Below are 57,053 nucleotides of genomic sequence, written 5' to 3' on the forward strand. Positions count from 1 at the left end.
AAGTCCCCATCACCTTCGTCGAACGCGAACACGGCGCCTCCAAGATGAGCCGCAACATCGTCGTCGAAGCCCTCTGGCGCGTCACCGCCTGGGGCATCGGCGCCCGCATCGACAAGATCACCCGCAGGAACCGCACCACCTGACACCCACCCCACCCGGGAACGCCCCGGCGCTGCAGGGACGACGATTCCGTCGGCCCGCGGCGCCGGGGCGTTCTGCGTGTCCGGGGCGCTCCGCGTGTCCTGGGCGTCAGCAGACGCCGGGGGGTGTCGGGGGCAGGTACTGCTCGGCCCAGCTGCGCAGCTCCGCCATGGCGGGGCCGAGGGCGCAGCCGGATTCGGTGAGGCGGTAGCGGACGCGCAGCGGCGGGCCGGCCTCGACCTCGCGGACGACGAGGCCGGCTTCGGCGAGTTCGGTGAGACGGTCGGAGAGCATCCGTTCGCTGATGCCGGGGATGGCGCGGCGCAGCTCGGAGAAGTGGCCGGGGCCGTGCGCGAGGACGGCGACGACGAGGCCGGTCCAGCGTTTGCCGAGGAGTGCGAAGACCCGGGTGATGGTGACGTCCACCCCGGTGCACGCGGGGTGCGGCGGTGCCGATTCCTGGGTCATGGGGTCCAGCGTACTGCCCCGGCGCCAGTGACTATAGAAAAGTAAGCTGCTACTGTTTTGGCAGCTGCAGAGAATATTGCAGCAACTATCGAAAGGGATGCTCTGATGCCCACGCTGCTGCACATCGACTCGTCCGCGCTCTCCGAGGGTTCCGTCTCCCGCGAGGTCAGTGCCGCCTACCGGGCCGCCTGGGAGGCCGCCAACCCCGGCGCCACCGTGATCTACCGCGACCTCGCCGCCGAGCCCCTGCCGCACCTCGACGCCGCCGGGATCACCGCGGGCTTCGTCCCGGCCGAGCACCGCAGCCCCGAGCAGCAGGAGGCGCACGACCTCCGCGACCGCCTGATCTCCGAGCTGGAGCAGGCCGACGCCGTGGTGATCGGCACCCCGATGTACAACTTCACGATCCCCTCCAGCCTCAAGGCGTGGCTGGACCAGGTGATCCTCATGGGCCGCAGCGCCGGCGAGCAGCCCTCGGCGGCCGGCACCCCGGTCACCGTGGTCTCCTCCCGCGGCGGCGCGTACGGGCCGGGCACGCCCCGCGAGAGCTTCGAGTTCGTCACCACGTACCTGGAGAAGGTGCTGACCGGCATGCTCGCCCTGGAGGTCGACTTCGTGGTGCCCGAGTTCACGCTGGCCCGCGTCAACCCGGCGATGGCCGAGTTCACCGACCTGGCCGACGCCTCCAAGGCGCAGGCGCTCGTCGACGCCGCCGCCCGCGCCCAGGCCGTCGGCGCAGGCGTCCCGGCCTGACCGGAGGCCGTGGTGCGGGGGCGAACCGGTCGCGCCCGGGCGGTGGCCGAGGCCACCCTCCCGGGCGCGCCTGACCGGCGATCCGGCTCCCCACCGCCCAAGCTGGTGCGCGACGAGCGGCCCGTCCGGGCCCGCCGCGCCGACGAGGGAGCCGACGTGACGCCCAACCCGCCCGACGAGACCGCCGGACCCGACCGCGCGGTCCCCGGGCCGGGCCACCCGTCGCCGCCCCCGCTGGAGATCGACGTCTTCACCGGGCCGGAGAGCGCCTTCTTCGCCACCTCCACGCTGATCATGGGCGTGAGCACCGCGATCCTCGTCGACGCCCAGCTCACCCGCAGCGCCGGCCGCGAACTCGCCGAGTGGATCGCCGGCAAGGGACGCACGCTCCTCGCCATCGTCGTCACCCACCGCCACCCGGACCACTACTTCGGGGCCGAGGAGGTGCTGCGCCTCTTCCCCGGCGCGCGGCTGCTGGCCGCCCCGGGCGTGGTGGACGGCATCGCCCGCACCGGTGCCGCCAAGGTCGCCGAGTGGAAGCCGGTCTACGGCGACGACATCCCCGACCAGCCGCTGCTGCCGGCCCCGCTGCTGCCGCAGCCGCTGATGGTCGACCAGCAGCTGATCCACGTGCTGCCGCTCGGCCAGGGCGACTGCGAGGACTCCACGATCGTGCACGTCCCCGGCATCCGCACCGTGCTGGCGGGCGACTTCGTCTACAACGGCACCCACGTGTGGACGGCCGACACCGACCCGTACCGGCGGATCGACTGGGCCCACAACCTCGCCCGGATCGCCGACCTCGGCGTCGACCGGGTCGTCGCCGGGCACCGCGCCCCGGGTGCCGACGACGACGCGCTGCGGGTGCTCTCCTTCACCGGCGAGTACCTCCAGGACTTCGACCGGGCGCTCGCCGCGCACCCGCACGACGCCGAGGCGCTCGCCGCGGCCATGAACGAGCGCTACGGCGCCCTCACCCTGCCCGCCATCCTGGAGCTCGGTGCCGCCGCCAACACGGCCCCGCCCGAGGACGGCGAGATCGTCGACGCGGAGATCGTCGACGAGGACTGAAACCCGGACGGGCCCCGCCGCACCGGCGGATACTGGCCGCATGACGGTCTTCGACGTGATCGTGCCCGCCGGGGGCGCCGCAGGACGGCTCGGCGGCGCGGACAAGCCCGGCCTGGAGGTCGGCGGCCGTACGCTGCTCGACCGGGTGCTCGACGCCTGCGCCGGTGCCCGCACCACCGTGGTGGTCGGTCCCGCCCGTCCGGTCGCCCGGCCGGGCGTGCGGTGGGCCCGCGAGGAACCGGCGGGCGGCGGGCCGGTCGCCGCGGTCGCCGCCGGCCTGGCCGAGGTGACCGCCGGACGGGTGCTGCTGCTCGCCGCCGACCTGCCCTTCCTCGACCCGGCCACCCTGCGGCGGCTGCTCGCCGCCCTCGACGACGACCCGCAGGCGCAGGCCGCCGTGCTGGTCGACGCGGACGGCCGCGACCAGCCCCTCACCGCCGCCTACCGGACGGACGCCCTCCGGGCGGCCCTGGCCGCGCTCGGCACCCCCGCGCACCGCCCCCTGCGCCGGCTGACCGGTGGACTGCGGACCGTCCGGGTGCCCGACACCGGAGCGGTCGCCCTCGACTGCGACACCTGGGACGACCTCGCGCTCGCGCGGGCCCGCGCCGCCCGGCCCTGAGCCCGTCCCGCCCTGAGCCCGCCGGGCCCGTGCGGACCGGGTACGCAGCCCCTGCTCACCACGGGCGTCCCCCGGCGGTGAGCGAAACGAAGCGCCCCGCTCACGGTGGCGCCACCGCCCGCGGAACGGCCATCGGGCAGCATGGGGCCATGGAGCGCACGCTGGATGACTGGATCACCGAGGTCTGCACCGAGCTGGGCATCGACCTCGACGTCGACGTACCGGGCCTGCTCGACCTGGCCCGGGTGGTCGCGCACGGGGTCGCCCGGCCCGGTGCGCCGCTGACCGCCTTCCTGGTGGGGTACGCGGCCGCGGCCCGCGGCGGCGGCCCCGAAGCCGTCGCCGAGGCCTCCGCCCGGGCCCGGGCCCTCGCCGACCGCTGGGTGGCCGACGCCCCGCCGGAGGGGCCGTGAACGGCGGCCTGGCCCGCGTGGACGGCCCCGCCGCCGAGACCGGCGCACCCGGCGCACCCGGCGCACCCGGCCCCGCCCGTGACCGCCCGTGGCCGGAGGCCCGCCGGGAGGCCCGCCGGGCCGCCCCGGCGCCGCTCCCGGCCGAGCAGGTGGAGCCGGCGGCAGCCCTCGGCCGCACCCTCGCCGAACCGCTCACCGCCGTCACCGACCTGCCGGGCTTCGACACCTCCGCCATGGACGGCTGGGCCGTCGCCGGCCCCGGGCCGTGGCGGTCGGCCGGGCGCCTGCTGGCCGGCAGCACCCCCGCCCCGCTGGCCGACGGCTGCGCGGTGGAGATCGCCACCGGTGCGCAGCTGCCGCCCGGTGCGACCGGCGTGCTGCGCCGCGAGCACGGGCGGCTCGTGCACGGCCTGCTGCACGGGCAGGTCGGGCCGGGGCAGGACGTCCGGCCGCGCGGCCAGGAGTGCCGCCGCGGCGAGGTGCTGCTGCCCGCCGGCACCCCCGTGACCGCGGCGGTGCTCGGCCTGGCCGCCGCCGCGGGCCACGACCGGCTGACGGTGCGCCGCCGGCCGACCGTCGAGCTGCTCCTCCTCGGCGACGAGCTCCAGGACTCCGGCGTGCCGGGCCCCGGCCGGGTGCGGGACGCCCTGGGCCCGCTGCTGCCGCCGTGGCTGGCCGCCGCGGGGGCCGAGGTCACCGGCTGCCGCCGGATCGGCGACGACCGGGCGCTGCTGCGCGACGCCGTCCGGCACGCGTCCGCCGACGTGGTCGTCACCACCGGCGGTACGGCTTCCGGCCCGGCGGACTTCCTGCACCCCGTGCTGGCCGGGGAAGGGGCCCGGCTGCTGGTCGACGGTGTCGCCGTACGGCCCGGGCACCCCATGCTGCTCGCGGCGCTGCCCGGCGGCGGCCACCTGGTCGGGCTGCCCGGCAACCCGCTGGCCGCCGCGGCCGGGGCGCTCACCCTGGCACTGCCCCTGCTGCACGCACTGGCCGGCCGGCCGGCGCCGCGCCGCCGCACCGAGAGCGCCGCCGTCGACCTGCCGGGGCACCCCGCGGACACCCGGCTGGTGCCGGTGGTGCGGACCGCCGACGGCCTGGTGCCGCTGCCGTTCGACGGACCGGCGATGCTGCGCGGCCTCGCGGTCGCGGAGGCCGTCGCCGTGGTGCCGCCGGGCGGGGTCCGGGCGGGCGGCCCGGCGGAGGTGCTCGCCCTGCCGTGACCCGGCCGGGCCCGTCAGACCTGGTGGTGGACGGCGTCGCGGATGACGATGAGCCGGTCGGCCGGGCGAAGCGCCGCAGCCTCCGGGTCGGTGTAGGCGAGCACCTGCCGGCCGCGGACGACCGCCACGACGAGGTCCTCGCACTCCCGCGGGCTGCGTCCCGCCTCGGCCGCCGTGACCGGCCGCTCCGACACGTCGAGGCCGCTGCCGTACGTCAGCAGGTCCTCCATGACGGCGCCCGCGTGCGGGCTGAGGATCGACATGCCGAGCAGGCGCCCCGCCGAACTCGAACTCGTCACGACGACGTCGGCGCCGCTCTGCCGCAGCAGCGGCGCGTTCTCGTCCTCGCGGACGGCGGCGACGACGGTGGCGGCCTTGTTGAGCTGGCGGGCCGTGAGGGTGACGAGCACCGCGGTGTCGTCGCGCTCCGGAGCCACCACGATGCGGGCGGCGCGGGGGAGTTCGGCGCGCTGCAGGGTCTCGCTGCGGGTGCCGTCCCCGACGACGCCGACCAGCCCGTCCAGGGAGGCCTGGTCGACGACCTTCTGCTGCGGGTCGACGACCACGATCGACTCCTTGTGGACGCCCTGGCCGAGCAGCGCGGTGACCGCGGCGCGGCCCTTGGTGCCGTACCCGATCACCACGGTGTGGTCGCTGACGGTCGACCGCCAGCGTCCGATCCGCCACTGCTGGCGGGTGCGTTCGGTGAGCACCTCCAGGGTGGTGCCGACCAGGATGATCAGGAAGAGCACCCGCAGCGGTGTGATCACCAGGATGTTGACCAGCCGGGCGCTGTCGCTGACCGGGGTGATGTCGCCGTAGCCCGTGGTCGAGAGGGTGACGGTGGCGTAGTAGGCGGCGTCCAGGAAGTCGACCGCGGAGTCGGCGCTGTCCTTGTAGCCGCCGCGGTCGAGCCAGACCGTCAGGGTGGTCGCGATCAGCACGGCCAGGGCGAGCAGCAGCCGCCGCGACACCTGGCGCATGGGCGGGGGAGCGGTGCGGGTGGGCAGCGACACCCGGCCGCCCGACTCCACCCCGCTCTCCTCGTGCCGCTCCGCGCGGCGGCGCCGCCGCGGGATCCTGCCGTGCGTTCCGGAGGGCTCTGTACCGTGATTCACGCGGACCAGCATGGCGGGGCGCGCCCTCCGGGGCCACCGCCACACGCAGGTCGTGCGGTCCGCGGCGATAGGGTCGGCTCCCGGCGGCGCCGTGCCGTCCGGGTCGGGCAGAGCGCTGGAGGCGTCCGTGCGGGAGCACACCGTCGTCGTCGGGTACGGCACCAAGGGCCGTGCCGCGGTCACCGCGCTGCTCGGCCAGGGGGTCCGCAAGGAGTCGATCGTGGTCGTCGACCCGCAGCGCAAGGCGATCGACCACGCCAACCGGGACGGCCTGTCCGGGGTGCTGGGCGACGCCACCCGCACGGACACGCTGCTCCGGGCCGAACTGCCGCGTGCGGAGAAGGTGGTGATCGCCCCGGACCGCGACGACACCGCGGTGCTGGTCGCCCTGACGGCCCGCCAGCTGAACTCCGCGGCGGTGCTGGTCGCCGCCGTCCGCGAGGACGAGAACGCGCCGCTGCTGCGCCAGAGCGGCGCCGACGTCGTCGTGACGAGTTCGAGTTCGGCGGGGCGCCTGCTCGGCATGTCGATCCTCAGCCCGCACGCGGGCGCCGTCATGGAGGACCTGCTGACCGTCGGCCGCAGCCTCGACCTGGTCGAACGCCCGGTCACGCGGGCGGAGGCGGGGCACAGCCCGCGGGCGTGCGAGGACCTCGTCGTGGCGGTCGTCCGCGGCCGCCGGGTGCTCAACTACACGAACCCCGAGGTCGCGGTGCTGCAGATCACCGACCGGGTCATCGCCATCCAACGGTCGGTCAGCGGCGGCTGACGGCGGGGGCGGTGCCCGGCGGGCCGCCCGCCGCAGGCGGGGGCGTCCCGCGTAGCGTGGCGGCATGCGAGCCATCACCATTCCCCGGCCGGGCGGCCCCGAGGTACTGACCTGGGCCGAGGTGCCCGACCCGGAACCGGGCGCGGGCGAGGTCCTCGTCGAGGTCGCGGCCAGTGCCGTCAACCGCGCCGACCTGCTCCAGCGGCAGGGCTTCTACGAGCCCCCGCCCGGCTCCTCGCCCTACCCGGGCCTGGAGTGCGCGGGCCGGATCGCCGCCGTGGGCCCGAACGTCGCGGGCTGGGCCGTGGGCGACGAGGTGTGCGCGCTGCTCACCGGCGGCGGTTACGCGCAGCGGGTGGTCGTGCCGACGGGCCAGCTGCTGCCGAGGCCCGCCGGCCTGGACGCGGAGCAGGCCGCGGCGCTGCCCGAGGTGGCGTGCACGGTCTGGTCGAACGTCTTCATGCTGGCGCAGCTGCGCCCCGGCGAGACGGTGCTGGTGCACGGCGGTGCCAGCGGCATCGGCACGATGGCGATCCAGCTGGCGAAGGCGGTCGGGGCGCGGGTGGCGGTGACGGCGGGCAGCCGGGAGAAGCTGGCGCGGTGTGCCGAGCTCGGTGCGGACGTGCTGATCGACTACCGGGAGCAGGACTTCGTCGAGGCCCTGCGGGAGGCCACCGGCGGGGGCGGCGCGGACGTGATCCTCGACATCATGGGTGCCCGGTACCTGCAGCGGAACGTGGACGCGCTGGCCGTCAACGGGCGTCTGGTGATCATCGGCCTTCAGGGCGGCGTCAAGGGCGAGATCGACCTCAACTCGCTGCTGCGCAAGCGGGCCGCGGTGGTGGCGACCAACCTGCGCGGACGCCCGCTGGAGGAGAAGGCGGCGATCGTCGCCGCGGTGCGCGAGCACGTGTGGCCGCTGGTGGAGTCCGGCGTGGTGCGGCCGGTGGTGCACGGGGTGCTGCCGGTCGAGGACGCGGCCGAGGCGCACCGGCTGGTCGAGCGGAGCGGTCACGTCGGCAAGGTCGTGCTGCGGGTGGGCTGACCGGGCGGGCCGCTCCGGCGGGGTGACGCCGGTGGTGCGGGGGCGGGGCCGACCGTGGCGGCGGTGTGCGGCGGCGCGGAGCGTGGGTGTACGACATGCCCGGATTGTCGGATTGTGTGACTCTGGTGCGGAGCTGTCCCGCCGCCGGTCGTGCCCTCGTGCGACCGCTCGTCGGAAGGACTTCCCGCTGTGGCTGCACTTCCGTACGCGTTCCGCGCCCTCTCGTCCGCGCTCCCCTCCACCCGCCGCTGGGCCGCCGTCACCGGTGCGGGCATCGCCCTGCCGCTACTGCTGGCGGCCCCGGCCCCGGCCGGTCAGGCCGGTACGCCCCCCGGCCTGCACACGCCGGGGCGGACCGTCCCGCACGAGGTGCACGAAGCCGTCGAAGGGGCCGTCCAGCAGGCGGCGTCCGCCCTCCCCGGTCCCGGCGCGACCACCGCCGGCGCGGCCGGCCACGGCGTACCGGACCCGGGCGTGCCGGACCCGGCCGCGCCCGGCACCGGCCTGCCCGACGGCATACCCGGCCTCGGCCTGCCCGGGCCGTTCTCGTCGCCGTCGGGGGGTTCCGGCATGTCCGGCCTCCCCTCCGGGCCGCGCCCGCACTCCCCGGCCACCGTGCCGGAACCCGACTCCGGCCCCGGCCAGGGGCCGGCGCAGCAACCTGGGTCCGGGCCGTCCGCCGGCGCCGCCCAGCAGCCGGCGGAGGAACCCGCCGATGCCGGTGCCGGCGCGGCGGAGGCCCCCGCCGAGGAGCCCTGCGACGACGAGGCGGCGGCGTCCACCGCACCGGCGGCTCCGTCCTCGGCCGCCGCCGTCGCCACCACCGTCGCCGTCCGGCCGAAGGCCGCGCACTCCGCCGCCGGCCCGCACGACCGGAGCGGATCCGCCGCGGCGCTCGACCGGCACGGGCCCGCTCCGGCCGCCGAGACCCCCGCCGCCGTCCTCCCCGACGGACCCGGTGCGTCCGGCACGTCCGGCACGCCCGCGGAGGAGCCCGCCGCCACCGTCGCCGCGGACGCCGTGCCGCCGGCCGCGACCGGGCTCGCCGCGCCGCTGCGCTGGTCCGACGCGTCCACCCGGCAGCTGCCGCTCGGTGCGGGGCTGACCCTCATCGGCTGCGGACTCGCGCTCGTCGGCCTGCGGCTGCGCCGGGGCTGACCGGGCCCGCCGGACGGCCTGTTCCGGCCCGGCAAGATCCCCGGGGCCTCCCGGCGCCACGCCCGGTGGGGGAGAATGCCTGGCATGACGAACCCGATGAACGAGCGCTCTCCGCAGCAGGCCTACGAGGCGTCGGACGGGCAGCCGGACGACAACCCGAAGGTGCTGATCGTCGGCCCCGACGGCATGCCCGTCGGTGCCGTTCCGGGAGGCTTCGGCCGCGGTGACGACCAGTTCGAGCCGCGCGAACTGCCGGTGACCGAGATGGTCGAGCAGCCGGCCAAGGTCATGCGGATCGGCAGCATGATCAAGCAACTGCTGGAGGAGGTCCGGGCGGCTCCTCTCGACGAGGCCAGCCGTGCCCGGCTCAAGGACATCCACGCGAGCTCGATCAAGGAGTTGGAGCTCGGGCTCGCCCCCGAGCTGGTGGAGGAGCTCGAACGCCTCTCCCTGCCCTTCACCGAGGACACCATCCCCACCGAGGCCGAGCTGCGCATCGCCCAGGCCCAGCTGGTCGGCTGGCTGGAGGGGCTGTTCCACGGCATCCAGACCGCGCTCTTCGCCCAGCAGATGGCGGCCCGGGCGCAGTTGGAGCAGATGCGGCGAGCCCTGCCGCCCGGTCTGCAGGGCGCCGAACCGGGTGAGGAGGAGTTCGGGCCGGGCCGCGGAATCCGTTCGGGCCCGTACCTGTAACCCCTGTGTGTCGCAGGTGTTCGGCAACCGCGTTGCAGGCCGGACACAGCTGTGCCCCTGCACCCGATGACGTCGGTGCGAGCCGATACCCTGGGCCCCTGCCGTGCGGCCGACGCGCCACCGGCGGGGGCCGGCGGTCCGCGGGACCGCGGGACCGGCATGCCGGACGACACCTGGAAGCAGGGGGACATGAGCGAGGACGCCACCACGGCCGAGGGCCACGCCCTGGGCAACGGTCGGTACGTGCTGCAGCGCCTGCTCGGGCAGGGCGGCATGGCCTCCGTGCACCTGGCGTACGACACCGTGCTGGACCGTCAGGTCGCCGTGAAGACCCTGCACACCGAACTCGGCCGGGAGGCCTCGTTCAAGGAGCGCTTCCGCCGCGAGGCGCAGGCCGTCGCCCGGCTCCAGCACATCAACATCGTGCAGGTGTACGACAGCGGCGAGGACGTGGCCGCCGACGGTGCGGCCACGCCGTACATCGTCATGGAGTACGTCGAGGGCAAGGCCCTGCGCGACGTGCTCAACGAGGCGGTCGCCCAGCACGGCGCGATGCCCACCGACCGGGCGCTGAAGATCACCGCGGCGGTGCTGTCGGCGCTGGAGGCCTCGCACGACCAGGGCCTCGTGCACCGCGACATCAAGCCGGGCAACGTCATGGTCAACACCAAGGGCGTCGTCAAGGTCATGGACTTCGGCATCGCCCGCGCCCTGCAGTCCGGCGTCACGTCGATGACCCAGACCGGCATGGTCGTCGGCACCCCGCAGTACCTCTCGCCCGAGCAGGCGCTCGGCAAGAGCGTCGACGCGCGCTCCGACCTGTACTCGGTGGGCTGCATGCTCTTCGAGCTGCTCACCGGCGGCCTGCCGTTCGACGGCGACTCGGCCTTCTCGATCGCGTACAAGCACGTGCAGGAGCCGCCGCCGGCGCCGTCCACGATCAACCGGGCGGTGACCCCCGCGGTCGACGCCCTGGTCGAGCGGGCGCTGCGCAAGGACCCGGCGCACCGCTTCCCGACCGCGGAGGCGATGCGCGACGAGGTCGAGCGGGTCAACTCCGCCACGCAGGCCGGTGGCGCACCCCTGCAGGCGTCCACCCCGCTGGTGATCGGCGAGGGCCCGCGCTCGGTGAGCGCCGCGCCGTCGCTGACCAACTTCCCGCAGGTGAGCGGCGACATCCGGACACCCGCGCCGCAGGTCCAGCAGCCCTACCAGCCGCAGGTGAGCACGCCTCCGCCGTACCCGCAGGCACCGCACACGCCGCAGCCCTTCCCGCAGGCACCGCACACCCCGCAGCCGTTCCCGCAGCCGCTGCACACGCCGCAGCCGTTCCCCCAGCCGCTGCAGACGCCGCGCCCCTTCCCGCAGCAGGCCCACCCGACCGGTCCGATGCCCTCCCAGCAGCGCCCGTTCGTCGCCAAGCCGCAGGCGCCGAACAACAACGCGGGGTGCTCGACGGCCCTCGTCGTCGTCGGTGTGATTTTCGGCGTGATCCTGCTCGCGGGCATCATCGTGATGATTGCGGCGGTCAAGGGCGAGCAGAACAAGGGAACCGACTACGGCAGCAGCTCGTCGTCGGCGCGCTCCGCGGCCGTCGCGGGGGAACTCCCCCGGGACGGTCGGCACTGAGGCATCGGCCCGGCTTTCCGTTCCACGGTGACCGGGCCGAAGCGGTAGCGTTTCACAGGACGTAACCGACAGGGCGACTACGCGCCGAGCGAGGGCCCGGGGCGAGGAGCGATGGCACAGACCGAGCGGCCCGACGACGGCGAGGACACGGACGTCGAGGCCTCCACCGAGGACGCGGCGGGCACCGGGCCGGAGACCGCGGAGACGAAGGTGCTGTCGGGCCGGTCCGGGCAGACGCCGTTCCGCGGCACGAAGGCCGTGCTCGGCACGCTCGGTGACGGCCGCTACCAGATCACCGGCCGGCTCGGCCGCGGCGGCATGGCCGAGGTCTTCGCCGCCCAGGACGTCCGCCTCGGCCGCACCGTGGCCGTGAAGCTCCTCCGCGCCGACCTCGCCGAGGACGACATCGCCCGCCTCCGCTTCACGCGCGAGGCCCACGCGGTCGCCGCCCTCAACCACCACTCGATCGTGGCGGTCTACGACACCGGCGAGGAGGTGCTGGACGGCGAGTCCACGCCGTACATCGTCATGGAACTGGTCGAGGGCCGGACGGTCCGCGAACTCCTCGTCGACGAGGAGGCGCCGCCGGTCGACCAGGCGCTGATCATCATCGCCGGCGTGCTGGAGGCCCTCGCCTACAGCCACCGGCACGGCATCGTCCACCGCGACATCAAGCCCGCCAACGTGATCATCACGACCGGCGGCGCCGTCAAGGTGATGGACTTCGGCATCGCCCGCGCGCTCACCGGCGCCGCGAGCACCATGACGCAGACCGGCATGGTCATGGGCACCCCGCAGTACCTGTCGCCCGAGCAGGCCCTCGGCCGCTCCGTCGACCACCGCTCCGACCTCTACGCGGCCGGCTGCATGCTGTACGAACTGCTGGCGCTGCGCCCGCCGTTCACCGGGGAGACGCCGCTGTCGGTCGTCTACCAGCACGTCCAGGACATGCCGGTGCCGCCGTCCCGCGCCAACGGCCGGGTACCGGCCGGGCTCGACGACCTCGTGCTGCGCTCGCTCGCCAAGAACCCCGACGACCGCTTCCAGACCGCGGACGAGTTCCGCGCGCACCTCCAGCACGCGCTGCGCACCATGCACGGCGAACAGGGCGCCGGCTACACGGCCGGATCCGCGGCCGCGGCCGCCGCGGCGGCCGGGCTGGCCGCCGCCGGACAGGGCGGCCACGGCGGCGCCGCCGGATACCCGGGCACACCGAGCGGCGGCACCGCGATGACCGAGCCGGTCGGCCAGGCCGCCCCGGCCGACCCGACCACGGCACTCCCGTACCAGGTCACCACGCCGTACTCGACGCCGTCCGGCGGCTACCCGCCGGTCGGCCCGGGCTACGGCGGGGGCGGCGACGGCCCGGACGACTACGAGCCGGAGCCGGGGCGCAGCCCGTGGCGCTGGGTGCTGGGCGTCCTGGCGGTGCTGGTGGCCGCGTCCATCGGGATCGCCCTGGCGCTCAACAACAACAACGGCGGCGGCAACGGCCCCGGCCCGAACCCGACCCAGAGCACGGCGCCGGTCGACACCGCCGGGCCGACCGACCAGCCGACCCTGCCGACCAGCACGCCCTCGGAGGTCGACACCTCCCGGCCGAGCGAGACGTTCAGCGGTTCGCGCCAGCCCTCCGGCAGCCCGAGCGCCTCGGCCTCGCCGTCGGCCTCGGCCTCGGCCACCGACACCGCGTCGCCGACGCCCACGCCGACCGAGACGAAGACGACGCCGCCGCCGAGCGACACCCCGACCCCGACCCCGACGCCGACCGCGACGGCCGAACCCACGGGCTGACCAACTGACCGGTCAGTTGGTGAAGGCGTCGAGCACCTGCTCGTACTCCTCGCACCACCAGCGCAGTTGGCCGGCGGCCGCGGGGAAGAGCGGGTCGGCCCGGTGGTCCCCGCGCTGGTAGTGCCACTGGAGCATCCAGAGGTCGTTCAGCCGCTCCCACCAGACCCGGTGCACGGCGGCGGCGAGCACCGGCGGCCCGGCCGCCGCCTCGGCGCGGTAGGCCCGCGCGTAGGCCCGCACCCGGCAGAGGTCGAGCACCCCGGTGGTGCGGTCGTTGAAGACCAGGGTGGCGGCGCGCACCGCCTCCTCGGCGGTGGGGTGCAGGCCGAGCTTGTCCCAGTCGAGGACGGCCGTGACGCGTCCGTCCCGGTGGAGCAGGTTGAGCCCATGGAAGTCGCCGTGCGTCCAGCCGGTGGGCGGGGCCTCGTCGGGGCCCGGCCGGCGCCGGCCGTGCTGCGCCAGCAGGTCGAGGCGTTCGCCGAGGTGCTCCGCGGCGAGCGCGTCGAAGGACCCCGGGACCGGCCGCGGCCCGATGCGCCGGCGCAGGTCGGCGACCAGTGCGCCGGTCTCCTCCGGGTCGGCGGCGAGCCGCCCGGCGGGCTGCCGGACGGGCCCGCAGGCCTCGACGAGGGCGCCGTGCAGCCGGCCCAGCAGGGCACCCAGGTCGGCGCACTGCGGGTGGTCGAGCGCGTCGCCGTGCCGGTGGGCGCCCTCCACCCAGGGGTACAGCGCGAAGAGCCGGCCGCGGCGGGTGGTCACGGTGCAGCCGTCCCGGCCCGCCAGCGGCGGCGTCACGGGCAGTCCGCGGGCGTGCAGCGCGGCCGTCGCGCGGTGCTGGGCGGTCACGGCCGTCCGGGAGGCGGTCGCGCGGTCGACGTAGCACTTCAGGAAGTAGCGGGCGTCCGCCGTGGTGACCAGGTAACCGCGGTTGAGCAGGCCCTCGGCCACGGGCTGGACGGAGACGGGCGGAGCCGTCCGGTACGTGCCGAGCACCGCGGCCAGCACGGCGGACGGGACGGGCGGGCTGAGCGTGCCGAGCGGCGGTGCGGTCGGGTCGGGCCGGGCGGGGGCGCCGGCCGGGCGGGGCCGCCGGACGGTCCTGGCGGACCGGGCGGCGGGGACGGCACGGGTGCGGGCGAGGGCGAGGGTCGTACCGTCCCTGCGGACGTGGGGCGGGGACGCCGGGCTGGGGATCACGGAGTGAGCGTAGTGTTGTCCGGAAGGGGTGCTTGACAGATCGTCAGCGATCTGCTTCAGCGGTCGGCCGGGCGGCTCCGCGCCACGTACGCGGCGGCCTGGGTGCGGCGCTCCATGCCCATCTTGGCGAGGAGGCTGGACACGTAGTTCTTGACCGTCTTCTCGGCCAGGTGGAGCTCGTTGCCGATCTGCCGGTTGGTCATCCCCTCGCCGATCAGGTCGAGGATGCGCCGCTCCTGCTTCGTCAGCCGGGCGAGCCGCTCGTCCTCCTTCCCGCCGCCCTCGCGGAGGCGCTCCAGCACGCGGCTGGTGGCCACCGGGTCGAGCAGCGACCGGCCGGCGGCGACGTCGCGGACGGCGGTGATCAGGTCCGTCCCGCGGATCGCCTTGAGGACGTACCCGGAGGCGCCGGCCATGATCGAGTCGAAGAGCGCCTCGTCGTCCGAGAACGAGGTCAGCATCAGGCAGCGCACCTCGGGACTGCGGGAGCGCACCTCGCGGCACACCTCCACGCCGTTGCCGTCCGGGAGCCGGACGTCCAGGACGGCCACGTCCGGCGTGACGGCCGGGATGCGGGCGAGGGCCTCGGCCGCCGTACCGGCCTCGCCGACCACCTCGATGTCGTCCTCGGTGGAGAGCAGGTCGTGCACGCCCCGGCGGACCACCTCGTGGTCGTCGAGGAGGAATACCCTGATATGTCCGTTTCCAGTCATGGTCGAATCCTTCCACGCCACCGTGCCGACCTGCCTGCGCCCGGCCGGGCCCGGAGGACGGTCCGGACGAACGCCCGCATCGCGGACACCGAATCGATGCCCGCTACCCCCTTACGCGGAGAGCTCTGCCCGGATACCGTGCGCTGGTGTCCTGACGGCGCCGAGCGTGAGACCCGTACCACATCCGCGGCTCTCGCACGGAACAAGTAGGACGTCCTAGCGCAGGCGCACCACGGGGCGGCGCTGGGTAACGTTCTCGTGAGGGACGCCGTCGGAAAAGGATCACCACCTGCCGTGCAGCCGGTGCGCACACCCAGCGCGCCTTGCCCGGAGGTGACCGGACCGGTCACCGGCGACCCCGGGCGGCCGGACAGACCGAGGAGTGAACGTGACCGTCAAAAGCACGGCGAGGGCGCGCAAGAAGGCCGCCCCCGGCGTCCCTGACAACCTCCGCGCAGGCACGGACGCCGCGCCGGAACTCGTACAGCTGCTCACGCCGGAGGGCGACCGGGTCGAGAACCCGGAGTTCCCGCTGACCGTCGACGCCGACGAGCTCCGGGCGCTCTACCGCGACCTGGTGCTGGTCCGGCGCTTCGACGCCGAGGCCACCCTGCTGCAGCGGCAGGGCGAGCTCGGCCTGTGGGCCTCGCTGCTCGGCCAGGAGGCGGCCCAGGTCGGCTCGGGCCGGGCCATGCGCCCCGGCGACTACGCCTTCCCGACCTACCGCGAGCACGGCGTCGCCTGGTGCCGCGACGTCGACCCGCTGAACCTGCTCGGCATGTTCCGCGGCGTGAACCACGGCGGCTGGGATCCGAACGAGAAGAACTTCCACCTCTACACCATCGTCATCGGCTCGCAGACCCTGCACGCGACCGGCTACGCGATGGGCATCACCAAGGACGGCGCGGACGACGCGGTGATCGCCTACTTCGGCGACGGCGCCTCCAGCCAGGGCGACGTCAGCGAGGCGTTCACCTTCGCCGCGGTCTACAACTCGCCCGTGGTGTTCTTCTGCCAGAACAACCAGTGGGCGATCTCCGAGCCCACCACCAACCAGACCCGCATCCCGCTCTACCGCCGCGCCTCCGGCTTCGGCTTCCCCGGCGTGCGGGTGGACGGCAACGACGTGCTGGCCTGCCTCGCCGTGACCCGCTGGGCGCTCGACCACGCCCGCAGCGGCAACGGCCCGGTGCTCGTCGAGGCGTTCACCTACCGCATGGGCGCGCACACCACCTCCGACGACCCGACCCGTTACCGGCTCGCGGAGGAGACCGAGGCCTGGAAGGCCAAGGACCCGATCACCCGCCTCAAGGCCCACCTGGACAAGGAGGGCTTCGCCGACGACGCGTTCTTCGCGGGCGTCGAGGCCGAGAGCGAGGCGCTCGGCCTGCGGGTCCGCGAGGGCGTGCGCTCCATGCCCGACCCGGATCCGACACTGATCTTCGACCACGTCTACGCGGAGCCGCACGGCCTGGTGGACGAGGAGCGGGCCGAGTACGTGGCCTACGCGGCCTCTTTCGAGGGCGGGGAGAACCACTGATGGCAGAGCGGCTCAGCATCGCGAAGGCGCTCAACGACGCCCTGCGCCGGTCGCTGGAGAGCGACCCGAAGACCCTCCTCATGGGCGAGGACATCGGCAAGCTCGGCGGCGTCTTCCGCATCACGGACGGCCTGCAGAAGGACTTCGGCGAGGACCGGGTCATCGACAGCCCGCTCGCCGAGTCCGGCATCATGGGCACCGCCATCGGCCTGGCCCTGCGCGGCTACCGCCCCGTGGTGGAGATCCAGTTCGACGGCTTCGTCTACCCGGCCTTCGACCAGATCGTCTCGCAGCTCGCCAAGATGCACGCCCGCTCGCTCGGGAACGTGAAGCTCCCGATCACCGTCCGCATGCCCTACGGCGGCGGCATCGGCGCGGTGGAGCACCACAGCGAGTCCCACGAGGCGTACTTCGCGCACACCGCCGGCCTCAAGGTCGTCACCCCGTCCAACGCGCACGACGCGCACTGGATGCTGCGCGAGGCCGTGGCCTCCGACGACCCGGTGATCTTCCTGGAGCCCAAGCGGCGCTACTGGGACAAGGGCGATGTCGGCGACGCCTCCGACCTGTCCCTGCACTCCGCGCGCATCGTGCGCCCGGGCACCGACGCCACGCTGATCACGTACGGCCCGATGGTGAAGGTCTGCCAGGAGGCCGCCGCGGCGGCCCAGGAGGACGGCCGCAGCCTGGAGGTCGTCGACCTGCGCTCGCTCTCCCCGGTCGACTTCGCCACGCTGGAGGAGTCGGTCAAGCGGACCGGCCGCGGCATCGTCGTGCACGAGGCACCGGTCTTCCTGGGCATGGGCGCCGAACTCGCCGCCCGGCTCACCGAGCGGTGCTTCTACCACCTGGAGGCGCCGGTCCTGCGGGTCGGCGGCTACTTCGCGCCGTACCCGCCGTCCCGTGTCGAGGAGGCGTTCCTGCCCGACCTCGACCGGGTGCTCGACGCCGTCGACCGCGCGCTCGCGTACTGAGAGGGGCGACGCCATGACCACCGAAGTACGCTCGCTCCGCGAGTTCCGCATGCCCGACGTGGGCGAGGGCCTCACCGAGGCCGAGATCCTCTCCTGGTACGTCAAGCCGGGCGACACCGTCACCGACGGGCAGGTCGTCTGCGAGGTCGAGACCGCCAAGGCGGCGGTCGAGCTGCCGATCCCCTTCACCGGGGTCGTCGAAGCGCTCTTCTTCCCGGAGGGCTCCACCGTCGACGTCGGCACCGCGATCATCGCGGTCGCCGTCGCGGGTGCCGCCCCGGCCGCACCCGCCCCCGCCGCCGCAGCACCCGCGGCCGCGGCTTCGGCGGGCGCCGAGGCGGAGGCCGTGCCCGAGCGCCGGGAGGTGCTCGTCGGCTACGGGCCGCGCACCGGCGGCGCCCAGCGCCGGGCCCGCCGCGTGCCGGCCGCCCCCGCTGCCGCGGCGGCACCGGTTTCACGTGAAACATCTCCGGCCCCGGCGGCTCCGGTCGCTCCGGCCCCGGCCGCTCCGGCCGTGCTGCCCGCCCAGGCGGGGGAGCGGCCGCTCGCCAAGCCGCCGGTCCGCAAGCTCGCCAAGGACCTCGGCGTCGACCTGCGGACGGTCGTCCCGACCGGTCCCGCCGGTGTGATCACCCGGGAGGACGTGCACGCCGCGGTCGCCCCGGTCGCCCCGGTGCAGGAGCCGGCCGAGGCCGTCGCGCCCGCCGCCGTCGCTGCTGCGCCCGCCGACACCGCTCCCGCGGCCGCCCTCCCGGTGGCCGTCGCGAGCGGCGCGGAGGACGTCCGCATCCCCGTGAAGGGCGTGCGCAAGGCGATCGCGTCGGCGATGGTCTCGTCGGCCTTCACCGCTCCGCACGTCACGGAGTTCGTCCAGGTCGACGTGACGCGCACGATGAAGCTCGTCCGGCGGCTCAAGGAGAGCGGCGAACTCGGCCCCGGCGTCCGGGTCAGCCCGCTGCTGCTCGTCGCCAAGGCGCTGCTCACCGCGGTCAAGCGGCACCCGGCGGTCAACGCCAGCTGGGACGAGGCCGCCCAGGAGATCGTCCTCAAGGGCCGGATCAACCTCGGCATCGCGGCCGCCACGCCGCGCGGCCTGATCGTGCCCAACATCAAGGACGCGGGCGCGCGGAGCCTGACCCAGCTCGCGGTCGCGCTCGGCGAACTCGTCGACACCGCCCGCGAGGGCAGGACCGCGCCCGCGGACATGCAGGGCGGCTCGATCACCATCACCAACGTCGGCGTCTTCGGTGTCGACACCGGCACGCCCATCCTCAACCCCGGCGAGGCGGCCATCCTCGCCGTCGGCGCGGTCCGGGCGATGCCGTGGGTGCACAAGGGCAAGGTGGTGCCGCGTCAGGTCACCACCCTCGCGCTCTCCTTCGACCACCGCCTGGTCGACGGCGAACTCGGCTCCCGGGTGCTCGCGGACACCGCCGCGATCCTGGAACACCCCAAGCGCCTCATCACCTGGGGCTGACCGCCCCGGGAACGCCGCGGCCCCGCCCCCTCGCGAGGGGGCGGGGCCGCGGCGTTCTCTTGCTCAGCGGCGCCGCGAGCGCCGCACCAGCAGGGCCCCGGACCCGGCGGCCAGCACCGCCGACCCGGTGACGACGCCGAACCCGGCCAGGGAGGGCGCCGCTGCGGCACCGGTCACCGACGCGACCGGCGCCGTGCCGACCGGCACCGCCCCGGCCGGTGCCGCCGCCGCAGCCGGCGCGGCGTCCGCCGCGGACCGTTCGACCGTGAGGGTGAACGACGCGGTGCCGCCCGCGACGCCCGGCCCGCCGAGGACGTCGATCCGCGTCAGCTCCGCCGGCAGGGACGCCGTGAGCGCCAGCCGGAAGAGGTAGCGGTGGGCCTGACCGTCCGGCACCGGTTCGGCGACGGACGAGGTGTCGACGGTCAGCGTCGGGTCGCACCCCTGGTGCACCGGCAGTTGCTGCCACGCGCCCTGCCGCATCACCTCGACCGTGACGTCCTCCGGCTGCAGGTTCACCAGCCGGCCCGGTTCCGCCGAGGACTCCGAGGCGAACAGCGCGAGCTGCGGCGCCAGCCGCTCGTACGGCGCGCCGGTGAAGTTCGCCTGCTCCAGCGCGATCTCCACGGCCGGGCCGCCCGGTGCGGCGGTCTCCGGCAGCGGGGGGACGAAGCCCGCGACGGGGTCCGTGGTGTGCCGTGGTGCCGGGGAGGCCGCCGCGGGCGGCGTGTCGCCGCAGGCTGCCCGAGCGGTGCCGGCGGAGAGGACGGGCAGGACCGCGCCGACGGTCAGGGCGGCCGCGGCGACGACGGCGGCGCGGCGGGCGGGGCGGGAGACGGCGGACGTTCGCATGGCAGCCCCCAGGGCATGGTGCGGCAATGTGCAGGCGAAGGTGTCCGGTGCAGCGGCCCCGGCCTCCCGCGCCGAGCCTTCACCCCATTGACGCACGATCCGGCCGGTCACGGGGGGAGCGCGGGCAAGATGTCGTCCTGGCCCGCGGATCGCGCCTGCGGCGCGCTCCCCGCGCCCGTGCCGGGCCGTCCCGTCGGGCCGGGCCTTGTCCCGGAGAATTCCTCCGGGGTTCCGGCGGCCCTCCGCGATACTGCTCGGCATGTCCGATCATCAGACAGCGGTGCAGGTCGAGTCCGCCGCCATCCCGTCCGAGTACCCGCCGTCGCTCCGGCGCGACGTCTCGCTGCCCGCCCTGCTCGCCGGGCTCGTCTGCATCGCCGTGTCGTTCTCCGGCCCGCTGGTGGTGGTGCTCGCCGCGGCGGCGGCCGGCCGGCTCGACCAGGCGCACACCGCGTCGTGGATCTGGGCGGTGTCGATCGGCAGCGGCCTGACCTGCCTCTTCCTCAGCTGGTGGACCCGGACCCCGGTGATCACCGCCTGGTCCACCCCCGGCGCGGCGCTCCTGGTGGGCAGCCTCGGGGCGTACCCGTACCGGGAGGCGGTCGGGGCCTTCGTGCTGAGCTCGGCCGCGGTGGCGGTGTTCGGTGTCACCGGGCTGTTCGGGCGGCTCGTCCGCGCGATCCCGGTCGGGATCGTCAACGCCATGCTGGCCGGCATCCTCTTCACCTTCGGGGCCGGCATCTTCACCGAGCTGCACGGTGCCCCCGTGCTGGTGCTCGGCTCCTTCGCCGCGTTCCTGGGCGCCAAGCGGTTCGTCCCCCGGTACGCCGTGCCGCTGGCCCTGGTGGCCGGCGCCGTGCTCGCGGCCGCGACCGTCGGCCTGCCGCTGCACGTCGGATCGGGCGGCCCCACCCGGCCGGTGCTCACCGTGCCCGCCTTCTCCTGGGCGGCGGCCGTGGGCCTGGCGCTGCCGCTCACCATCGTGGCGCTGGCCTCGCAGAACGCCCCCGGCCTCGGCATCATGCGGGCCTCGGGCTACCGGCCGGACGACCGGCTGCTGGTCGGGGCGACCGGCGGGCTGTCGGTGCTGCTCGCCCCGTTCGGCTCCCCGGGGGTCAACCTGGCGGCGATCACCGCCGCGATCTGCACCAGCGAGGAGAGCCACCCCGACCCGCGCCGCCGGTACGTCGCCGGGATGTCCGCCGGCGTGCTCTACCTGGTGGTGGGCAGCTTCGGCGGGGTGCTGGTCAGCCTCTTCACCGGGCTTCCGCACGTGCTGATCGCGGTGATCGCCGGAGTGGCCCTGCTGGCCTCCTTCCAGGGCAGCCTGGCCGCGGCGGTCGCCGACGAGCGCGGCCGGGACGGCGCGGTCGTCACCTTCCTGGCCACCGCCTCGGGCATGACGCTGTTCGGCATCGGCGCACCCTTCTGGGGGCTGCTGCTCGGCGTGGCCACGCACGCCGTCCTGACCTTCCGGCGGCGCTGAGGGCGCCCTCGTCCCGGTGCCGTCCCGCTCCTGAGGCGGCGGGCCGGCCGTGCCCGTACGCCGCCCGGCGGAGTGACCCGAATGGTGGAATTCGCTGCGGGAGACGGGTGCCCGGGCCGGATTCGGTGCTGTCGCACCACGGGGGGCGACGGGCCCCGTGCGACGCTGGGGCGGCTCGGCCCGGGCTGCGGTGGGGAAGGCGCATCAATCGCTCCGGTGCACGTGGAAATCCGTCCGACGAGCGGCGGTGAACGGCTGGGGACTGGCGTTGAGCGACCTGATCAGTGAACCGGGGCAGGAATGCGACCCGGACGAGCCGGAGGACACCGCGCCGGCCGGCCGGTCGCCGACGACCCGGCGCCGCCGGGCGCTCCTCGCGACGGCGGCGGCCGCCGCGCTGGTGGCCTGCGGCGGCCTCGCCGCCGCCGCATTCGTCACCTCGCCCGCCGAGCGGGCCGCCGGCACCGCCCCGCCGCCGGACACCCTGCTGACGGCGCAGGCGACGATGCAGGTGCTGACCAGGTCCACCGTCGTCCGCGGCCAGGTCCACCCGCCCACCCGCTACGACGTCACCCCGGTGCCGACCTCGGCCGAGATCACCCAGCTCTACGTCTCCGCGCTGGCCGTGAAGGCCGGCGACCGAGTGGAGAACGGTCAGCTGCTCGCGGAGGTCTCCGGCCGGCCGCTCGTCGTGCTGCACGGCGCCGTCCCGGCCTACCGCGACCTCAGGCCCGGCAGCAGCGGGCCGGACGTGGCTCAGCTGCAGGCCGCGCTGGCCGACCTCGGGCACGGGCGCGGCGCGGACGACGAGGGCGACTACGGGCCGGGCACGGCCGCAGCGGTGACCGCCTACTACCGCGGACTCGGCCGCCAGGCGCCGACCGCGGGCCCGGCGGCCCGCCAGGCGGTCGACGCCGCCCGCCAGGCGGTCGAGGCGGACCGGCGCCAGGTCGACGCGCTGACGGCGCAGCAGGCCGCCGCACCGGCAGGGTCGGCCGAAGGGACCGCCGCGGTGCCCGCCGGGCAGCTCGCCGAGGCCCGCGCGCGGCTGGCCGACGACACGGCGGCACTGGCCGAGGCGCAGGCGCTCGACGGGCCGACGGTGCCGGCCGGCGAGGTGGTGTTCGTGCCCGCCCTGCCCGCCGTCGTCACCGCGGTCAACGCGCCGGTCGGTGCGCCGGTGACCGGCGCCCTGCTCTCGCTGGCCGCCGGTGACCTGGTGGTCACCGGGGAGCTGCCCCCGGGCCAGGCGCCGGGGATCCGGGCGGGCATGGCGGTGGAGATCCTCTCCGAGGCGACCGGCACCACGGTCAAGGGACGGGTCGCCGAGGTGGGCACCCCGACCACCGCACCTCCGGTCGGCCGGGTCGTCCCGATCGGCGGGGCCGCGGCCGGTGCGGCCGCCCCGCCCGCCGGCGGCGCGGCCGGGGCCTCCCCGGGGCCGGACCCGCAGGTCCCGGCGTACGTGCCGCTGCGGATCGAACCGGCCGAGCCGCTGCCGGCCGCGTTCGACGGGCAGAACGTGCGGATCACGGTGGCGCGCAGCGCCACCGCCGAACCGGTGCTCAGCGTGCCGGTCGCCGCCGTCTTCACCGACGCCTCCGGGCGTACGGCGGTCACCCGGATCGACTCCCTCGGCCGGCGGATCACCGTGCCGGTGACCACGGGCGTCAACGCCAACGGCCAGGTGGCGGTGACCCCGGTGCAGACCGCGCAGCTCCAGGCGAACGACCCGGTGGTGGTGGGCCGGTGAGCGAGGTGGTCCGCCTCGACGGCATCGGCCGCACCTTCGCGGGCCCGCCGCCGGTCACCGCGCTCCACCCGTGCGACCTGGTGGTGCGGCAGGGCGAGTACGTGGCGGTCACCGGGCCGTCCGGCTCGGGCAAGTCGACCCTGCTGCACCTGCTGGGCCTGCTCGACACCCCGAGCTGCGGCCGCTACCTGCTGGACGGCATCGACACCGGAGGGCTGTCCGACCGGGACCGCTCCACCCTGCGCGGGAGCCGGATCGGCTTCGTCTTCCAGTCGTTCCACCTGCTGCCGCACCGCACCGCGGAGGAGAACGTGCTGCTCGCCCAGGTCTACAACCGCACCCCGTGGCCGGACCGCGGGCCGGCGGCCCGTGCGGCACTGCGCCGCGTCGGCCTGGGCCACCGGCTGGACGCGCTGCCCACCACGCTCTCCGGCGGCGAGCGGCAGCGGGTCGCCGTCGCCCGGGCGCTGGTCAACCGGCCGAGCCTGCTGCTGTGCGACGAGCCGACCGGCAACCTGGACTCCGCCGCCGCCGCGGTGGTGCTGGAGCTCCTGACGGGTCTGCACGACGACGGCCGCACCCTGGTCGTGATCACCCACGACCCGGCGGTGGCCGTCCGGGCCGGGCGGGTGGTGCACATCGGCGACGGCCGCCTCGCCGAGCCGGCGGCGGCCTGATGGCCAGGACGGTGCTGCCCGGGCCGCCCTCCCGGTTCGGCCCGCGCGACATCGTGTCCGAGGCCCTGGCGGGGGTGCTGCGGCGGCCGGGGCGTTCGGCCCTCACGATGCTCGGCACCGTGCTCGGCATCGGTGCGTCCGTCGCCGTGCTGGGGCTGGCGGCGACTGCGTCCGGGCAGATCGGCGCCCGGTTCGACCTGACGGAGGCGACCACCGTCACCGTGGCCGACCACCCGGTGACGGACGGCGTGCCGCCCGGTGCCAACCCGCAGTCCGGCTTCCCCACCGACGCCGACGCCCGGGCCGGCCGGATCGAGGGCGTGACCGCGGCAGGCGTCTGGTGGCGCATCCCGGCGGAGCACCTGCGGATCTCCGCCTCGCCGGCCGGCGGGCCCGCGGCGCCGGACCTGGCGCCGGACCTGGCGCTGATCGCGGCCAGCCCGGGCGCGGTCGCCGCGATGCACCCCGCGCTGACCGCCGGGGTGACCCTCGACCGGTACGCGCAGTCGGCCGAACTGCCGGTCGTGCTGCTCAGCACGGCGGCCGCCACCCGCCTGGGGGTGCACCGGCTGGACGCACAGCCCGCGATCTTCATCGACGGACTGCCCTACACCGTGATCGGCGTGTACGAGGACACCGCACGGCTGCCCGACCCCCGGCCCGGTCTGATCATCCCCGGCTCGACGGCGCTGGCCCGCTTCGGCAACCCGGGCCCCGGCACCGACCGGGCCGCCCACCTGCTGGTCGCCACCCGGGCCGGTGCGGCCGCGGTGGTCGCCGGCCAGCTCGCCGTGGCGCTGCGCCCGGACGCCCCCGACCGGTTCACCGTCACCGCCCCGCCGGACCCGCGCACCCTGCGCGACCCCGTCAGGGCCGACCTGGCCGGACTCCTCCTGGCGCTCGCCGCGACCTGCCTGGCCGTGGGCGCGGCGGGCATCACCGGCACCACCCTGGTGGCGGTGGTGGAGCGCACCCCGGAGATCGGGCTGCGCCGCGCCCTGGGCGCGCGCACGCACCACATCGCCGCGCAGTTCCTCACCGAGTCGGCGGTGCTCGGCGCGCTCGGCGGCCTCGTCGGCACCTGCGCCGGGGTGCTGACCGTGCTGGCCGTGGCCGCCGCCCGGGACTGGACGGCCGTCCTGCAGCCGTGGGCGACCCTGCCGGCGCCGCTGGCCGGCGCCGCGCTCGGCGTGCTCGCCGGCCTCTACCCGGCCGTCCGGGCGGCCCGGACGGACCCGCTCGCCGCGCTGCGCAGCGGCTGAGCGGCCGGTGCCGCGGCCGGTACCGGAGCCGCGGAGGCCGCCGGCGCCAGCCGACACGCCGGACGGGCATTGGTCCGGTCCGGCGAACTTCGGGCTCGACCGGTGGGCCGGGCGCACCGCCGTGGGTACGTCTGTGCGACCCCCACCCGAGCCCCCGCCGGGTGACCGGAGCCCGGAGGACGCACCCGCATGCCGCCTGGCAACCCTGGCAGGATCGTCCGGAGCCTCGCCGCCCTCATGCTGATGTCGGCCGCGGTGCTGCCCGCCGCCCTGGAGGTGGCGGCACCCGCACCGTCCGCGGTGATAGGGCCGCCCGTCGGTCCGCTGCCCGACCGGGTGGCACCGCCCGCCCCGCACCGGCTCGACCTGCGGGCCCCCGGCGCCGCCCCCAGCGTCGACGTCCGCCGCGCCGGAGACCCGGCCAACCGCATCACCCTGGTGCTGCTCGGCGACGGCTACACCCTCGGCCAGCAGGCGCTCTTCCAGGAGCAGGCCGACCGGGCCTGGCGGGCCCTGATGGAGATCGAGCCGTTCCGGACGTACCAGAACTTCTTCAACATACGGCGGGTCGAGGTCGTCTCCCCGGCCGCCGGCATCGCCGAGTCGGAGGACGGCGAAGCCGCCGACACCCCGCTCGGCATGCACTTCTGGTGCGAGGGGACGGCACGGCTGCTCTGCGCCGACGAGGACGCCACCGCCCGCTACGCCGGGCCGGACGCCGGGCCGCAGTACCTGATAGCGCTCGCCAACTCCGCCGAGTACGGCGGCGCGGGCGGCACCGGGGTCACCACGCTCGCGGGCGGCAGCCCGGACGCCGGACGGATCATCCAGCACGAGATCGGCCACACGGTCGGCGACCTCGGCGACGAGTACGACAGCGCCCCCACCGACCCGGCCTACGCCAACCTCTCCGCCGTCGACGCCGCCGAGATGCTGCGGACCCGCACCAAGTGGTGGCGGTGGCTCGGCGCCACCTCGCCGGACGGCGGGGGCACGGTCGGCGCGTACCGCAGCGCCAACGGCCTCTACCGGCCCACCCCCGACTCCGTGATGCGGACCCTCGGCGGCTCGTACAACCTGCCGTCGCGCGAGGCGATCGTCGAGCAGCTCTACCGCCGGGTGCAGCCGCTGGACGGGACGGTGCCCGCCGCCGGACCGGTCGCCGGGCGTCCCCGGCTGCAGGTGTCCGCGCTGCCGCTGGACGGGCCGCGCCAGCTGCACGTCGACTGGACGGTGGACGGGAAGCCGGTGCCGCCCACCGCCGCCGGCGGCAGCTGGCTGGACACCGCCACCCTCGCCCTGCCCGCGGGAGCCCGCGTCACCGTCACCGCGACCGTCCGGGACACCACGGACTGGGTCCGTGACGAGGCCTTCCGCGACCGCTACATGACCCGCACCGTGAGCTGGACGCTGACGGGCTGACCGGAGGCCGCGCCCGCCGGCCGCCGGTACGGGACCGGCGGGCCGACGCGGCGGGCCGGACCCTGCCTGATTGGTCAGGTCATGGGATGACTAGGCTCGCGCCATGAGCGCGGACCCTGCCGGCACGACCACCCCCCTGCCCGGGGCCCGCCCGGCACCCGCGCCCCGCACCGACCCTCCCGGCGGCCGCGCCGCCTGGACGGCCTGGACGGTGGGCGCCTCCGTCTACCTCCTCGCCGTGGTCCACCGCACCAGCCTGGGCGTCGCCGGCCTCGACGCCGCCGCACGGTTCGGCATCGGGGCGTCCGCGCTCTCCACCTTCGCCGTCCTCCAGGTCCTGGTCTACGCGGCCATGCAGATACCCGTCGGCCTGCTCGTCGACCGGCTCGGCGCCCGCCGGGTCCTGCTGCTGGGCGTCCTGCTGATGAGCGCCGGGCAGCTCGCCTTCGCGTTCGCCGCGTCGTTCGGCCCGGCCCTCGCCGCCCGCGCCGTGATCGGCTGCGGCGACGCCATGACCTTCATCAGCGTGCTGCGGGTCGCCGCGCACTGGTTCCCCGCCGCCCGGAACCCGCTGATCGCCCAGCTCACCGGCCTCGTCGGCGTGGTCGGCAACCTGTTCACCACCGTCGTCCTCGCCCAGGCGCTGCACAGCCGCGGCTGGACGGTCACCTTCGCCGCCATCGGTGCCGCCGGTGCCGCCGTCTTCGCGCTCGTCGCCCTCACCCTGCGGGAGGGACCGGAGCACGGACGGGGCCGCCCCCTGCCCGCGGCACCGGTCCGGGTCGGCGCCCAGATCCGGGCGGCCTGGGCCGAACCCGGCACCCGGCTCGGCCTGTGGGTGCACTTCACCACCGCCTTCCCCGCCGCCGCCTTCGGCCTGCTCTGGGGCATGCCCTACCTCGTCGAGGGCCAGGGCATGAGCCGCGCCGCCGCCGGCGGCATGCTCACCGTCCTCGTGGCCGGCACCATGGTCTTCTCCCTGGTCTTCGGCCGGGTCGTCTCCCGCAGCCCGCAGAGCCGCATGCCGCTCACCCTCGCGGTGATCGGCGCCACCGCGGGCAGCTGGGCCGCCGCCCTCGCCTGGCCCGGCGGGCGCCCGCCCCTCTGGCTGCTCCTCGTCCTCGTGCTCGTCATGGGCAGCAACGGGCCGGCCTCGCTGATCGGCCTCGACCACGCCCGCTCCGCCAACCCCCGCGAACGGCTCGGCACCGCCTCGGGCATCGCCAACATGGGCGGCTTCGTCGGGACGGTCGTCACCCTGCTCGGCGTGGGCGTCCTGCTCGACGCACTCGCCGGGCCCGGCGGCGCGTACACCGCCGAGACCTACCGGTGGGCCCTCTGCTGGCAGTTCCTGCCGCTGGCCGCCGGCACCGCGATGATCCTGCGCCTGCGCCGCAAGGTCGCCCCCACCGGCTGACCGGCCCGCCGGCGGACGCCGCCCCTCCCCGGCCAGGGAGGGACGGCATCCCCGTGTCAGGCCTCGCCGAGCTCCCGCAGCAGATCGGCGATGTCGGGCGCGGCGCCGGACAGCCGGGCGCGTCCCAGCTCGCAGGAGAGCGCGCCGCCGGCGGAGGGCCGTACGGCCGGCGTCGCCAGCCGGCGGATCAGCTCCACCAGCTTGAGCCGCGGGCAGCGCGGGACGGCCACACTGCCCCGGATGCCCACGTGCTCCACGCTCGGGCAGCTGAAGTACCCGCCGAAGGGCGGGCCGCTGTCCTCCTCCCGCCCGGGCACCCGGAACACCATCTCGCCGTGCCGGCAGTGCACCGTGCCGTCCGAGTGCACGAGCACGCCCAGTCCGTCACCCCGCGTGACCTCGGCGACGATGTCGACCCGGCCGCCGACCGCCTCGGCGAGGGTCTCGGCCATCCGCTCCCGGTGGTGGCCGAAGTCGAACTCGCCCGCCCGGATCGCCGGCAGGAGCTCGTCGGTGACCCACGCCTGGAAGGGCGCCGCGGACCGCTTGTGGGACCGCATGATCAGCCGGTAGAGGCCGGCCTCGCTCAGCACGCCGACCACCGGATTTCCCCGCCCGTAGGGTTTCCCACCTGCGTAAACGTGCGCACCCTCAGTCGGGCTGAGGGTTACGGTCCGCAGATCGATCCGCCGGGTGTGGCCCGGGTCCAGCGACTTCGCGGCTTCGCTCGGATTGGTCCGGCCGAGGATCCTGCACACGTCCGCGGTGACGAACCACGGCTCGCCGTCGATCATCACCACCCTGATCGGCTCCCCGGTGACCGGGAACTCCGACGGCACCAGCACCATGCCGGTCTCGTCGTCCATGCCGCCCCTCCTTCACTCTCGGTGATGGGTCTGCACGCATCAACGAGGGCCGAACGGGTGACGTGACGGCCGGCCGGGGGTGTCCGGGGGATCAGCGGTGCACGCCACCCGCGTACGGGGGCGCGCGCCGCGGTGCCTGCGCCGGGCCTGGCGGGAGCGTCAGGGGGTGACGGCGAAGTGGGCGATGACCCGCGCGGCCAGCTCGGTGTCGCCGTCGACCCGGATGCCCGCCGCGGCGGTCTCCGGGCGGACGCGCCCGCAGGCGAGCCGCACGTACGTCTCCCAGTCGAGGTGGAGCTGGACGTCGGGGGCGAGGCCCACCGAGGCGTCGACGCTGCCCTGCCCCATCGCGTCGACGCGGACGGTGCGCAGGAACTCCACCGGGCCGGTCACGTCGAGGACGACCGTCGAACCGGCCGGTGCGCCCGCCAGCTTGGCGACCACCTTGGGCAGTGCCTGGACCAGCAGGTCGCGGGCGACCAGGGCGCCGGGCGAGTCGAGGTTGCCGGGCACCTGCAGGGCGCGGCGCAGGTCCTGCTCGTGCACCCAGACGTCGAAGGCGCGGTTGCGCAGCAGCTCGGTGTAGGGGATGTCGCGGGAGAGCGGGCCGGCCGGCCAGCGGACGAGGTCCTGCGGCTCCTGCCGGGCGTTGCGCAGGGCCCGGGAGCGGCGGATCACCGTGTACTCGAGCTCGCTGGTGATCTCGACCGGGGTGTGGCAGCGCCGCTTGTCGACCGGCAGCTCGATGTAGCGGGCGAACTCGCTGGTGACGTGCCGCAGGTCGCGGGGGAGCGAGTGGATCGGCCGCGGGTCGCCGAGCAGCTCGGACTCGACGGCGATGATGTGCGAGACGACGTCGCGCACCGACCAGCCGGGGCAGTCGGTGGGCCGGTTCCACGAGTCGGTGGGCAGCGGGGCCAGCAGCTCCGCGACCGACTCGATGGACTGGGTCCACGCGTCGGTGTAGGCCTGCACGGTCTGGTTGTCCGTCACGGGAATCTCCGGCCCTCCGTCAGCTTCCGACACCGCCGCCGCTACCGCCGAGACCTGGGGGCGCAAGTGCTACCCGCACGTTACGCTGTCGGGTCACAGCAGGGCAGTGCTTTCGGGTGATGATCGTAGGACTCTTGCCGTGGACGGTGGTACTGTGCGCGCTTCATTGATCCAACTCGCGGTCTCCGACGCCGAACCGCCGGCCGAGCGGAGGTCGCGCGCGGCCGCGCTGGTCCGTGCCCAGGACGGGGCGGACCTCGTCGTCCTGCCCGAGCTCTGGGCACTCGGCGGTTTCGCGTACGACGCCTGGTCCGCCGGGGCCGAGCCGCTCGACGGGCCGACCGCCGAGGCCATGGGCGCCGCCGCCCGGGCCGCGGGCGTCTGGCTGCACGCCGGCTCCATCGTGGAGCGCGACCCCGACGGCCCGATCTACAACACCTCGCTGCTCTTCGCGCCGGACGGCACGCTGACGCACACCTACCGCAAGATCCACCGCTTCGGCTTCGACAGCGGCGAGGCCGTCGCGATGGGCGCAGGCCAGGAGATCGTCACCGCCGACACCGGCGTCGGCCGGCTCGGCCTCGCCACCTGCTACGACCTGCGGTTCCCCGAGCTGTTCCGCGCCCTGCTCGACGACGGCGCCGAGCTGCTGGTCGTCCCCGCCGCGTGGCCGGCGCGCCGGCGCGAGCACTGGACGCTGCTGGCCCGGGCGCGCGCGGTCGAGGAGCAGGCCTACGTGCTCGCCTGCAACACCGCCGGCACCCACGGCGGGGTGCCGCAGGCCGGGCACAGCCTGGTCGTCGACCCCTGGGGCCGGGTGCTCGGCGAGGCGGGGGCCGAGGAGGAGGTGCTCACCGTCGACCTCGACCCGGCGGAGGTGGCCAAGGCGCGGGCGGAGTTCCCGGTGCACCGCGACCGGCTGCTGGGCATCCCGGCGCCGGTCCAGCGCTGACCGGCGGACCGGCCGCGGGGCTGTCCGCTTATGGGCGGGGTTGGGCGCGTGTGTACCCGGAGGACATCTCTTTGAGAAGATGAGCCGCCATCGTGTTCCGCGGTGGTTCCCCGACCGCCGAGAGGAGGGGTGGCCCGCATGAACGGCACCGGTGCCGCCCGTCCGCCGATCCAGCGCAACAGCCTGCGGGAACAGATCGCCGACGCCCTCCGCGAGGAGATGATGGCCGGCCGCCTCCCGGCCGGCCGGAACTTCACCGTCAAGGAGGTCGCCGACCTGTACGGGGTCTCCGCGACCCCCGCCCGGGAGGCGATGGTCGACCTCGCGGCCCAGGGCCTGCTGCGCACCGAGCACAACCGCGGCTTCACCGTGCCCGCGTTCACCTGGCGGGACTTCCTGGAGATCTTCGAGGCCCGCACCCTGCTCACCGACAGCGCGCTGCGCCGCCTCACGGCCGGCCCGTCCCGCCGGTTCGACTGGTCGCGGCTGCCTTCGCTGCGCCGCCGGGCGGACGCGGCGGCCCGGGCGTCCCGGTCCGGGCAGCTCGACGTGCTCGTCGGCTGCGACCTGCGGTTCTGGAAGGAGGCGTCCGGGCTGCTCGGCAACGCCCGGATCTCCGAGTACCTGGGCTGGCTGCGGGTGCAGTCCTGGATGTTCGCCGCGCCGTTCCTGCGGCCCGCCGAGGACCTCGGCGGGCTGTGCTGGGACCGCCACGGCGAGCTCGTCGACCGGATCGAGGCCCGCGACCTCCCCGGCGCCCACCAGACGGTGAACGACTACAACCTGCACACCCTCGAACTCCTCGCCCGGCTGTCCGGCGAGGACCTCGACAGCGTGCCGGTGGTCGGCCTGCTGCGGGCGCCGGTGGCGCGTCCGGCCGTGGCACCCGTCGCCGAGGACGCGAACCGGGTGCCGCTGCCGCGGTCCGTCCCGCCGGGCCGGTTCGGCCGGCCGGTGCACCCGGTGGCGTCCGCGGGCGGCGAGGCCGCCTCGCCCTGACCGGCGGGCACCCGCCCGGCGGGACGGGCCGGGGCGGCCCGAGGAGGTCGACGGCCGCGAGGACCCGGCCGGTAGGGTGGGCGGTCGTTCCCCCACCAACGCCGGCGGCCGCACGCGGCGCCCGACCACCGGAGAGGGTGAGCCGGCCCATGGCCTGCGACCTCTGGCTCGTCCCGCTCGTGGACGTCCTCACGTACAGCCCCGAGAACCCCTTCCGCGAGGACCTGGCCCGCTACAACGCGGTACTGGCAGGCCACGGGCTGCCCGAGGTCCCGGTGCACAGCTACGCGCCCGGCATCAGCGGGGACGTCGAGCCGATAGCCGCGTTCGACTACGACTCGCTGCACTTCCTGCGCCGCGCCTACCTGCTGGGCATCACCGGCTTCGCCATCACCCCGGTGGACGCGCTCGGCGGTGACTACGAGCAGCTGCTGGAGATGTTCGAGTCGACCGCCGAACAGTCCCACCTGGTCTGGCACTTCGACCATGCCGGGGCGTACGTGCCGGTCGAGTTCGGTGTGCCGCTGGTGGACGACGCGCTGCTCGCGACCGGAGGCCCGCTCGGCTCCTCGTACGGGCTGCTGCGTGAACTGCAGGCGGTGGCACCGGTGCTGGGCATCGACGTGCTCGATCCGCCGCTGCCGACCAGGCCGCTCGCCCCGACCGGGCTGGAGCAGCCGTTCGCGCCGCCGCTCGACGACGTCCACCCGTACGCCCGTGAGCGGCACGCCTGGGCCGGGCTGTACGCGGCGGCCACCCGCAGCGTCACCCAGGGCTCGATGATCGTCTTCGCCTGACCGTTCCCGGTCGTTCCTGCGTCCGGCGCCCCGGGCCCAGGCCCGCGCCTCCGCCCCGCGCCTCCGGCCGGGAAGGGCCGGGAACGGCCGGAGGGGCGGCCCCCGTGGGACCGCCCCTCCGCCGCACGTGCGGCGCGCACCGGCGCCGTCAGCGCAGCGGGCCCTCCGGCGGGCGCTGGCGCGGCATCGTGGGCCGGGTGCCCGGCGACGGCAGCACCCGCACCTGGGCGCCGATGCCGCCCTCGCAGCGGCCGCCCCAGGTGCCGGGCGCCTGGGTGGGCAGCTGCGTCATCGAGGCGCGGAACTCCAGCATCCACTCCGAGGTCTCGGTGCGGACCATGTCGGAGACGTCCTCGCAGAACCGCCGCAGCACGCCGAGGCACCGCTCGGCCGCCTCGCCCGCGGTGCCCTCGGTGGGGCCCAGCACCTCGCGCACGCACTCCGAGGCCCAGTCGAACTGGAACGCCTCCAGGCGGCGCTGCAGCGCCTGCGCGGTGGACACGTCCCGCATCCAGCCCGAGGTCAGGCCGAACGCGCGGTCGGTGAGCAGGCAGGCCGCCGCCAGGACGAGGCCGACGTAGCCCCAGCCGGCGGCCTGCTCCAGCACGCCGGTCAGGCCGACCAGCGGGGCACTCGCGCCGCCCACCGCGGAGACCGCCGCACCGAAGCGCAGCAGCCGGGCCCAGCGGCGCTTCCAGACGCGGTCCCGGCGGTACCAGTCGATCGCCTCCACGGCCCGCTCCTCGGACCAGCGGTACAGCTCCTCCAGGCGCTCGGCGGGCTCGCCCCAGTCGCCCAGCGGGAACTGGCGGGCGCTCAGGTCGGCGCGGCGCCGGGTGGGGGTCCTGCCGGGCGCGGTCGCCGACGGCTGGTCCTCCTCACCGACGTCCTTGCCCCAGGGGCTCTCCTCGGGTTGCATTTCCGGCTGGCTCACCTGTGGGGCTCCCTGTGGCGGGGTGACAGTGCAGTCCTTGGCTGGACACGTGGCTGACGGCGCGTCGAACCGGTACGCCGTCGCACATGGCTCCGTGCTGGGGGTGTGAGCCGCCCATGGTGCCGTGCCCCGGCGGTCGCCGGTTCTCGTCCAACAGCATGTCTTACCCCCAAATGGCTTACCGTGGGGCGGCTTCGGCTGTGATCGTTATCCGAATTCGGGTCCGGAAGCCGAGGTGGGAGGGTTTCGCCGGTCGGCGGGATTTCACTCTTCCGGGTCATGCCCGCAGGCTCCCCGGGCATGACCCGGCCCGGTGGACCGGCCCCCGCGGGCGCCCGGCTTGGACGATCCTCCGAAGCGGATGCGGCGAAAAGCGGCACCATTGGAGGTTTCGCCACCACCAGGGAGAGAACGGAACAGGCCACCGACTAGGCTCTCGGAGCGTGAAGGTCCTCGTAATCGGCGGCGGCGCCCGCGAACACGCCCTGTGCCGCTCCCTGTCCCTTGATCCCGCCGTCACCGAGCTGCACTGCGCCCCGGGCAACGCCGGGATCGCGCAGGTCGCGACGGTGCACCCGGTCGACCAGCTGGACGGTGCGGCCGTCACCGCCCTGGCCCGCCTGCTGGAGTCCGACCTCGTGGTGGTCGGCCCCGAGGCGCCGCTGGTCGCCGGCGTCGCCGACCCGCTGCGCGAGGCGGGCATCCCGGTCTTCGGCCCGTCCGGCGAGGCCGCCCAGCTGGAGGGCTCGAAGGCGTTCGCCAAGGACGTGATGGCCGGCGCGGGCGTGCCGACCGCGCGCTCCTACGTCTGCACCACGCCCGACGAGGCCGCCGCCGCGCTGGACGCCTTCGGCGCGCCGTACGTCGTCAAGGACGACGGCCTGGCCGCCGGCAAGGGCGTCGTCGTCACCTCCGACCGCGAGGCCGCGCTGGCGCACGCCGCGTCCTGCGACCGCGTGGTCATCGAGGAGTACCTCGACGGCCCCGAGGTGTCGCTCTTCGCGATCACCGACGGCACCACCGTGCTGCCGCTCGTCCCCGCGCAGGACTTCAAGCGCGCCCTGGACGGCGACGAGGGCCCCAACACCGGCGGCATGGGCGCGTACTCCCCGCTGCCCTGGGCCCCCGAGGGCCTGGTCGACGAGGTCATGGCCACCGTCCTGCAGCCCACCGTCGACGAGCTGCGCCGCCGCGGCACGCCGTTCTCCGGCCTGCTGTACGCGGGGCTCGCGCTGACCTCGCGCGGCACCCGGGTGATCGAGTTCAACGCCCGGTTCGGCGACCCGGAGACCCAGGTCGTGCTGGCGCGGCTCCGCACCCCGCTGGCCGGTGTGCTGCTGGCCGCGGCCAGGGGCACGCTCGGCGAGCTGGAGCCGCTGCGCTGGGACGAAGGCGCCGCCGTCACGGTGGTCGTCGCCTCCGAGGGCTACCCGGCGGCGCCGCGGACCGGCGACGTCATCGAGGGCCTGGACGACGTGGCCGACGCGACCACGTACGTGCTGCACGCGGGCACCCGCAGCGGCGAGGGCGGCGAGGTGCTCAGCGCCGGCGGCCGCGTGCTCTCGGTCACCGCGACCGGCGCGGACATCGCCGAGGCCCGTGAGCGCGCCTACCGCGGCATCGCGCGGATCTCCCTGAAGGGCGCGCAGCACCGCACCGACATCGCGCTGAAGGCGGCGCAGTAGCAGGACCCGCACCGAGGGCGCTGCACACCGTGGGACAACCCCCATGGGTGCAGCGCCCTCGGACGTTTCGCGGGCCCGGCCGGCGCCGCCGCGGGGGTCTCGCCGGGGTGCCCCCCGCCCGTAATCCAGCCCTTCGGGTGACTGATCGGACATCCGGCTGACGCAGCCCCGGCCGCGGTCGTAGGGTGCGCTGGATCGCGCCCGCCCGTGGCCCTGCCGTGGGGGCTGCCACCGGGTGGCGCGTCGCTCCCGGGGGGATGCTGGGGGCGTCCGGAACGCGCGCGCCGTCATCAGGACGGGTGGAATGCACAGCGATCCGGAACACCCACCTGCACGAGGGCGTCAAAACTGTCAGAAGAGCCATGAAGGATGCACACCCGGGGGCGGCTGCCGCCGTTTCCCGGCCGGATACTGATCATTTCGAGTCGGCTCGGACGTTCCGACCGCTGGTCCCCCGATCTCCGGTCACCCACCGCCCGACCGCTCCGAAGGGGGTGCCGCGCCGAATGGCCGCTGTCGACGCCGCACGCGCGCATGCCCGGGCCGTGCTGCGAATCCGTGGCTGGGCCCTGGCTGCCACCGTCCTGCCCGCCGCCCTGGCCGTCGTGCTGCTGGCGGGCCGTCTCACCGGCCGGATCGGCGCGCCCGGCGCGCCGGACGCCGCCGGATGGGACGCCGCCCGCTGGGCGGTCACCGCCGTCGCCGTCGTGGCGCTGCTGGTCGGCTGGCTCGTCCGCCGGTCGCACCGCACCGCCGTGCCGCCGGTCACCCCGGCCGTGCCGGTCGCCCCCGCGGAGGCGCCGGAGCTGCACCGCCTGATCGCCGAACTGGCCGACCGCCTGGAAGTGCCCGCCCCGGCGGGCATCTCCCTCACCCCCGACTGCGACAGCTGGCTGGAGGAGTCGCCCGCCGACGCCCGGCGCGGGGCCGGTCGGGCGGGCCAGGTGCTCGTGATCGGCTCGCCGTTCCTGTGGTGGATGCGGGCCGGTGAGCTGCGGGCCCTGCTCGCGCCCGTGGTGGCGGGCACCGCCGCCGCGGCCGACCCGGACATCGCCGCCGCCCGGCGCTTCGTCCGCAGCCTCGACGCGGCCCTGGGCGAGCGGCGGCGCGGTCCGGCCGCCCTGGTCGACCGGATCAACCGGTCGCTGCTCGGCGCCTGCCGGGAGCACTCCGCCGAGCTGGAGCGCTCGGCCGCCGCCTGGGCGTCCGAGCAGGCCCGGGCCGTCGACTACGGGCTGCGGATCGCCGCCCAGGAGCAGGTCGGCCTGGCGTACGCGGGCTGGGACCGCCTGCTCACCCGGGTCGCGATGCCCGCGTGGCGGCTCGGCCGGCACCCCGAGCACCTGAACGCCGGGGTGGTGGCCGCGCTCACCGAGCTCGCCCGCCGCGACCGGCTGGCCGACGGCTACGAGACCCGCCTCGGCGACCGCCCCGCCTGCGACCTGCTGGAGGAGCCCGGCCGGGTGGACACCGAGGTCTCCCTGCTCGCCGCCGAGCTGCTGCACGCACCGCCGCCCGGCGGCTGGCGGCAGCTCGACTGGGACGCCTACCCGGCGGACGTCGTCGACCGCGGCTGGCGGGAGCGGGCGGCCGTGCTGCGGGCCGTGCTCGACGGCGGCTCCGCCCCGCGGTCCGCGGAGCCGCCGCTCGGCAGGCTACTCGCCCGGCTCGCCGGGGGCGGGGGCGAGGAGCTCGCCGCCGCCCTGGGCGCGGAGCTGTCCCGGTCCGCACCGCACGGGGCACCCGCCCGCGGCGGGCGCGACCTGCTCGCGGAGCACGTCACCGCGATGGTCTGCTGCGCGGTGGTCGACGCCGGTGCCGGAGTGCCGGGGCTGGACTGGCTGGACGGGCCGGTGCTGCTCATGGGCGGCGTGCGGCGGGCCGACCTGGGCGCCGTGGTCGCCCAGGCCGTCGAGCTCGGCAAGGACGCGCCGCTGCGCGGCTGGCTGGAAGCGGCGGGCGTGCGCGCCGCGCGCCCCGTCCGCAGTTGGTGACAAACAAGATGAAATCGGGCGTCTTGCCTACGAGTTGCCACCACAGGGTGACGCAGTGCCAGCGACGTGTGGTGTGCTGGTCCGCACGCACATCCGTGTGGCACATGCCAGCCGCGGAGGGGCAGGGCGCCGGCGACCGTGGGAGGGGCGCGTGGGGACGGAACTCAACCACCGCTGGGAGTCCGGCACGCTGGCACACGGCGTGTCCGACCCCTTCGGGCAGGGACCGCTGCCGTGGCTGCGCAGCGCCGACCACTACCTGGCCGACGGTGCGGTGCCCTGGTACGTCAGCGTCGACGCGCCCGGGCAGCAGCCCCTGACCGTGCCGCGGCCCGCGTCCCCGGTGAACACGCCTGCCAACGCGGACGACGTCGCCCAGCAGATCAAGGGCTTCGCCTCGGCCGGCGCCGTCCGGCCCGGCGGCTCGGTCGACTTCCGGGTCACGGTCAACCCGCCCCGCGAGTTCACCGTCGACGTCTACCGCATCGGCCACTACGGCGGCGACGGCGCCCGCCAGACGGCCTCCAGCCCGCTCCTCTCCGGCCTCGTCCAGCCCGCCCCGCTCGTCGCCGGACGGACGGTCTCCTGCCACCACTGGTGGCAGTCCTGGCGGCTGCACGTCCCGGCCCACTGGCAGCCCGGCGCGTACGTCGCCGTGCTCACCACCGCCGACAACCGGCACCGCAGCCACGTGCCCTTCACCGTGCGGGACGCCGACCCGCAGCAGGCCGCCGACCTTCTGCTCGTGCTGCCCGACGTGACCTGGCAGGCCTACAACCTCTTCCCGGAGGACGGCCGGAGCGGGGCCAGCCTCTACCACGCCTGGGACGGCGAGGGGCGGCTCGTGGGGGAGTCCGAGGCGGCCGTCACCGTCTCCTTCGACCGGCCGCACGCCGGCGCCGGACTGCCCCTGCACGTCGGGCACGCGTACGACTTCATCCGCTGGGCCGAGCGGTACGGCTACGACCTCGCCTACGCCACCGCCACCGACCTGCACGCCGGGCTGGTCGAACCGCACCGGCACCGGGCGATGATCTTCCCCGGGCACGACGAGTACTGGTCGGAGCCCATGCGGCGCTGCGCCGAGCGGGCCCGGGACGGCGGCACCTCGCTGGTCTTCCTCTCCGCCAACACCATGTACTGGCGGGTCGACCTCTCGCCCGCGCCGTCCGGCGAGCCGCACCGGCTGCTCAGCTGCCGCAAGCACCAGCGGGTGCCCGCGGGCAGTCCCGCCGCCGGGCTCCCCGGCACCGCCGGAGCGCTCTGGCGGGAGGCCGGCGAGCCCGAGCAGGAACTGCTGGGGGTGCAGTACGCGGGCCGGGTGCCCGAGCCCGTCCCGATGATCGCGCGCAACACCGACCACTGGCTGTGGGCGGGCACCGGGCTGCGCGAGGCCGACCCGCTGCCCGGCCTGGTCGCCGGCGAGGCCGACCACTACCACCCGCGGGTGCCGCTGCCCGCGCACACCGAGCGGATCCTCCTCGCGCACTCCCCGTACCGCGACGGCGCGGGGCGCCGGCGGCACCAGCAGAGCTCCCTCTACCGGGCGCCGAGCGGGGCGTACGTCTTCGCCGCGGGCACCTTCGCCTGGTCGCCGGCGCTCGACCGGCCGGGCCACACCGACGAGCGGATCCAGCGGGCGACGGCCAACCTCCTCGACCACCTGTGCAAGGACGTCTGACGCGCTCGTGAAAGACTCGGGCCGTCAGCCCCCTTCCCTGAGGACGAGACGACCGTGAGCGGATTTGTCACCAAGCCCGAGCCCGTCCAGGTACCCGGCCTGGTCCACCTGCACACCGGCAAGGTGCGCGACCTGTACCGCGCCGCCGACGGCGACCTGGTGATGGTGGCGAGCGACCGCACCTCCGCCTTCGACTGGGTCCTGCCCAACGAGGTGCCCGACAAGGGCCGGATCCTCACGCAGCTGTCGCTGTGGTGGTTCGAGCGCATCGCCGACATCGTGCCCAACCACGTGATCTCCACCGAACTGCCGGCCGGCGCCCCCGCCGACTGGAAGGGCCGCACGCTCGTCTGCCGCAGCCTGGACATGGTGCCGGTCGAGTGCGTGGCCCGCGGCTACCTGGCCGGCTCCGGCCTGGCCGAGTACCGCGACGACCGGACGGTCTGCGGCATCGCCCTCCCCGAGGGCCTCGACAACGGCTCCGAGCTGCCCGCCCCCATCTACACCCCGGCGCTCAAGGCCGAGGTCGGCGAGCACGACGAGAACGTGCCGTACGAGGAGACCGCCCGCCGGATCGGCGCCGAGCTCGCGGCCACGCTGCGGCAGACCACCCTGGCGGTCTACGGCCGGGCGCGGGACATCGCCCGGGAGCGCGGCATCATCCTGGCCGACACGAAGTTCGAGTTCGGCCTGGCCGACGGCGAGCTCGTGATCGGCGACGAGGTGCTGACCCCGGACTCCTCCCGCTTCTGGCCCGCCGACCAGTGGCAGCCGGGACGCGACCAGCCGTCCTACGACAAGCAGTTCATCCGCGACTGGCTCTCCTCGCCGGCCTCCGGCTGGGACCGGAAGGGCGAGGAGCCGCCGCCGGCGCTGCCCGCCGAGGTCGTCGAGCGCAGCCGGGCCAAGTACGTCGAGGCGTACGAGCGCCTGACCGGCACCTCCTGGGTCTGACCGGCCCGCCGCGCGGGCGCACCCCCGGGTGCGCCCGCGCGGCCGCCGCTCAGATCCAGCCGTGCTCGCGGGCGATCCGCACGGCCGCGTGCCGGTTCTCCGCGCCGAGCTTCCCGGCCGCCGCGGACAGGTAGTTGCGGACGGTGCCGGGGGAGAGCGCGGCCCGCTCGGCGATCTCGGTGATCGAGGTGCCGTGCGCGGCCAGCTCCAGCACGTCCGTCTCGCGCGGGGTGAGCGGGCTGTCGCCCGCGCTGATCGCGTCGGCCGCGAGCTCCGGGTCGACGTACCGGCCGCCGGCCAGCACGGTGCGGATGATCCCGGCGAGGTCGGAGGCGGAGACGGTCTTCGGCAGGAAGCCACGCACCCCGACCTCCAGGGCCCGCTTCAGGTAGCCCGGGCGGCCGTGCCCCGTGACGATCATCGTGCGGCAGCCCGGCAGGACGTGCCGGAGCTCGGCGGCGACCTCGATGCCGTTCAGGCCGGGCATCTGGAGGTCCAGGACGGCGATGTCGGGCCGGTGCGCGAGGGCCATCGCCAGCGCCTCGGGCCCGGACGCCGCCTCGGCCACCACCTGGATGTCGTCCTCCAGGCCGAGCAGGGTGGCGAGGGCGCCGCGGATGAGGTGCTCGTCGTCGGCGAGCAGGACACGGGCGGGTGCGGTCACGGGACGGCCACCTCCAGGGCCGGAAGATCGAGCGGGAGCGAGGCCGCGAGCCGGAAGCGGCCAGGGCCGGCGGCCGGGAGGTCGAGCGCGCCGCCGTGCGCGGCGAGCCGCTCCCGGAGGCCGACCAGCCCCGTGCCGGGCGGTCCGGTCCCGGCGCGCGGCGTGACGCCGTCGTTCTCGACCTCCAGACGGGCGTGGCGCCCCTCCAGGCGCAGCCGGACGCTGCAGTGCCCGGCCTCGCTGTGCCGGAGCACGTTCGTGGCGGCCTCGCGGACCACCCAGCCGAGCACGGACTGGACGACCGGCGGCAGCGTGCCGGCCCCCGGACCGAGGTCGATGTCGCAGGAGACCCCCGCCGCGCGCAGCACCGAGCGGGCCCCGGCGGCCTCCGCCGCGAGGTCGGCGGTGCGGTAGCCGCGGACGACCTCCCGCACCTCGCGCTGCGACTCCTGCGCGATCCGCTGCACCTCCACCATCTGGTCGGCGGCCTCGGCCCGTCCGCGGCGGGCGAGCTGCACGGCGAGCTCGCTCTTGAGCGCGATCGTCGTGAGGTTGCGGCCCAGCACGTCGTGCAGGTCCCGGGAGAAGCGCAGCCGCTCCTCGGCGACGGCCAGCCGGGCCTGCGCCTCCCGCGCGGTGTCGAGCTCCCAGACCACGGCGAGGATCCACGCGGTGCCGCGCCAGGTGACGCCGACCAGCGCCATCGCCACGGCACTGCCGGTGAGCAGGCCGAGCGTCGTGGAGAACTCCAGCCCGGCGGCCGCCGTCGCCGGGGCGCACAGCAGCAGGCCGAGCAGGCCGAAGGGCGCCGACACCCGCAACGGCAGGATGGTGGCGAACGGCGCGAACCAGAACACCAGCATCCAGGTCGTCGCCCCGACGGCGGCCGGCAGCGGGTCGGCGCCGGGCGGGCGGCCGCCCAGCGTCACGAGCCAGTAGCTGCCGAGCATGGTGGCGCTGAAGAGCAGCAGCCAGCCGGTGGGCCGGGCCCGCCGCCCCAGGTAGTGGGCCAGCCCGGTCCGGCAGCAGACGACGAACAGCGCGGTCGAGGCCACCGATGCCGCAGCGATGCCGATCCGGGCCCCGTCGGACAGGCCGCGGCCGGCGGTCCCGGTGATCGCGCCGAGGGTGAGCAGCGGCTGCAGCATGCCCGTCAGGTAGAGGGACCAGCGGATGAAGATCTCGGTGCGCTTCGGCTTGCCCTGGGCCCGCCAGCGCCGGGACGGCCCGGCCATGTCCACGTCGTCCCCTCCCGGTGGATGCACGGTCGTCAGATCCTCCCATCCGCGCCGGCCGCGGTGTCAGCGCCGGGGCTCCCAGTGGAACCAGCGGCGGGCGGCCCACACCGCGGCGGCCAGCCAGGCCGCGCCGAGGGCGAGGTGCGGCAGCGCCTCCGGCCAGGTGCCCGGGAAACCGGTGGGCGGTTCGGAGCCGTCCGTGCCGAACCAGCCGAGCCGCAGCAGCTGGAAGGCCGGGGTGGTCGGCAGGGCCCGGCAGAACGCCGCCAGGCCGTCCGGCATGGTCTCCAGCGGGATGAGCAGCCCGGAACCGAGCTGGGAGACCAGCAGCAGCGGCAGGGTGGTGATGCCGGCGGTCTCCACCGACTTCGTGACGGTGCTGGTGACGGCGGCGAGCGCGATCAGCAGGCCGATGCCGAGCAGCAGCCCGGCGGCCATCAGCAGTGGGTTGGCCGGGGTCGGCAGACCCAGCCGGGCGGCGCCCGCGATGCCGATCAGGGCGCACTCCAGCAGGCCGAGCGCGACGGACGGCAGGGCCGTGCCGCCGAGGATCTCCAGGTCGCGGGCCTCGCCGGTGCGCAGCCGCTTGAGCACCAGGTCGCTGCGGCGGGCGACGTACGCGGTGGTCAGGTTGTAGTAGACGACGAAGAGCAGGATCATCCCGGCCACGCCGTTGACCAGGTTGGCGTGCAGATCGAGGCCGGGGTGGTCGGCGGCCTGCTGGTCGAGGATGCCCTTCAGCGACACCATCAGCACCAGCGGCATCGCGACGGCCATGAACAGCGCCGTGCGGTTGCGCAGCAGCAGGGTGGCCTCGGTGCGGCCGAGGGCGAGCAGCCGGCCCGCGGTCGTGGTGGTGGCGCCCTTCACGGCGGGGGCGGCCGGGGCGGCGGATGCGGGCGCGGTCATCGGGGGCTGCCGATCGTCTCGGGGGTGGCGGCCGCCTCGGCGGCAATGGCGAGGAAGGCCTCCTCCAGCGTGGCGCTGCGGGCTTCGAGGCCGGTGAGCACGACGTCGTGCGCGGCGGCCCAGCCGAGGACCGCGGTGAGGTCGGCCTGCAGCCGCGGGGTGCGGACGGTGATCCGGCGGCCGTCCGCGGTGACCTCGGCCCCCGGCAGCGGCGGCAGGCCCAGGGCCTCGTACGGGCCGCACCGCTCGGGCAGCTCGAAGCCGATCCGGGCGGGGCGCCCGGCGATGACCTCGGCGACGGTGCCGGAGGCGGCGATCCGGCCGCCGTGCATGACGGCGAGCCGGTCGGCCAGCTCCTCGGCCTCCTCCAGGTAGTGCGTGGTGAGGAGCACGGTGGTGCCCTCCCTGCGCAGGTCGCGGACCAGCCGCCAGACGGCGGCGCGGGCCTCCGGGTCGAGGCCGGTGCTGGGCTCGTCCAGGAACAGCACCTCGGGGCGGCCGAGCAGGGCCACGGCGAGGTCGAGGCGGCGGCGCTCGCCGCCGGACAGCTGCTTGACCCGGACGCTGCGCCGGCCGAGCAGGCCGACCAGGTCGAGTGCCTCGTCGACGGGCCGGGCGCCGCTGGTGAGACCGGCCCAGCCGCGGCAGGTCTCGGCGACCGTGAGGTCGCCGGGAAAACCGCCCTCCTGCAGCATGATGCCGATGCGCGGCCGGACGGCGGCCCGTTCGCGGTACGGGTCGTGGCCGAGCACCCGGACCTGTCCGGCGGAGGGCGCGGCCAGGCCCTCGATCAGCTCCATGGTGGAGGTCTTGCCGGCCCCGTTGGTGCCGAGCAGGGCGAAGAGCTCGCCGCGGTGCACGGTGAGGTCGAGCCCGCGGACGGCGTCGAAGCCGGTCGGGCCGGCGGGCCCGTAGCGGCGGTGCAGGGCCGCGGCCTCGATGACGGGCCCCGGGCGGCTGGTGGCGTTCATGGCTCCAGTTTTCCGGCGGACGGCGGGCGCGGTCAGTGCGTGCCGTCATCGGATGCCGGTGCCGGTGCACGGGTCGGCGGTGACAAATGTCATGGCGGTGGCGGGCGTGTCGGTGAGCGGGAGGACCGGGCCGTGGAACGCCGGGACCGTGTCATGCCGGAACTGCGGAAATCATGGCCGGGAAACACCGAAGGCCCCCTCGGGAGAGGGGGCCTTCGGTATTCGGAGCGGACGACGAGATTCGAACTCGCGACCCTCACCTTGGCAAGGTGATGCTCTACCAACTGAGCCACGTCCGCATGATGTTGAGTTGTCCTGCTGCACTGCCGATACTGCGAGCGGACGACGAGATTCGAACTCGCGACCCTCACCTTGGCAAGGTGATGCTCTACCAACTGAGCCACGTCCGCAAGGTGCCGGTGGCACCTGCCGCCCCGCCCGGCGCTTTCGGCTCCGGTTGTGGCGACGAGAAATACTCTACCCCATCGATCGGAGTGCTCGCCCCACCCTTTCCCCTGCGGGTACCGGGGCGGGGCGCAGGCCGATCAGTTGGCCTCGGCGAACTGCTCGTAGACCACCTTGGGGATGCGGCCGCGGGCCGGCAGCTCCATGCCGTGCGACTGCGCCCAGGCGCGGACGGCGGCCGGGTCGGGCGTCAGGGCGGTGCGGCGGAACGACTTGCCGCTGCGGCTCTGGCGACGGCCGGCCGCGACGAACGGGGCGAGGGCCTCCCGCAGCTTCTCCGCGTTCTCCACGGACAGGTCGATCTCGTACGACTTCCCGTCGACACCGAAGTGGACGGTTTCCGCCGCGGCACCGCCGTCCAGGTCGTCGGAGAGCGTGACAACTACACGCTGAGCCATGGGTGTCAATCCTCTCGGGCAATTCGGCCGCCGGATGCTGGTGCCCGGTGGCCCGTCCGCCGGTGCGCGGGCGTGACGGCATGCGGACGTGCCACGCCGAAAGACAGCAGCCCGCTGTCACCGGTCGCCCTATTCTGCACCCAAAGAGGCCGGAAATCGAAGGGCCTGGCATTCCTTTTTTCCGGATATTCACGAGGCTTCACGAGCCGCCGGATAGGGGTGGATACGGGGGTGGTCGATCTGTCCGGAGTGCCGGTATTCGGGTGTTCTCGGCCCGGACCGGCCGGCGGGATTGAATCCGGTGGAATGAGGCGGGCGGCGGCCCGCCGGGCAGGGTTGTGCAGGCCCGGGGCCCTTGCGGCGTAAGGGGCGGATGTCTACGCGCGTCACCGGTCGGGGCCGCCGGAGGGCCCGAAATCCCGGGTAGTCTGAAGGTCCCCCCGCCTTCACGCAATCACCACCGGGAGTGCCAGTGGCACGCGTCGTAGTCGACGTCATGCTCAAGCCGGAGATCCTCGACCCGCAGGGACAGGCGGTGCAGCGTGCACTGCCGCGTCTCGGATTCGCCGGGATCGCCGACGTCCGCCAGGGCAAGCGTTTCGAGCTGGAGCTGGAGGGGCCGGTCGACGACGCCGCGCTCGCCCGCATCCGCGAGGCCGCCGAGACCTTCCTCGCCAACACCGTGATCGAGGACTTCGTGGTCCGGGTCGAGGAGGAGGCGAAGTGACCACCCGCGTCGGCGTCGTCACTTTCCCCGGCTCCCTCGACGACCGCGACGCCCAGCGCGCGGTCCGTCTCGCCGGCGCCGAGCCGGTCGCACTCTGGCACCGCGACAAGGGCCTCCACCAGGTCGACGCCGTCGTGCTGCCCGGCGGATTCTCCTACGGCGACTATCTCCGCTGCGGGGCCATCTCCCGCTTCTCGCCCGTGATGGAGACCGTCATCGAGCAGGCCCGCCTGGGAATGCCCGTCCTCGGTATCTGCAACGGCTTCCAGGTGCTCTGCGAATCGCACCTCCTGCCCGGTGCACTCACGCGCAACGACTCGCTGCACTTCATCTGCCGCGACCAGAAGCTGCGCATCGAGAACGACAACACCGCGTGGACGTCCGATTACTCGGCCGGCCAGGAAATCGTCGTCCCGCTGAAGAACGGCGAAGGCCGCTTCGTCGCCGACGCACACGTCCTGGACACCCTGGAGGCGGAAGGCCGCGTGGTCGCCCGCTACGTCGACGTGAACCCCAACGGTTCGTACCGCGACATCGCCGGCATCACCAACGCGGCCGGCAACGTCGTCGGCCTCATGCCGCACCCCGAGCACGCCGTGGAGCCGCTCACCGGCCCGACCACCGAGGGCCTGGGCTTCTTCACCTCCGTCCTGAAGCAGCTGGTGAACGCCTGATGAGCCTCGACACCGTCAAGAACGCCGAGCAGACCCCCGAGGCCGGCCAGCCGTGGGCCGAACTCGGCCTCAAGCAGGACGAGTACACCCGGATCCGGGAGATCCTCGGCCGCCGCCCGACCGGCGCCGAGCTCGCGATGTACTCCGTCATGTGGTCGGAGCACTGTTCGTACAAGAGCTCCAAGGTGCACCTCAAGCAGTTCGGCGAGAAGGCCCCCGAGAACGACGCCATGCTCGTCGGCATCGGCGAGAACGCCGGCGTCGTCGACGTCGGCCAGGGCTACGCCGTCACCTTCAAGGTCGAGTCGCACAACCACCCGTCGTACATCGAGCCCTACCAGGGCGCGGCCACCGGCATCGGCGGCATCGTGCGCGACATCCTCGCCATGGGCGCACGCCCGGTCGCCGTCATGGACCCGCTGCGCTTCGGCGCGGCCGACCACCCCGACACCCGGCGCGTGCTGCCCGGCATCGTCGCGGGCATCGGTGGCTACGGCAACTGCCTCGGCCTGCCCAACATCGGCGGCGAGGTCGTCTTCGACCCCTGCTACCAGGGCAACCCGCTCGTCAACGCGCTCTGCGTCGGCGTCATGAAGCACGAGGACATCCACCTCGCCCAGGCCTCCGGCCCCGGCAACAAGGTCATCCTCTACGGCGCCCGCACCGGCGGCGACGGCATCGGCGGCGTCTCCGTGCTGGCCTCGGAGACCTTCGACGAGACCGGCCCGGCCAAGCGCCCCGCCGTGCAGGTCGGCGACCCCTTCCAGGAGAAGCTCCTCATCGAGTGCACCCTGGAGATCTTCAAGGAAGACCTCGTCGCCGGCATCCAGGACCTCGGCGGCGCCGGCCTCTCCTGCGCCACCAGCGAGCTCGCGAGCGCCGGCACCGGCGGCATGCGGATCGAGCTCGACACCGTGCCGCTGCGCGACAACACGCTCTCGCCCGAGGAGATCCTCATGAGCGAGTCGCAGGAGCGCATGTGCGCCATCGTCGAGCCCGGCAAGGTCGACCGCTTCCTGGAGATCTGCGAGAAGTGGGACGTCATCGCCACCGTCATCGGTGAGGTGACCGACGGCGAGCGCCTGGAGATCTTCTGGCACGGCGAGCTGGTCGTCGACGTGCCGCCGCGCACCGTCGCCCACGAGGGGCCGACCTACAACCGCCCCTACGCCCGCCCGAGCTGGCAGGACGCGCTGCAGGCCGACGCCCCCACCGCCGAGCGGCTCGCCCGCCCGGTCACCGGCGCCGAGCTGAAGGACGCCCTGCTCAAGGTCGCCGGCTCGCCGAACCAGGCCTCCAAGGCCTGGATCACCGACCAGTACGACCGCTACGTGCTCGGCAACACGGTGCTCTCGGTGCCCGAGGACTCCGGCATGATCCGGATCGACGAGGAGACCAACCTCGGCGTCTCGGTCGCCACCGACGGCAACGGCCGCTACGCCAAGCTCGACCCGTACGCCGGCGCCCAGCTGGCCCTCGCCGAGGCGTACCGCAACGTCGCCGCCGGCGGAGCCAAGCCGCTCGCCGTCTCCGACTGCCTCAACTTCGGCTCCCCCGAGGACCCGGACGTCATGTGGCAGTTCGCCGAGGCGACCCGCGGCCTCGCCGACGCCTGCCTGGTGCTCGGCACCCCGGTCACCGGCGGCAACGTCTCGCTGTACAACCAGACCGGCGACGTCGCCATCCACCCGACCCCGGTGGTCGCGGTGCTCGGCGTCATCGACGACGTCACCCGCCGCACCCCGATCGGCTTCGGCGAGCAGGGCCAGCTGCTCTACCTGCTCGGCGACACCGCGGACGAGCTCGGCGGCTCCGCGTGGTCCCAGGTCGCGCACGACCACCTCGGCGGCCTGCCGCCCAAGGTCGACCTGGAGCGCGAGCGGCTGCTCGGCGACATCCTCATCGCGGCCTCCCGCGACGGCATGATCGACGCCGCGCACGACCTCTCCGACGGCGGCCTCGCCCAGGCCCTGGTCGAGAGCTGCCTCAAGGGCGGCAACGGCGCCCGCGTGGTCGTGCCGGAGGACCTGGACGCCTTCGTGTTCCTGTTCTCCGAGTCGGCCGGCCGCGCCGTGGTCTCCGTGCCGCGCAGCGAGGAGGTCCGCTTCAACGACATGTGCGGCGCGCGCGGCCTGCCCGTCGCCCGCATCGGCGTCGTGGACGGCGACACCCTCGACGTCCAGGGGCAGTTCACCGTCTCGCTGGCCGAGCTGAAGGACGCCCACACCGGCGTCATCGAGGCTCTGCTCGCCTGACGTCCCGCAGCGGTGCCCGAGGGGCGGCCGGTTCTCCCGAACCGGCCGCCCCTCGGCGTACCCTGGCCGACATGCCGCCCAAGAGCCGTTCGTACGACCCCGTGAAGGTGCGCGCCGCGCTGGCCGCGCAGACCGGGGCCCTCCGTGCCGCCGTCCACGCGCTGACGGCGGAGGACCTCGCCCGGCCGACCCGGCTCGGCGACTGGACGGTGCGCGAACTCGTCGCCCACCTCGCCCTGCAGATCGGCTGGGTGCCCCGGCACATCGACCAACCGCTCGAAGGCCGGGCCGAGTTGAGCCTCCTGCAGTGGGTCGCCGGGGTCGGCGGCCTCGCCCCGCTGCTCGACGCCGGCACCCGCGAGCACACCGCGAAGGCCTTCGACGGGCCGCCCGCCGAGGTCGCCGAGGCCTTCGACGGCGAGGCCGCGCTGCTGACGGACTTCCTCGCCGGAGCCGAAGCCGCCGACCCCGTACGGCGGTTCGAGATCCGGCTGGGCTCCATCAGGCTCGCCGACATGCTGGTGACCCGGCTCGTCGAGACCGTCCTGCACGCCGACGACCTCGCCCACGCCCTAGGCCGCACCGACTTCCCGCACGACCGGCAGGCCGTCGCGGCCGTCACCCGGCTGCTCGCCGACGCCTTCGCCGACCGCGCGCCGGGCGGGGCCGTCGAGCTGCGCGTCCCGCCGTACGCCGTCGTCCAGGCCGTCGAGGGCCCCCGGCACACCCGCGGCACCCCGCCGAACGTCGTCGAGACGGACCCGCTCACCTGGATCCGCCTCGCCGCCGGACGCACCGGCTGGGCCGACGCCGTCGACACGGCCGCGGTCACCGCGAGCGGCGAGCGCAGCGACATCGGCGGCCTCCTCCCGGTGCTGCGCTGACCGGGACGGCGGCGGGTACGCTCCGTACCATGTCGATCACCGAGGAAGTCCCCTACCGGCACGACCCGTTGGCCACCCGCGACGCGCTGGCCGCGCAGACCGGGGCGCTCCGTGCCGCCGTCCACGCGCTGACGGCGGAGGACCTCGCCCGGCCGACCCGGCTCGGCGACTGGACGGTGCGCGAACTCGTCGCCCACCTCGGCATCGTGGTCGACTGGGTGCCGCGCCACCTCGACGCGCCCGTGCCCGACGGCGAGCCGCTCACCCTGCCCGGCTGGGTGGCCGTCACCAGGACGGCCGCCGCCACCATCGCGGCCGGGGTGCGCGAGTACGCCGCGGACGCCTTCGCCGGACCCCCGGCCGCGGTGGCCGCGGAGTTCGACACCGCGGCCGACGCCCTGCTGACCGTCCTGCACGGGCCGTCCTCGGCCGACCCGGACCGGCCGATCACCATGCGCTTCGGCCCGATGCTCCTCACCGACTTCCTGGTGACCCGGCTCGTCGAGACCGTCGTGCACGCCGACGACCTCGCCCACGCCCTCGGCCGCACCGACTTCCCGCACGACCCGCGGGCCGTCGGCACCGTCGCCGGACTCCTCACCGCGGTGGCCGCCGGACGGAGCCCCTCCGGGGCCGCCCCGGACACGGCCCGGCTGGACACCCTGACCTGGATCAGGCTCGCCACCGGGCGGACGGCCTGGACCGACGACCTCGACGTGCCCGGCGCCGGGACCGCCGGGCTGGGCGCGCTGCTGCCGCTGATGGGCTGAGCCGTCGGCCGGTGCCGTGGCACGGGACGGCGGCCGGGTGGGACGACGGGGCCGGGCGGCCGGGGCAGCCGACGGCCGCGGTGCTTCGGGGTCGGTGCTGCGGGGGGCGGACGGTCCGCGGGGTGACGGGCGGTAAGTAAGCTCGGAGGTCGTTCGTCGGGCTACGAGGGGACCAGGGCATGAGTGACGAGGCGCGTCGGATACCGCCGCTCCGGGCGGGCCGCCGACCTGCCGGACTGGCTCTCCTGGGCTGGCTCGCGGACGACCGCGCGCCGCGGCTCTGCCGGGTGTCCGGCTCGGCGGGTTCGGGCAAGACCCACCTGCTCCGGTGGCTCGCCGACGGCAGCTCCGGCGAGGACGTGCCCGAACACCGGCGGGTGCACGCCCTGCTCGACGGCGAGCGGCTCACCGTGCCCGCCGCGCTGTGGCTGCTCGGCCGCCGGCTCGGCCACCCGGCCCACAGCCCCGACGAGCTGTTCTCCGCGCTCGCGGACGACGGCCGGCGGGCCGTCATCTGCGTGCCGGACCTCGGCCGGGCCGTGCACCCCTCCCAGCTGATCGCCCAACTCCTGGCCCCGCTGGTCGAGTTGCCGAACATCCGGCTGGTGGTCGAGGCGCCGGACGGCGGCGTCGCCGCGGCCGCCTTCGGCCTCGCGGTGGAGCATCCCGCCGTACTGGACCTCGACCACGAGCAGTGGACCGACCGGGAGCGGTTCGCGGCCTGGGCGACCCGTGCGGGCGGCGACCCCGCGGCCTACCCGCACCCGGCGGCCGCACTCGGCCTGACGACCGACGGGCCGCCGGAGTCCGGCGCCGACCTGATCGCCCGTATCCCGCGCCACCCCGACGGCAGCCCCGACCTCGCCGCCGCCGACGAGGCGCTCCTCTCCGACCTGTGGACCGCCGCCGCCCGGGACGGTTCCGCGGCCGGTCTCCTCGCCGACCCCCAACTCCTCACCCGGGCCCACCCGGTGGCCGTCACCGCGGCGCTGGAGGGCCTGGACGGGCCGCTGCCCGCGGCCTGGGCTACGGCTGGTCCCGCACTGGCCGGCGAGCCCGATCCCGGGGTGCGCGCCGCCGTGCTCCGCACCCGGCTGATCGGCATGGACGACGCGGCCGCAGGCCGGCTCGCCGAGGCGCCCGCACCCTGGCAGGCGGCCTGGGCGATGTGGCCGGGGTCGTCGGCCGGCTGGCCGGGAGCGGTGGCCGGGCTCGCCGTCGGTGCCGGGCCCACCGCGGGCCAGCTGCTGCTGGCCGACCCGGGCGGCACGATCCGTACCGTCGAGGCGGGCACCGGCCGCCCGCTCGCCCGGGTCGACCGGCCCGGGACCGGACCGCTCCGGGCGCTCGCGGTGGCGCCCGACGGCACGGTCGTCGTCCTGGACGCGCAGGGCGTCCCGGGGGCCGTGCCCGCCGCGGACGCCCCGGCCGGCGCGGCCGCCGTGCAGCAGGCGCTCGACGCCCTGGGCGCGGCCGCCCGCGGCGGGCCGAGCGCGCTGGCCACGGTCGGTCCGGAGGGGGCCCCGGCGCTCGCCGACGGCGACGGCGCGGTGTGCCGCCTCCACGGTGGTGCGGTGCTGGCCGAGCGCCTGCACGAGGGGCCGGTGACGGCCCTGGCCGGCAGCACGACCCTGCTGGTCAGCGGTGGTTTCGACGGCGCCGTCCGGCTGTGGGTGGCGGAGGCGGGCACGGCGGTGCCCGACCCGCTCGACCGCCGTACGGGTGCGGTCAGCGCCGTCGCGGCGGCGGACACCCCGGCGGGACCGGTGGTCGCGGCGGCCTGGGCGGACGGCCTGGTGCGGCTGTGGCGGCCGGACGCCGACGGCCCGCTCGGCCTCCGGCTCGGCTCCCCGGTCTGGGCGCTCGCCCTGGCCGACGGGCTGCTCGTGGCCGGCACCGCGGAGGGCATCGCGGCGGTCCGGTACTGACCGCGGGGGCCGCCCGCCGCCCGCCGTCCGCCGTCCGGCGCCGGTCCCGCCGATCGCCGGGACCGGGCGGCGGGAGCCTGGCGTGCGGCGGTCCCAGGCGTGCGGCGGTCGCTACGGGACGCTCGGCCCGCTGATGTAGGTGCCGCTCGCGGTGTACGGCCAGGCGTTGGAACGGCAGCCGTCGAGGCCGTAGATCTGCTGCATCATCGCGGGCGCGAGCTTGCCCTTGCCGGGGCAGCCTTCGTGGCCGTGGCCGATCCGGTGGCCGACCTCGTGGTTGATGATGAGCGCCCGGTAGTCGTCCAGCGTGCCGCTGAACTTCGGCGAACCGGTCAGCCAGCGCTTGGAGTTGACCACGACCTGCTTGCCGACGTCGCAGTTGACCTCGCCCTTGGTGTCGAGGCCGGCCGAGCCGCAGATCAGGTCGACGGTGTCCGGCGAGGCCACCTTGACGGTGAAGTCGTAGACGCCGTCGGAGACGAGCTTGAAGCCGTTCTTCCCGTCCGCCGTCCAACTGCGTCTGTCGCTGAGGATCGCGTGCACCTGCTCCGCGGCGGCGCGGGGGTCGATGCCGATGCCGTCCTCGACCTCGACCCGGTAGCGGCGGACGGTGCCCTTGCCCACGGCGCTGCCGGAGGCGGTGGCGACGGTGAAGGTGCCCTTGCCCTTCTCGGTGACCTGGGTGGGGCTGGGGCTGGGCGTCGGGGTCGGTGTCGGCGTGGGGGAGGGGCTCGGCGACGGTGCTGCCCTGGTCGCCGCCGCGTTGCTGTTCAGCGGCGGGATCGGCCGGGCCTGCGAGGTCTGGCCGTTGCCGGTCTCCCCGTCGTCGCCGAGCATCATGAAGGCGGTCGCGCCCAGCACGGAGAGCGAGCAGAGCAGGCCTATGCCGAAGGCCGTCCGCCGTCGCGCCCGCCGCCGACGCTGCTGCCGGGCCCGGCGTCGGCTGGGCGCGGGTGCGTTCCTGTGGGAGGCTGCTCGCACGGGTGGCTCTCTGGTCGGGGACACGATCTGACGGAGCGTCATGGCGATGCACGATCGATACCGGCGATCCACCCTCGCACGCAACCGGGCCGGGTGTCCACATACCCGGTATGCACCCGCGGCGGCGCTCGGCGGCCGGACGGTCCGGACCACCTGCTCACCGGCTACGGACGCGCAGCCCGGAGCGGCGGTTCCGGTCCGGACGGGTGCGGCCGTGACGACGGTCAGGCCGCGGCGGCGAGGTTCTGCTCCTCCACGCACTCGCCGCAGAGGCGGGGTACGGGCGCCCGGAAGCCGCGGTCGCAGCCCGTGCAGTTCTGCATCTCGAAGACCGGGGAGGTCCGTACGGTGCCCGGCGGGGGCGGCTCCGGGGGCATCAGCGTCCGCAGGCGGTAGCCGAGCATCCGTGCGGGCCGGTGGCTGAACTCGGCCGGGAGGCCATCGGTGACGGCCATGATGATCTGCTGCGGTGTCGCGGCCCTGCTCAGCCAGGTGCCGACGGAGGGGGCGAGCCGGCGGATCTCGCCCTCGGAGAGCAGCAGCCGGCTGTCCTGCTGGTGCAGGGAGGCCAGGATCAGGAACGCCTGCGGGTCGACCGGGCCGTCGTCGGCGGCCGCCGGCGGGCCGAACGGAGCGGTGGACGCGGCGGGCTGGACGGTGGTCCGGGTGGTCCGGGGAGGCCGCCCGGCGGTGCCGGCAGCCGTGGGCGGCTCGGGCTTCCCGGGCGGGCGCGGCGGTGCGGGACGGCGGCCCGGAGCTGCCGCGGGCACCGGCTGCACCTCGGGTGCCGCCTGCGCTGCCGGTGCTGCTGCCGCCGGTACTGCCTGCGCGGCCTGCGCCGCCGGTGCCGCCTGTACCGCCTGCGCTGCCGGTGCCTCGTGCGCCGCGCAGCAGGCGGCGGCGGGCGGGGGCGGTGCGGGGTCCGCAGCGGGCGGGGCGAGCGGGCGGGGCGCGCCGCCCTCCCGTCGGCGCGTCCGGGTGCGCATCTTCCAACTGCGCCAGGACGGTGCGGTCACGGGGGCGGACGGGGGGCCGACCGGCGGGACGGCGGCCGGGGCGGCCGTCGGCCCGAGGGCGGGAGGGACGGGCGACGGGGGCGCCTGGGCGGGTGCCCGGCAGGTCCGTCCGACGGGGGCGTCGTGGAGCAGCGTGCGGGTGAAGACCCGGCCGTTGTCCAGGCGGGACGTGCTGCGGACCAGCCAGCCCTCGTCCACCAGGACGTTCAGGGCCTTGGCGATGGAGATCTCGCCCTCGCGGAAGCGCTGGGCCAGCGCCTTGATGGTGACCGGCGTGCCCTCGGGCACCGCCGTGAGGTAGGCCGCGAGGCCGATGGCGAGTGCGCTCCTGGTGGTGAGCACGAGGTCCTCGGAGATTCCGAGCTTCGGACCGGCGTGTCCGGTGCGGATGTGCGTGACTCCCGAACGGGAGCCGCTACGCTGACGATCAGTCATCGGGAAGTGGTTTGGGCTTCCTGTGTGGTCAGGCCTCCGGTCGGGGTATCACCCGTGCCGGGGGCCGTTCTCGTTCTCGGACGAGGTGACTCTATCCGGCGGAAAACACGATCCGTACGCGTTTCACTCTCGTGAGTGACGGGCGGTTTTTCCCGGTGGGTTTTTTCTGGTGGGTGTGTAGGTGGGAAGCCATCTCCCCAACAGAAGAGGGAAGAACTACCCACCTACCTACCAGCGGCGGGCCGCACCGCAACGCGGCAGGCGGTGCCCCGGTGTCGGCGACCTGTGCCGGATGCACCCATCTCCCTTGTCCAGCAAGGATGTTGAGGATGCCTGCCGGGTCGTGCGAACTGGCCCTCCGGTCCGGGTGCCGCGACTCCGCCGGAACGCCGCACGCCACGTGCCGGTCGCGGTCGCGCCGGTCGCGGTGGGAGAACGGGCCTCCGTGCGGTTGCCGGAACCGTCCGGGGCCGGGCGCCCCAAGGGAAATGCGCTCCGGCAATGCCGGGAATCGGCCGGCATTCACCGTGGGCGTCGCAGGCCGTGCGGCCGAGGGATTTCTCCGGACGCGCGAGTGCATTGCGGCGGCGCGAACGGGAACGGGCAGCGCGAATTCCACCGATGGGGCGTGCGTACGCGTACGGGGCGCGCGCAGACAGAAAAGCGCCCCCGTGGCCGGTCGGGCCGGCCACGGGGGCGCCAGGAGGCGGGGCGGGTCAGCCGAGGGTGTCGGCGGCGGTGGCCGAGCTGTCCCGCAGGAACTGCGCGCAGCGCTCCGCCTCACCCTTCTCCTCGATCGAGGCGGCCGCGCGGCCCAGGGCGTGCAGGGCGCGCAGGAAACCGCGGTTGGGCTCGTGCTCCCACGGCACGGGGCCGTGGCCCTTCCAGCCGGCGCGGCGCAGCGCGTCCAGGCCGCGGTGGTAGCCGGTGCGGGCGTAGGCGTAGGACTCGACGACCCGGCCTGCGGCGAAGGCGTCGTCGGCCAGCTGCGCCCAGGCGAGCGAGGAGGTCGGGAACGTCGCCGCGACCTCGGTGGGCGAGGAGCCCTCGGCCAGTGCCTCCAGCGGACCGGGCTCGGCCGGCAGGTGGGTCGGCGGGGGGCCGCCGAGCAGGTTCTCGTGAATGCTCATGCTCTCCAGTCAACCACTGTCCGCGGACGTGCCCGGGCACCGGCGGTGGGCCGGCGTCCGGGCACGTGCCGCGGGCGGTGCGGAGGATCAGGCCACGCGGGTCAGGGTGGCGCTGTGCAGCTGGCCGAGGCGGGTGCCGGAGGCGGTGGCGAAGGTGAAGTACACCTGCACCGTGCGGTTGGCGAAGTTGAGCACGTGGCTGACGGTCACGCCGTTGGGCTCGACCCAGTTGCTGAACCAGAGGCCGAGGCCGACCTGGGTGTTGGCGAGGGTCGCGTCGAAGACCTCGCCCACGCCGGTGCCCTGGACGGTCTCCGAGTGCAGCGAGGTGCCGTCCGCCGAGTAGGTGTTGCGGTAGACGTTGCCGTTGTCGACGGTGATCAGGAACGTCTTGCCGGCGAACGGCGGCAGGGAGGTGTAGGCGGCGCCGGCGGCCACGGCCGCGGTGCCGTCGTCCGCGGACGCCTGGGTGGCGACGAGGGTGGCGCCGGAGGCGGAGATGGCGAGGGCGGCTGCGAGGGCGACGAGGCGGCGCTTCATGGTGCTGGTCCTTCCGGGGAGGGGCGGTGAGCGGGGTTCTGGCGGCGGAGGGTGGTGCCCGGCTGAAGCTACTGACGCCGCGGGCGGCGGTGTTGCCGGTGCGCGCACCGGCCGTCGTGGATCCGCGCACGCCGGGCAACGGTGCAGGTGGGGGCGGTCGGAGGGCTCGCGGTCCGTCCTCCGGGGGGTTCGTGCGGGTCCACATCGGATCTGCCGATGTCTGTTGATACCTTCTCGAAGGTTTGTTTCCATCGTGGGGGTGTCCCGACGCGTGCCCGCGCATTCGGCGGCGACCGCGTGCAGCAGTAAGAGCCCGACCTTCCCCAGCGCGAACCCGCCGGGCAGATGTGCCGGCGCCCCAACCGATGGACGAACCAGACGGGCCAACTCCAGCCCAATGGAACGGAGTTAGAGATGATCAAGCTGCAAGACGCCCTGCGGCACGCCACTGAACGGCCCGACCATGTCGCCCTGGTGGACGGCGGACGCCGGATCACCTGGTCCGAACTGGCCGACGAGATCGCGAAGGTGGCCGGCGGCCTCGCCACGGTCCTGCCCGAGGGCCGACCCGCCCGCGCCGCCTTCCTGTGCTGCAACGGCTGGGAACTCGTCATCACCACGGCCGCCTTCGAGACCCTCGGGGTGCCGGTCACCGGACTCGACTTCGAGGCCTCCCCGGAAGCCACCGCCGACGCACTGGAACAGCTCAGGCCCACCGTGGTCGTCAGCAGCAAGCTGCACAGGCCGTTGCTCATCGCCACCGGCTGGGACGACCGCGAGGGCGTCCTGCAGGTCCATCTGCACGGCGTGGGCGAGGAACTGGCCGCACCGGAACCGATCGTCGCCGACCCGCAGGCCGGCGAGCCGGTCGCGTACTCGACGCTCGCCGCCGCACTCGCCCCGGTCACCGCCCCGGTCTCCCAGTCCTACGAGTCGTTCGCGGTCGGCTACGACGCGGCCGGCGCGTCCCGGCTGGTCGTGCGGCGCCGTTCCTTCGAGGCCCGCCGACTCGCCGAGCTCGTCGACGAGTTCGCCTTCGACGAGGACGACACCTACCTCGTCACCGTGCCGATGTACCACGCTTCCGGCCCGGGCTGGGCCCGGGTGTTCTTCGCGCTCGGCGGCACCGTCGTGCTCGGCCCGTACCACGACCTCGGCGAGATGTGCCGGCTGATCACCGACGAGGGCGTCACCGCCACCCTGATGGTGCCGCCGGTGCTGTCCCGGCTGCTCGCGCACCCGGCCTCCGCCGCGCTCCGCGAGACCTCCCGGCTGCGCTTCCTGCTCACCGGCGGCCAGCACCTCAACCGCTGGATCGTGAACGAGGCGTGGGACCGCTTCGGCCCCGTGCTCCACCACTACTACGGGCCCACCGAGACCGGTCTGGTCACCGTGCTCGGCCCCGAGGAGCTCGCCCTCTCGCCCTGCCGCTCGGGCCGCGCGATGCCCGGCATCGGCATCGCCGTCCTCGACGCCGAGCACCGGCCGCTGCCGCCCGGCGTCCGCGGCCGGGTCGCCGTCGCGAGCTACCAGCTGATGGACTCGT

48 protein-coding genes, 2 tRNA genes and 4 pseudogenes (1 of these 54 running past the window's edge) are annotated in these 57,053 nt (G+C 75.2%); 35 read left to right on the forward strand and 19 right to left on the reverse strand.

The features are described 5' to 3' along the window. Positions 1-143: pseudogene (locus tag SNE206_RS08340) on the forward strand (dolichol-phosphate mannosyltransferase); the annotation flags it as partial. 106 nt (positions 144-249) lie between these two features. Here the strand turns inward: SNE206_RS08340 and SNE206_RS08345 are convergent. After that, a complete protein-coding gene (locus SNE206_RS08345; protein WP_407912739.1) occupies positions 250-609 on the reverse strand; it encodes a winged helix-turn-helix transcriptional regulator in 360 nt (119 codons plus the stop codon). Between the two features lie 105 nt (positions 610-714). Between SNE206_RS08345 and SNE206_RS08350 the strand changes: the two genes are divergently transcribed. The 5 genes and pseudogenes from SNE206_RS08350 (at position 715) to SNE206_RS08370 (ending at position 4,691) form a co-directional block, all read left to right on the forward strand. Beyond that, positions 715-1,362, forward strand: coding sequence for an FMN-dependent NADH-azoreductase (locus SNE206_RS08350; RefSeq protein WP_407912740.1), 648 nt, complete (start codon positions 715-717; stop codon positions 1,360-1,362). A 156-nt stretch (positions 1,363-1,518) separates the two neighbouring features. Then, the gene (locus tag SNE206_RS08355; RefSeq protein ID WP_407912741.1) at positions 1,519-2,433 is read left to right on the forward strand and encodes an MBL fold metallo-hydrolase; all 915 of its coding nucleotides are present in this window, start codon (positions 1,519-1,521) and stop codon (positions 2,431-2,433) included. A gap of 40 nt (positions 2,434-2,473) precedes the next feature. Beyond that, positions 2,474-3,045, forward strand: a pseudogene (locus tag SNE206_RS08360) (molybdenum cofactor guanylyltransferase); the annotation flags it as partial. A gap of 171 nt (positions 3,046-3,216) precedes the next feature. Then, positions 3,217-3,468: pseudogene (locus SNE206_RS08365) on the forward strand (DUF6457 domain-containing protein); the annotation flags it as partial. Beyond that, positions 3,465-4,691, forward strand: a complete 1,227-nt coding sequence (locus SNE206_RS08370) for a molybdopterin molybdotransferase MoeA (RefSeq protein ID WP_407912742.1) — start codon at positions 3,465-3,467, stop codon at positions 4,689-4,691. The pseudogene SNE206_RS08365 and the gene SNE206_RS08370, both read left to right, overlap by 4 nt. Positions 4,692-4,705: 14 nt before the next feature. Here SNE206_RS08370 and SNE206_RS08375 read toward each other — a convergent pair whose 3' ends face one another. Then, positions 4,706-5,821: a potassium channel family protein gene (locus SNE206_RS08375; RefSeq protein ID WP_407912743.1), complete on the reverse strand. Its 1,116-nt coding sequence runs from the start codon at positions 5,819-5,821 to the stop codon at positions 4,706-4,708. A gap of 92 nt (positions 5,822-5,913) precedes the next feature. On the opposite strand from SNE206_RS08375, the pseudogene SNE206_RS08380 reads away from it, so the two are divergent. The 6 genes and pseudogenes from SNE206_RS08380 to SNE206_RS08405 all read left to right on the forward strand — a co-directional run. Beyond that, positions 5,914-6,578 (forward strand): annotated as a pseudogene (locus SNE206_RS08380) (potassium channel family protein); the annotation flags it as partial. 64 nt (positions 6,579-6,642) lie between these two features. Continuing rightward, positions 6,643-7,623, forward strand: coding sequence for an NAD(P)H-quinone oxidoreductase (locus tag SNE206_RS08385; RefSeq protein ID WP_407912744.1), 981 nt, complete (start codon positions 6,643-6,645; stop codon positions 7,621-7,623). Positions 7,624-7,812: 189 nt separating this feature from the next. Next, on the forward strand, positions 7,813-8,781 hold the full coding sequence (locus SNE206_RS08390; protein WP_407912745.1) for a hypothetical protein: 969 nt from the start codon (positions 7,813-7,815) through the stop codon (positions 8,779-8,781). Positions 8,782-8,865: 84 nt separating this feature from the next. Next, positions 8,866-9,474 (forward strand): bacterial proteasome activator family protein, encoded by a 609-nt coding sequence (locus SNE206_RS08395; RefSeq protein WP_407912746.1) that lies wholly within the window; start codon positions 8,866-8,868, stop codon positions 9,472-9,474. Positions 9,475-9,663: 189 nt separating this feature from the next. Further along, the gene (locus tag SNE206_RS08400; protein WP_407912950.1) at positions 9,664-11,103 is read left to right on the forward strand and encodes a protein kinase domain-containing protein; all 1,440 of its coding nucleotides are present in this window, start codon (positions 9,664-9,666) and stop codon (positions 11,101-11,103) included. A gap of 111 nt (positions 11,104-11,214) precedes the next feature. Next, a complete protein-coding gene (locus SNE206_RS08405) occupies positions 11,215-12,897 on the forward strand; it encodes a protein kinase domain-containing protein (protein ID WP_407912747.1) in 1,683 nt (560 codons plus the stop codon). Between the two features lie 12 nt (positions 12,898-12,909). On the opposite strand, the gene SNE206_RS08410 is transcribed toward SNE206_RS08405, so the two are convergent. Both SNE206_RS08410 and SNE206_RS08415 read right to left on the reverse strand, forming a co-directional pair. Then, positions 12,910-14,094, reverse strand: a complete 1,185-nt coding sequence (locus tag SNE206_RS08410) for a phosphotransferase (RefSeq protein ID WP_407912748.1) — start codon at positions 14,092-14,094, stop codon at positions 12,910-12,912. 56 nt (positions 14,095-14,150) lie between these two features. Next, a complete protein-coding gene (locus SNE206_RS08415; RefSeq protein WP_407912749.1) occupies positions 14,151-14,807 on the reverse strand; it encodes a response regulator in 657 nt (218 codons plus the stop codon). A 388-nt stretch (positions 14,808-15,195) separates the two neighbouring features. Here SNE206_RS08415 and pdhA point away from each other — a divergent pair, with 388 nt between their 5' ends. The 3 genes from pdhA to SNE206_RS08430 are packed head-to-tail and all read left to right on the forward strand — an operon-like array spanning position 15,196 to position 18,798. Next, on the forward strand, positions 15,196-16,347 hold the full coding sequence (gene pdhA, locus SNE206_RS08420) for a pyruvate dehydrogenase (acetyl-transferring) E1 component subunit alpha (protein ID WP_407912750.1): 1,152 nt from the start codon (positions 15,196-15,198) through the stop codon (positions 16,345-16,347). Further along, positions 16,347-17,321 (forward strand): alpha-ketoacid dehydrogenase subunit beta, encoded by a 975-nt coding sequence (locus SNE206_RS08425; RefSeq protein ID WP_407912751.1) that lies wholly within the window; start codon positions 16,347-16,349, stop codon positions 17,319-17,321. Before pdhA ends, SNE206_RS08425 begins: the two co-directional genes overlap by 1 nt. 13 nt (positions 17,322-17,334) lie before the next feature. Beyond that, on the forward strand, positions 17,335-18,798 hold the full coding sequence (locus SNE206_RS08430; RefSeq protein ID WP_407912752.1) for a dihydrolipoamide acetyltransferase family protein: 1,464 nt from the start codon (positions 17,335-17,337) through the stop codon (positions 18,796-18,798). 63 nt (positions 18,799-18,861) lie between these two features. Here SNE206_RS08430 and SNE206_RS08435 read toward each other — a convergent pair whose 3' ends face one another. Then, a complete protein-coding gene (locus tag SNE206_RS08435) occupies positions 18,862-19,650 on the reverse strand; it encodes a hypothetical protein (RefSeq protein ID WP_407912753.1) in 789 nt (262 codons plus the stop codon). 259 nt (positions 19,651-19,909) lie between these two features. Here SNE206_RS08435 and SNE206_RS08440 point away from each other — a divergent pair, with 259 nt between their 5' ends. The 6 genes from SNE206_RS08440 to SNE206_RS08465 all read left to right on the forward strand — a co-directional run bounded on the left by SNE206_RS08440 (position 19,910) and on the right by SNE206_RS08465 (position 27,667). Next, complete coding sequence (locus SNE206_RS08440; protein ID WP_407912754.1) at positions 19,910-21,136, forward strand: benzoate/H(+) symporter BenE family transporter; 1,227 nt, start codon at positions 19,910-19,912, stop codon at positions 21,134-21,136. Positions 21,137-21,404: 268 nt separating this feature from the next. After that, positions 21,405-22,889, forward strand: coding sequence for a peptidoglycan-binding protein (locus SNE206_RS08445; protein WP_407912755.1), 1,485 nt, complete (start codon positions 21,405-21,407; stop codon positions 22,887-22,889). Continuing rightward, positions 22,886-23,566: an ABC transporter ATP-binding protein gene (locus SNE206_RS08450; protein ID WP_407912756.1), complete on the forward strand. Its 681-nt coding sequence runs from the start codon at positions 22,886-22,888 to the stop codon at positions 23,564-23,566. The genes SNE206_RS08445 and SNE206_RS08450 overlap by 4 nt, the downstream gene beginning before the upstream one ends. Next, positions 23,566-24,828, forward strand: coding sequence for an ABC transporter permease (locus SNE206_RS08455; RefSeq protein WP_407912757.1), 1,263 nt, complete (start codon positions 23,566-23,568; stop codon positions 24,826-24,828). The genes SNE206_RS08450 and SNE206_RS08455 overlap by 1 nt, the downstream gene beginning before the upstream one ends. A gap of 189 nt (positions 24,829-25,017) precedes the next feature. Continuing rightward, positions 25,018-26,250 (forward strand): M64 family metallopeptidase, encoded by a 1,233-nt coding sequence (locus tag SNE206_RS08460; protein WP_407912758.1) that lies wholly within the window; start codon positions 25,018-25,020, stop codon positions 26,248-26,250. A 103-nt stretch (positions 26,251-26,353) separates the two neighbouring features. Then, on the forward strand, positions 26,354-27,667 hold the full coding sequence (locus SNE206_RS08465) for an MFS transporter (protein WP_407912759.1): 1,314 nt from the start codon (positions 26,354-26,356) through the stop codon (positions 27,665-27,667). Positions 27,668-27,723: 56 nt separating this feature from the next. Here SNE206_RS08465 and SNE206_RS08470 read toward each other — a convergent pair whose 3' ends face one another. Both SNE206_RS08470 and SNE206_RS08475 read right to left on the reverse strand, forming a co-directional pair. Next, positions 27,724-28,533 carry a Bro-N domain-containing protein gene (locus SNE206_RS08470; protein WP_407912760.1) on the reverse strand — a complete coding sequence of 270 codons (810 nt, stop codon included), beginning with the start codon at positions 28,531-28,533 and terminating at the stop codon, positions 27,724-27,726. A gap of 159 nt (positions 28,534-28,692) precedes the next feature. Next, positions 28,693-29,526, reverse strand: a complete 834-nt coding sequence (locus SNE206_RS08475; protein WP_407912761.1) for a maleylpyruvate isomerase family mycothiol-dependent enzyme — start codon at positions 29,524-29,526, stop codon at positions 28,693-28,695. Between the two features lie 154 nt (positions 29,527-29,680). Here SNE206_RS08475 and SNE206_RS08480 point away from each other — a divergent pair, with 154 nt between their 5' ends. From SNE206_RS08480 to SNE206_RS08490, 3 genes are all read left to right on the forward strand, one after another. Further along, the gene (locus tag SNE206_RS08480; protein WP_407912762.1) at positions 29,681-30,478 is read left to right on the forward strand and encodes a carbon-nitrogen family hydrolase; all 798 of its coding nucleotides are present in this window, start codon (positions 29,681-29,683) and stop codon (positions 30,476-30,478) included. A gap of 138 nt (positions 30,479-30,616) precedes the next feature. Further along, positions 30,617-31,477: a GntR family transcriptional regulator gene (locus tag SNE206_RS08485; RefSeq protein WP_407912763.1), complete on the forward strand. Its 861-nt coding sequence runs from the start codon at positions 30,617-30,619 to the stop codon at positions 31,475-31,477. A gap of 149 nt (positions 31,478-31,626) precedes the next feature. After that, positions 31,627-32,274, forward strand: coding sequence for a hypothetical protein (locus SNE206_RS08490; protein WP_407912764.1), 648 nt, complete (start codon positions 31,627-31,629; stop codon positions 32,272-32,274). A 148-nt stretch (positions 32,275-32,422) separates the two neighbouring features. On the opposite strand, the gene SNE206_RS08495 is transcribed toward SNE206_RS08490, so the two are convergent. After that, positions 32,423-33,208 carry an SLATT domain-containing protein gene (locus tag SNE206_RS08495; RefSeq protein ID WP_407912765.1) on the reverse strand — a complete coding sequence of 262 codons (786 nt, stop codon included), beginning with the start codon at positions 33,206-33,208 and terminating at the stop codon, positions 32,423-32,425. A gap of 443 nt (positions 33,209-33,651) precedes the next feature. Here SNE206_RS08495 and purD point away from each other — a divergent pair, with 443 nt between their 5' ends. From purD to SNE206_RS08515, 4 genes are all read left to right on the forward strand, one after another. Next, positions 33,652-34,893, forward strand: a complete 1,242-nt coding sequence (gene purD / locus SNE206_RS08500; RefSeq protein ID WP_407912766.1) for a phosphoribosylamine--glycine ligase — start codon at positions 33,652-33,654, stop codon at positions 34,891-34,893. 506 nt (positions 34,894-35,399) lie between these two features. Next, the gene (locus tag SNE206_RS08505) at positions 35,400-36,887 is read left to right on the forward strand and encodes a hypothetical protein (protein WP_407912767.1); all 1,488 of its coding nucleotides are present in this window, start codon (positions 35,400-35,402) and stop codon (positions 36,885-36,887) included. A gap of 151 nt (positions 36,888-37,038) precedes the next feature. Continuing rightward, the gene (locus SNE206_RS08510) at positions 37,039-38,568 is read left to right on the forward strand and encodes a N,N-dimethylformamidase beta subunit family domain-containing protein (RefSeq protein ID WP_407912768.1); all 1,530 of its coding nucleotides are present in this window, start codon (positions 37,039-37,041) and stop codon (positions 38,566-38,568) included. A 54-nt stretch (positions 38,569-38,622) separates the two neighbouring features. After that, entirely contained in the window at positions 38,623-39,522 is a 900-nt protein-coding gene (locus SNE206_RS08515) for a phosphoribosylaminoimidazolesuccinocarboxamide synthase (RefSeq protein ID WP_407912769.1), read from the forward strand. Positions 39,523-39,571: 49 nt separating this feature from the next. On the opposite strand, the gene SNE206_RS08520 is transcribed toward SNE206_RS08515, so the two are convergent. The 7 genes from SNE206_RS08520 to SNE206_RS08550 form a co-directional block, all read right to left on the reverse strand. Beyond that, the gene (locus SNE206_RS08520; protein ID WP_407912770.1) at positions 39,572-40,186 is read right to left on the reverse strand and encodes a response regulator; all 615 of its coding nucleotides are present in this window, start codon (positions 40,184-40,186) and stop codon (positions 39,572-39,574) included. Then, positions 40,183-41,451 (reverse strand): sensor histidine kinase, encoded by a 1,269-nt coding sequence (locus SNE206_RS08525; protein WP_407912771.1) that lies wholly within the window; start codon positions 41,449-41,451, stop codon positions 40,183-40,185. Before SNE206_RS08525 ends, SNE206_RS08520 begins: the two co-directional genes overlap by 4 nt. 36 nt (positions 41,452-41,487) lie before the next feature. Further along, positions 41,488-42,333: an ABC transporter permease gene (locus tag SNE206_RS08530; protein WP_407912772.1), complete on the reverse strand. Its 846-nt coding sequence runs from the start codon at positions 42,331-42,333 to the stop codon at positions 41,488-41,490. Then, positions 42,330-43,304: an ABC transporter ATP-binding protein gene (locus SNE206_RS08535; protein WP_407912773.1), complete on the reverse strand. Its 975-nt coding sequence runs from the start codon at positions 43,302-43,304 to the stop codon at positions 42,330-42,332. Before SNE206_RS08535 ends, SNE206_RS08530 begins: the two co-directional genes overlap by 4 nt. Positions 43,305-43,530: 226 nt before the next feature. Further along, positions 43,531-43,603, reverse strand: a tRNA-Gly gene (locus SNE206_RS08540). Positions 43,604-43,641: 38 nt separating this feature from the next. Continuing rightward, positions 43,642-43,714: transfer RNA gene (locus tag SNE206_RS08545), tRNA-Gly, on the reverse strand. 135 nt (positions 43,715-43,849) lie between these two features. Then, positions 43,850-44,167, reverse strand: a complete 318-nt coding sequence (locus SNE206_RS08550; RefSeq protein ID WP_405012379.1) for an Lsr2 family protein — start codon at positions 44,165-44,167, stop codon at positions 43,850-43,852. Positions 44,168-44,639: 472 nt separating this feature from the next. On the opposite strand from SNE206_RS08550, the gene purS reads away from it, so the two are divergent. The 6 genes from purS (at position 44,640) to SNE206_RS08580 (ending at position 51,405) form a co-directional block, all read left to right on the forward strand. Continuing rightward, a complete protein-coding gene (gene purS, locus SNE206_RS08555; protein WP_100889307.1) occupies positions 44,640-44,894 on the forward strand; it encodes a phosphoribosylformylglycinamidine synthase subunit PurS in 255 nt (84 codons plus the stop codon). After that, a complete protein-coding gene (gene purQ, locus SNE206_RS08560) occupies positions 44,891-45,568 on the forward strand; it encodes a phosphoribosylformylglycinamidine synthase subunit PurQ (protein ID WP_407912774.1) in 678 nt (225 codons plus the stop codon). The genes purS and purQ overlap by 4 nt, the downstream gene beginning before the upstream one ends. Further along, positions 45,568-47,823 carry a phosphoribosylformylglycinamidine synthase subunit PurL gene (gene purL, locus SNE206_RS08565; RefSeq protein WP_407912775.1) on the forward strand — a complete coding sequence of 752 codons (2,256 nt, stop codon included), beginning with the start codon at positions 45,568-45,570 and terminating at the stop codon, positions 47,821-47,823. The genes purQ and purL overlap by 1 nt, the downstream gene beginning before the upstream one ends. A 71-nt stretch (positions 47,824-47,894) precedes the next feature. Then, on the forward strand, positions 47,895-48,707 hold the full coding sequence (locus SNE206_RS08570; protein ID WP_407912776.1) for a sterol carrier family protein: 813 nt from the start codon (positions 47,895-47,897) through the stop codon (positions 48,705-48,707). 29 nt (positions 48,708-48,736) lie between these two features. After that, a complete protein-coding gene (locus SNE206_RS08575; protein WP_407912777.1) occupies positions 48,737-49,477 on the forward strand; it encodes a maleylpyruvate isomerase family mycothiol-dependent enzyme in 741 nt (246 codons plus the stop codon). Between the two features lie 179 nt (positions 49,478-49,656). Then, entirely contained in the window at positions 49,657-51,405 is a 1,749-nt protein-coding gene (locus SNE206_RS08580; RefSeq protein WP_407912778.1) for a hypothetical protein, read from the forward strand. Between the two features lie 111 nt (positions 51,406-51,516). On the opposite strand, the gene SNE206_RS08585 is transcribed toward SNE206_RS08580, so the two are convergent. The 4 genes from SNE206_RS08585 to SNE206_RS08600 all read right to left on the reverse strand — a co-directional run bounded on the left by SNE206_RS08585 (position 51,517) and on the right by SNE206_RS08600 (position 55,507). Continuing rightward, entirely contained in the window at positions 51,517-52,386 is an 870-nt protein-coding gene (locus SNE206_RS08585; RefSeq protein ID WP_407912779.1) for a DUF3152 domain-containing protein, read from the reverse strand. Between the two features lie 224 nt (positions 52,387-52,610). Beyond that, positions 52,611-53,837: a hypothetical protein gene (locus SNE206_RS08590; RefSeq protein WP_407912780.1), complete on the reverse strand. Its 1,227-nt coding sequence runs from the start codon at positions 53,835-53,837 to the stop codon at positions 52,611-52,613. Between the two features lie 716 nt (positions 53,838-54,553). Continuing rightward, on the reverse strand, positions 54,554-54,967 hold the full coding sequence (locus SNE206_RS08595; protein ID WP_407912781.1) for a DUF3151 domain-containing protein: 414 nt from the start codon (positions 54,965-54,967) through the stop codon (positions 54,554-54,556). Between the two features lie 87 nt (positions 54,968-55,054). Continuing rightward, positions 55,055-55,507, reverse strand: coding sequence for a MoaF-related domain-containing protein (locus SNE206_RS08600; protein ID WP_407912782.1), 453 nt, complete (start codon positions 55,505-55,507; stop codon positions 55,055-55,057). Between the two features lie 414 nt (positions 55,508-55,921). Between SNE206_RS08600 and SNE206_RS08605 the strand changes: the two genes are divergently transcribed. Then, positions 55,922-57,053: the 5' portion of a class I adenylate-forming enzyme family protein gene (locus tag SNE206_RS08605; RefSeq protein ID WP_407912783.1), read on the forward strand. Its footprint extends 500 nt past the window's final position; 1,132 of the gene's 1,632 nt are visible here — the first part of the coding sequence; it begins with the start codon at positions 55,922-55,924; its stop codon lies beyond the right edge, outside the window.

Source organism: Kitasatospora sp. NE20-6, assembly GCF_045862635.1.

Bases quoted from the DNA above. Each gene is read 5' to 3' on its own strand.
- SNE206_RS08345 (WP_407912739.1), bottom strand. From the start codon at position 609: ATGACCCAGGAATCGGCACCGCCGCACCCCGCGTGCACCGGGGTGGAC.
- SNE206_RS08350 (WP_407912740.1), top strand. From the start codon at position 715: ATGCCCACGCTGCTGCACATCGACTCGTCCGCGCTCTCCGAGGGTTCC.
- SNE206_RS08375 (WP_407912743.1), bottom strand. From the start codon at position 5,821: ATGCTGGTCCGCGTGAATCACGGTACAGAGCCCTCCGGAACGCACGGC.
- SNE206_RS08385 (WP_407912744.1), top strand. From the start codon at position 6,643: ATGCGAGCCATCACCATTCCCCGGCCGGGCGGCCCCGAGGTACTGACC.
- SNE206_RS08395 (WP_407912746.1), top strand. From the start codon at position 8,866: ATGACGAACCCGATGAACGAGCGCTCTCCGCAGCAGGCCTACGAGGCG.
- SNE206_RS08400 (WP_407912950.1), top strand. From the start codon at position 9,664: ATGAGCGAGGACGCCACCACGGCCGAGGGCCACGCCCTGGGCAACGGT.
- SNE206_RS08405 (WP_407912747.1), top strand. From the start codon at position 11,215: ATGGCACAGACCGAGCGGCCCGACGACGGCGAGGACACGGACGTCGAG.
- SNE206_RS08415 (WP_407912749.1), bottom strand. From the start codon at position 14,807: ATGACTGGAAACGGACATATCAGGGTATTCCTCCTCGACGACCACGAG.
- SNE206_RS08425 (WP_407912751.1), top strand. From the start codon at position 16,347: ATGGCAGAGCGGCTCAGCATCGCGAAGGCGCTCAACGACGCCCTGCGC.
- SNE206_RS08430 (WP_407912752.1), top strand. From the start codon at position 17,335: ATGACCACCGAAGTACGCTCGCTCCGCGAGTTCCGCATGCCCGACGTG.
- SNE206_RS08435 (WP_407912753.1), bottom strand. From the start codon at position 19,650: ATGCGAACGTCCGCCGTCTCCCGCCCCGCCCGCCGCGCCGCCGTCGTC.
- SNE206_RS08440 (WP_407912754.1), top strand. From the start codon at position 19,910: ATGTCCGATCATCAGACAGCGGTGCAGGTCGAGTCCGCCGCCATCCCG.
- SNE206_RS08455 (WP_407912757.1), top strand. From the start codon at position 23,566: ATGGCCAGGACGGTGCTGCCCGGGCCGCCCTCCCGGTTCGGCCCGCGC.
- SNE206_RS08460 (WP_407912758.1), top strand. From the start codon at position 25,018: ATGCCGCCTGGCAACCCTGGCAGGATCGTCCGGAGCCTCGCCGCCCTC.
- SNE206_RS08465 (WP_407912759.1), top strand. From the start codon at position 26,354: ATGAGCGCGGACCCTGCCGGCACGACCACCCCCCTGCCCGGGGCCCGC.
- SNE206_RS08470 (WP_407912760.1), bottom strand. From the start codon at position 28,533: ATGGACGACGAGACCGGCATGGTGCTGGTGCCGTCGGAGTTCCCGGTC.
- SNE206_RS08485 (WP_407912763.1), top strand. From the start codon at position 30,617: ATGAACGGCACCGGTGCCGCCCGTCCGCCGATCCAGCGCAACAGCCTG.
- SNE206_RS08490 (WP_407912764.1), top strand. From the start codon at position 31,627: ATGGCCTGCGACCTCTGGCTCGTCCCGCTCGTGGACGTCCTCACGTAC.
- SNE206_RS08505 (WP_407912767.1), top strand. From the start codon at position 35,400: ATGGCCGCTGTCGACGCCGCACGCGCGCATGCCCGGGCCGTGCTGCGA.
- SNE206_RS08530 (WP_407912772.1), bottom strand. From the start codon at position 42,333: ATGACCGCGCCCGCATCCGCCGCCCCGGCCGCCCCCGCCGTGAAGGGC.
- SNE206_RS08535 (WP_407912773.1), bottom strand. From the start codon at position 43,304: ATGAACGCCACCAGCCGCCCGGGGCCCGTCATCGAGGCCGCGGCCCTG.
- SNE206_RS08550 (WP_405012379.1), bottom strand. From the start codon at position 44,167: ATGGCTCAGCGTGTAGTTGTCACGCTCTCCGACGACCTGGACGGCGGT.
- purL (WP_407912775.1), top strand. From the start codon at position 45,568: ATGAGCCTCGACACCGTCAAGAACGCCGAGCAGACCCCCGAGGCCGGC.
- SNE206_RS08570 (WP_407912776.1), top strand. From the start codon at position 47,895: ATGCCGCCCAAGAGCCGTTCGTACGACCCCGTGAAGGTGCGCGCCGCG.
- SNE206_RS08575 (WP_407912777.1), top strand. From the start codon at position 48,737: ATGTCGATCACCGAGGAAGTCCCCTACCGGCACGACCCGTTGGCCACC.
- SNE206_RS08580 (WP_407912778.1), top strand. From the start codon at position 49,657: ATGAGTGACGAGGCGCGTCGGATACCGCCGCTCCGGGCGGGCCGCCGA.
- SNE206_RS08590 (WP_407912780.1), bottom strand. From the start codon at position 53,837: ATGACTGATCGTCAGCGTAGCGGCTCCCGTTCGGGAGTCACGCACATC.
- SNE206_RS08595 (WP_407912781.1), bottom strand. From the start codon at position 54,967: ATGAGCATTCACGAGAACCTGCTCGGCGGCCCCCCGCCGACCCACCTG.
- SNE206_RS08600 (WP_407912782.1), bottom strand. From the start codon at position 55,507: ATGAAGCGCCGCCTCGTCGCCCTCGCAGCCGCCCTCGCCATCTCCGCC.